Origin of the sequence: Streptomyces sp. NPDC048001 (assembly GCF_043203115.1) — a bacterium.
GTDB lineage: Bacteria > Actinomycetota > Actinomycetes > Streptomycetales > Streptomycetaceae > Streptomyces > Streptomyces sanyensis.
In genome coordinates, this window is the sequence record NZ_JBIDBN010000004.1 from 169,659 (window position 1) to 225,355 (window position 55,697).

Sequence of the window (55,697 nt, forward strand, 5' to 3'; positions counted from 1 at the left end):
GTGGTCCGGCCGCCGTGCGGCGGCCGGAACGCTCAGGAGGAGAACAGCATCCGCCCGAAGCCGCGGTTGCGGTGGTGCTTGTGGTGCCCGCCGTGGTGCGGGGCGCCCCAGGCCGGTGCCGCGGGGGCGGGAGCCGCCGGGTAGCCGCCGGGGGCGGGCGGCGGCGGTGCCTGCTGCCCCCACTGCGACTCCAGACGCGTCAGCGCCTCCAGCTCCCCGTAGTCCAGGAATATCCCCCGGCAGCCGCTGCACTGCTCGATCTGGACGCCGTTGCGGTTGTAGGTGTGCATCGCCGCATGGCACTTGGGACACTGCATCGTCTGCTCTGCCTCTCCTCGTGTGGAAGGAAAACGGCCACCGCGCCCCGGTCCGGGCGGCGTCGGCGCCGACCTCACCCTACGACGGGGTGCCTCGTTCCAACTCGGGTGCCAGTGTCCCGATTCGGGCACAAGCGTCCAGCACCGCCCGCTCCACCTCGTCGGGCTCGCGTCCCGCCGCCGCGGCCCGCGCCAGGGCGAGCGCCGCGGTCTGCACGGTCAGGGCGCGGGCCGGCGCGTCGAGGGTGCGCCAGGGGTCGGCGGGGTCGGGGACGGCCGGTCCCCCGGCCGCGGTGTAGGCCCCGAGGAAGCGCTGCCAGACGTCGGGGGCGAGCAGTCCCGCGGCGAACCAGGCGGCCGGGCGGGCCAGGTCCCACGCCGGGTCGCCGAGCCCCAGGTCGTCGACGTCGATCAGCAGCCAGGGGCCGTCCGGCACGGGGTGGCGCACCAGCTGCCCCAGGTGGAGGTCGCCGTGGCACAGGACGCCGGGGGCGGCGGGCACCGGAGCGGGGCGGCCTGTGCCGCGGACCGCCGCGGGCAGCCCCCGCCACGCCCTGCGCACCTCGGCCGCGGCGGGGTGGCCGCCCGCCTCCCGCTCCATCCGCGCCAGGGCCGCGGCGAGCTTGAGGGGACCGCGCATCGGCGGCAGCGGCCCCGGGAGCACCCCCGGGTCCACCCGGTGCAGCCGGGCGAGCAGGACGGCGGCCTGCTCCCAGGGCGCGGCCCCGGGGTCGGCCGGGTCGACGGGGCGTCCGTAGGGCCAGGCCGACAGGGGCCGGTCCGCCGGCCCGGTGGCCCGCTCCGGCAGGGGCGCGAGCAGGATGCCGGCGAGCGCCGGGTGCCCGGCGACGGCCAGGCGCACCGTGTGGGGACCCGCCTCGGTGCCCGGCGCGTGGGCCTTGGCGACCGCGTCCCCGTGGCGGACCACGGTGCCGTCGGGCCGGTCGGCGAGGGTCTCGTCGGCCGATCCGCAGGCGGGGCAGGCGGGCGCGGCCGGATGGGCCGCCGTACGGGCGAGGCGGGAGAGGCTGCGGACGAGGGCGGCGGTCACGGCGCCGAGCGTATCCGCCCCGGTGGGTGCCCCGGCCGCCGCAGGGGCACATGCGCGTTCGGCCGGCCGGCTCCCCAGCCGGCCGGCCGAACGCAGCCGTCCGCCGCACCCCCGTCCCCACGGGGCTGTCGGCCCGATGTCCCCGGCCCGGACCGCTCTTCCGGGCCCGGGGCGCCGATCAGCGCCCCAGCATCACGCCCACGGACGACGCCTGTACGACCACCGCGTCCCAGCCGCCGAAGGCGACCACGAGCAGTGCCGCGAGAGGGAGCACCATCGCCGTCGCGACCAGCGGGTGGCGGGTGCCGGAGGGGCGGACGCCGAGCCCCGCGTCCGACGTGCGCGACGTCGTGTCCGCCATGTCCCTCTCCTGTTCCTCGTGTCGGCAGCGGCGGGTGTCCGACCTCGGGGGACGAGTGCTGCACCCGCCGCTTGGAAACCACACTAGGGAAGGCCGGGGCCGGGGTCGTCATGCCCGCGTACCGCTTGCCCGGCCTCCCGGAGGATGACCCCCCGCGCCGTGTCCTACTCCGCTGGGTGGAGACCGGGGCCCGGCTGCCCCGGGTCATCCCGGAGGGGGGCGGGGCCCTCGACCTGCACGGGCTGCTCGACCAGCGCCAGGACCCGGGCGGCCATGAACCGCGCCGTCCGCACCACGGTGCCCGACCTGGTGACTTCGCTCACTTCCACCACCCCTCTGCGGACCGCCGTCTCGACCCTGCGGCCCGCCCGGGCCGCCACCACCTCGTAGGTGCGGGTGGTGTCACCCGCGTCCACCACGATCTCCACCCGATCGCCCTTCATCGATCCAATCCCCCTTCTGCGATGGACCGTTGAGATCTCGCACGGCCAGGCGGAGCGGGATCCGCGCTCCCCTGACCACCGCTCAATTCTCCCACCGGGCACTGACAATCGATCCGTGCGCGAGGGCGCGGCCTCTGCGCGCCCCGCCGCACGGATACGTAAGCTGTGGCCCGTCAGACCGATGACCGGGCAGCAGGGGTGGGGCCTCCCACCGAGGTAGGGGACGGACGATGGCGATGATGCGGCTCCGGCGCGAGGACCCGCGTGTCGTCGGCTCGTTCAGGCTGCACCGGCGGCTTGGGGCCGGCGGGATGGGTGTCGTCTACCTGGGGTCCGACCGGAAGGGCCAGCGGGTGGCGCTGAAGGTGATCCGGCCGGACCTCGCGGAGGACCAGGAGTTCCGCTCGCGGTTCGCCCGGGAGGTGTCCGCCGCCAGGCGGATCCGCGGCGGCTGCACGGCCCGGCTGGTCGCGGCGGACCTGGAGGCGGACCGCCCCTGGTTCGCCACCCAGTACGTGCCGGGCCCCTCGCTGCACGACAAGGTCGCCGAGGAGGGCCCGCTGCGGGCCGCCGACACCGCCGCCGTCGGTGCCGCCCTCTCGGAGGGGCTGGTCGCCGTCCACGAGGCCGGTGTGGTGCACCGCGACCTGAAGCCCTCGAACATCCTGCTGTCCCCGAAGGGGCCGCGCATCATCGACTTCGGCATCGCCTGGGCGACGGGTGCGAGCACCCTCACCCACGTCGGCACGGCCGTGGGCTCGCCGGGCTTCCTCGCGCCCGAGCAGGTGCGGGGCGCGGCGGTCACACCCGCCACGGACGTCTTCGCGCTCGGTGCGACCCTGGCCTACGCGGCGATGGGGGACTCCCCCTTCGGCCACGGGAGTTCCGAGGTGATGCTGTACCGGGTGGTGCACGAGGAGCCGCACCTGGACGGGGTGCACGACGCGCTGGCCCCCCTGGTGGCGGCGTGCCTGGCGAAGGCCCCGGAGGAGCGGCCCAGCACCCTCCAGCTGTCCATGCGGCTCAAGGAGATCGCCGCCCGGGAGGCCCAGGGCCTGCACGACGCACGGCAGCCCGCCCCCCGCGAGCGGGACCGGGAGCGGATGGAGCTCAGCCGGCCCACCGCGCGCTACACCGAGCGCAGTGAGCACGTGGAGCGGCGCACCGGGGGGTCCTCGGTGCCGCGGCCGCACTCCACCGGCCACCCGACCGGCGGCACGCGGCGCCGGCCGGGGCCGCCGCGGACCGGCGGCGGCGCGTCCACCACCGGGCGGCGGGGCGGCACCCGTCCCGGCGTGCGCACGACCTCGACGGGGCTCAGGCCCGCGAACCCGCGGCTGCTGCGGCAGCGGATCGTGGTCTTCTTCGTGGTGACGCTGATCGTGGCCCTGGGCATCGCGGCGGCGCAGAAGCTCTGACCCGCGGGGGCGCCGGCCGGGTGCCGGCCGGCACCGTCCCCGCCGGACCGCTCAGGCGCCGGAGCGGCCCGCGGTCACGGCGTAGAAGGCGACCGCGGCCGCGGCCCCCACGTTGAGCGAGTCCACTCCGTGCGCCATCGGGATGCGCACCCGGGTGTCGGCCGCCGCGAGCGCCTCGGGCGACAGTCCGCTGCCCTCCGCGCCCAGCATCAGGGCCACCCGCTCCAGCCGGTGGGGCGCCGCCTCGTCCAGCGGGACCGCCTCCCCGTCCGGGGTGAGGGCGAGGAGGCGGCAGCCCGACTCCCGCAGGGCCGCCAGTCCCTGGGGCCACGGGGTGAGCCGCGCGTAGGGCACGGAGAACACCGCGCCCATGGAGACCTTCACGGACCTGCGGTAGAGCGGGTCGGCGCAGTCGGGAGAGAGCAGCACGGCGTCCATTCCGAGTGCCGCGGCGCTGCGGAAGATCGCGCCGATGTTGGTGTGGTCGTTGACCGACTCCAGCACCGCCACCCGGCGCGCCGCGGCCAGCAGTTCCGCGGCGTCGGGCAGGGGCCTGCGCTGCATGGAGGCCAGGGCCCCGCGGTGCACGTGGTAGCCGGTGACCTGCTCGGCGAGGGTGGGGTCGACGAGGTAGACGGGGGCGTCCGCCTCCTCGACCACATCGGCCAGGGCGTCGAGCCACTTGGCGGACAGCAGCAGCGAGCGCATCGGGTAGCCGGCCTGCAGGGCGCGCCGGAGGACCTTCTCGCCCTCGGCGATGAACAGGCCCTCGGCCGGCTCGCGCCGACGGCGGAGTTCGACGTCGGTGAGTCCGGTGTAGTCGGACAGACGGGGGTCGTCCGGATCGTCGACGGTGAGGACGTCGGCCACGGGTGCCTGCCTTCCGGTGGTGCGGTGCGAGGGGGTGCCGGTCCGCCGGGGCGGGCTCAGCCGCGGACGGAGCTGCCGACGCCGACGACGTCCCCGATGACGATGACGGCGGGCGGGCGCACCTCGTGGGCGCGGACGGCCTCGGCCACGGTGCCCAGGGTGGCGTCCACGCGGCGCTGGGCGGCCGTGGTGCCCTCCTGGACGAGGGCGACCCGGGTCTCCGGCGGCCGCCCGTGGGCGACCAGGGCCGCGGCGATGGCGCCGATCTTGTCGACCCCCATGAGGACGACCAGGGTGCCGGTCAGCCTGGCGAGGGCGGCCCAGTCGACCAGGGAGCGCGGGTCGTCGGGGGCCACGTGCCCGCTGACCACGGTGAACTCGTGGGCGACGCCCCGGTGGGTGACGGGGATCCCGGCGGCCGAGGGCACCGAGATGGAGCTGGAGATGCCGGGGACCACGGTGCAGGGGATGCCGGCCTCGGCGAGCGCCTGCGCCTCCTCCATGCCGCGGCCGAAGACGTAGGGGTCGCCGCCCTTGAGCCGTACGACGGACCTGCCCGCCCTGGCGTGCTCGACCAGGGCGTTGTTGATGGCCTCCTGGGCCATGAAGCGGCCGTAGGGGATCTTGGCCGCGTCGATGACCTCGACGTGCGGGGGGAGTTCGTCGAGGAGGTCGCGCGGGCCGAGGCGGTCCGCGATCACGACGTCGGCCTCGGCGAGCAGCCGCCGCCCGCGGACGGTGATCAGGTCGGGGTCGCCCGGTCCGCCGCCGACGAGTGCGACGAAGGGCTCCCGGGTGCGCCGGTGCGGGGCGGCCAGGGTGCCGTCCCTGAGCCCCTCGACGACGGCGTCCCGCACCGCCGCGGAGCGGCGCGGGTCGCGACCGGTGAGCACGGCGACGGTGACGCCCTCGCTGCGCCCGGTGGCGGGCGTCCAGGCGGTGGCGGCCTCGGCGTCGTCGCTGCGGACGCACCAGGTCTTGGTCCGCTCGGCCTCCGCGGAGGCACGCTCGTTGGCCTCCGGGTCGCTGGTGGCGACCAGGGCGTACCAGGCGTCGCCGATGTCGCCGTCCTCGTAGCGCCGCCGGAGCCAGGTGATCTCGCCGGCGTCGGCCATGGCCTCCACGGACGGGGTCGCCGAGGGGGAGACCAGGGTGACGAGGGCACCGGCCGCGACCAGGGCGGGCAGGCGCCGCTGGGCCACCTGGCCGCCGCCGAGGACGACGACTCGGCGCCCGGACAGGCGGAGTCCGACAGGGTACGCGGGATGCTCGGCGGGCTCGGGCATGGCGGTGCGGCTCCTCGTGCGGGTGGTGCGGGGGACGGGGCCGCTGCGGCGGTGGAGCGGCTGGTGGGCCGGGGCGGGCTCCGCCGCCGGGCGGGGCACCGGTGACCAGGGTACGGGCCCCGTTGCGGGCCGGGCACCGGGCCCGGGGCCCCACCGTGCGGCGGGGGCCCGGGCCCGGTGCGGTGCGGCTACTTCTCCGAGACTCCTGCGGAGTCGAAGGTGGCCACCTCGTGCATGGCGCGGGCCGCGCTCTGCACGAGGGGCAGGGCGAGCAGCGCGCCGGTGCCCTCGCCGAGCCGGAGGTCCAGGTCCACCAGCGGGCGCAGGCCGAGCTTGCCGAGGGCCGCCACATGGCCGGGCTCCGCGCTGCGGTGGCCCGCGATGCACGCCGCCAGGGACTCCGGGGCGATGGCCCGGGCGACCAGGGCCGCCGCTCCGGTGCTCACACCGTCCAGGATGACCGGCGTGCGCAGGGAGGCGCCGCCCAGGATGAGGCCGACGAGGGCGCAGTGCTCCAGGCCGCCGAGGGCGGCGAGGACGCCCACCGGGTCGGCCGGGTCGGGCCGGTGGAGTTCCAGGGCCCGGCGGACGACGTCCACCTTCCGGGCGTGCATCTCGTCGTTGATGCCGGTTCCGCGCCCGGTGACCTCGGCGGGGTCGGCGCCGGTGTAGACGGAGATCAGGGCGGCGGAGGAGGTGGTGTTGGCGATGCCCATCTCCCCGGTGAGCAGGGCCTTGTTCCCTGCGGCCACGAGGTCCCGGGCGGTCTCGATCCCCACCTCGACGGCGGCGAGCACGTCCTCGCGGGTGAGCGCCGGGCCCGTGGTGAAGTCGGCGGTGCCCGGGCGCACCTTGCGCGGCAGCAGGCCCGGGGTGGCGGGGAGGTCGGCGGCCACGCCGACGTCCACGACGCACACCTCGGCGCCCACCTGGCCCGCGAAGGCGTTGCACACCGCTCCCCCGCCGAGGAAGTTGGCGACCATCTGGCCGGTCACCTCCTGGGGCCAGGCGGTGACGCCCTGGGCGTGCACCCCGTGGTCGCCCGCGAAGATCGCGACGGCGGCGGGCTCGGGCACGGGCGGCGGGCACATCCGGGACAGGCCGCTCAGCTGTGCGGAGATGATCTCCAGCATGCCGAGGGCACCGGCCGGCTTGGTCATGCGCTTCTGCCGCTCCCATGCCTCGCCGAGCGCCTTGGCGTCCAGCGGCCTGATCGTGGCGACGGTCTCCTGGAGCAGGTCGTGGGGCTCCTCTCCGGGCAGTGCCCGTCGGCCGTAGGTCTCCTCGTGGACGACCCACGACAGCGGGCGGCGCTTGGACCAGCCCGCCTGCATCAGTTCGGGTTCTGCGGGGAACGCGTCGACGTACCCCACGCAGAGGTAGGCGACGACCTCCAGGTGCTCCGGAAGGCCGAGCGTGCGGACCATCTCGCGCTCGTCGAAGAAGGACACCCAGCCGACGCCGAGGCCCTCGGCACGGGCGGCGAGCCAGAGGTTCTCGACGGCGAGCGCCGAGGAGTAGGGCGCCATCTGCGGCTGGGTGTGCCGCCCCAGGGTGTGGCGGCCGCCCCGGGTGGGGTCGGCGGTGACCACGATGTTGACCGGGGTGTCGAGGATGGCCTCGATCTTCAGTTCCTTGAACTGCTTGGCGCGGCCCTTGGGCAGCGTGGAGGCGTACGCCTCGCGCTGCCGCTGGGCGAGCTCGTGCATGGTGCGCCGGGTCTCCGCGGAGCGGATGACGACGAAGTCCCAGGGCTGGGAGTGCCCGACGCTGGGCGCGGTGTGGGCGGCCTCCAGCACGCGCAGCAGGACGTCGTGGGGAATCGGGTCGCTGCGGAAGCCGTTGCGGATGTCCCGGCGCTCGCGCATCACGCGCAGGACCGCCTCGCGCTCGGCCTCGTCGTATCCGGGTGCGGGCGGGCCCGCGGGGGCCGCGGGCTGCTCGGGGGGTGCGGCAGCCTCGTGGGCGGTGTCGGCCGCGGGCGCCGGGGGCTGCTCGGGGGCGGCGGGCTCCGTGGCGGGCGCGGGCGGGGCGCCGTCGGCGGGGGCGGCGTCGGGCACGGTGTCCGGGGCGGGGGGCAGGGCGTCGGCGGGGGCGGCGTCGACCGGAGCGTCGGCGGGGGCGGGCCCGGCGTCGGCGGGGGCGGGGGCGGGGGCGGCGGCGGGGGCCGGCTCGGTGTCCACCGGAGCGGGAGCGCCGACGAGGACCGGCTCGGCGCCGACGGGGGCGTCTGCCGTGGGAGCCGTGATCGCTGCCGGGGCTTCGGCCTGGGGTGCGACCGGGCCCGGGGTCTCGGCGGGGGCCTCGGCCGGGACCGCCGCCTGGGCGGCGACGGGCGCCGCGCCATCCTCTCCCCCGTCGGCCGCCACCGGACCGGCCACCACCACCGCCTGGGCACCGGCGGCCTCGGCAACCGCCTGGGCACCGACCGCCTCGGGAGCGGCCACCGGCTCGACGGGGACAGGAGCGGGCTCCTCCTCCGCCGGGTCTCCGGCCGGAGCCTCCTCGGGCGCCTCGGCCGCAGCCGGGGTCTCGGCCTCGGTTGCGACCGGGCCCGGGGTCTCGGCCGGGGTCTCGGCCGGAGTCTCGGCGAGGACCGGACCGGGGCCCGGCGTCTCGGCGGCGACGGGCGCCGCGCCATCCTCTCCCCCGTCGGCCGCCACCGGACCGGCCACCACCACCGCCTGGGCACCGGCGGCCTCGGCAACCGCCTGGGCACCGACCGCCTCGGGAGCGGCCACCGGCTCGACGGCGACGGGAGCGGGCTCCTCCTCCGCCGGGTCTCCGGCCACAGGGGCCGGCGATGCCCCGGCAGGGGCGGGCTCCGCCTGCGGCGTCACGGACTCGGGAGCCTGCTCCTCGGGCAGCGCCACGCTCCCGGCGGGGGCGGCCGGGGCGGGCGCCGCCTGCCCGGCGGGTGCCTCGGGCCCCGCTGCAGCGCCCGGCGCCTCCGGCGCGGCGGCGTTCTCCGGGGCGGAGGGCGCGGCGGCCGTTTCCGGAGCCGTGAGCGGCTGCGGCGGCTGGGGGTCCCAAGGAGCCCCGGCCTGTGGCGGGATCTCCGCGAACTGGGGTGCGGGCAGCCCCGCACCGGCCGTCCCCTCGCGGGGAACGTCCAGGTACTCGACGCCGGTGCCCTGCGGGGCGGGAGCGCCCGCCTGCACGACGAACGGGTGCGGCGGGGTGGTGCCCGCGGGGCCGCGGTCGGCAAGGGAGCGCACGACGGAGTTGGTGGCCTCGGGCATCGGGGGTCCCATGTGCAGGGGGCGGCGTGCGGGCGGCGGCGTCGGCATGGCGGTGGTGGCGGCCGCGGGGGTGCGCACGGCCCCGAGGTCGACCGCGCCGGAGTCCCGGCCTCCCGTCTCGTGGGCGCCGGGCTCGTGGGCGTCGTCGTCGGGCAGGGCGGGCGCCGGGTGCGGCGCCTGCGGGGCGGCGTCCGCCCCGGGAGGGAAGGCACCCGCCAGGGAGGCGGTTCCGCCGCCCTGGGAAGCATCCGCCCCGGGCCCGGGGTGGGCGTGCCCCGGGATGGTGGACTGCTCGGGCGGGAGCTGCTGCGGCGAGCCCCCGGCCGCGGGTGCGGCAGCCGTCCCGGCGGACTGCGGGGCGCCCGGCGCCTGCCCGTCGGCGGCGGCCGGGGCGTGGCCGTGTGCGGCGCTGCGGGGAGCCGGGGCGTACCCGCCGCCGTGCGTGGCCTCGGCGGGCGCCGGGTGGTGGGGCTGCTGAACGGGAGCCGTCGCGGTTGCGTACTGCTCGGCGACGGGTGCGTGCGCCGGCGCGGGAGCGGGCGCCGCGGCGGAGTGCTCGCTCCACGCGCCCTGGGCGCCCGGCATGAGCAGGAGGTCGTCTTCCTCTGATGGCTGCGCGGAGGGTTCGAGGTAGGGGTAGGCGCCGGGGGCGGGGACGCCCGGCTGCTCCACCGTGCCTGCGCCCTCCGGCAGCCCCTCGCCCGGGACCTGGCCGGTGTCGGTCATGCGTACCCCTCGCCCATCGGTTCTGCTCCTTCGCCCATCACCCGGGGCGTCCGACCGGCACACCCGACGCCCGTGAACACCTAACGAGCATGTGCGCCGCGCGGCACGATCGACTCCCGACCCCATGCTCGGTCGCCGTCGACCGGCACCGCGGCGGCGCGATCCGCCACGGTCCGCTGTGGGCTGCGCCACGTCGCGCGTCCCCCCGGTTCCGACATACCACAAACGGGAGCCAAAGCGACTCCCTTTTCCGGGCATTGAAGAACAAATCGAAGAACGCCCGCCTGCGGTACAACGATCGGCCAGCCTACCGCGCGAAGACCCCCGAAGGGGGTTCGGGCCCGAGGTGTGAGGAGCGCTACGCGCCCGTGGCGCCGGGACGGGAGTCGGAGGGATCGGGGTGCCGCCCGCAGAGCAGGAAGACGACGGCGCGATCCTTCTCGGTCCAGTCGCCCGGGTCGAGTTCGACGGACTGGAGGAGGGTGCACTCGACCTCGTAGCCCCCCGCGGCGAGCGCGGCGCCCACGGCCTCGGCGCGGTCGCGGGTGGAGGCGTGGGTGACGATCCGCTGGGGGCGGCGGTCGGCGACGGCGGTGACGACGACGGCCCCGCCGCCCCCGATGCGCACGACGTCCGGTTCCGGCAGACGCTCCAGCACCTGGGGGGCCCGGCCCTGCACGACCTGCACCCGGACACCGAGGCGCCGGGCCTCGGCCTCGGTGCGCCCGCAGGCCGCGGGGTCGGCGTCGACGGCGATGACCGCGGCGCCGAAGCCCGCGGCCTCGGCGGCCAGTGCGCCGCCGCCGCTGCCGATGTCCCAGACGAGGTCGCCGGTCCGGGGCCCCAGGCGGGCCAGTTGGGCGGCGCGCAGTGCCGGGGACTCGCCCTCGTCCGCCGGGCCGGGTCCCGGCTCGGCGGGCGGGAGGGCCCAGCCCCGCCGCGGCGGCGGGTACCCCGCCTCGTGGCCGGCGATCCAGCCGGTGGGCACGGGCCCCGCGGAGGGCGGGGCTCCCCCGACGACGATGACCACGTTGGGGTCGCGCCAGACGTGGTCGGCGGCCTTGTCGGAGGTGAGCACGGTGACCTGCTCCCGGTCGGTGCCGAGTTCCTCGCAGATCACGAAGGTGCGGTGCACCCCGTCGAGCAGCAGGGCGAGTTCGGCCGGGCCCGCGCCGGGCGAGGTCAGGACCGCGACCTTGCCGTGCGCCCGGCAGACGTTGACCGCGCGGCGCAGGGTGCGCCGGTGCGCGACGACGATCCGGGCGTCGTCCCAGGGCATCCCGGCCCGGGCGAACGCCGCGGCCACCGAGGAGACGGCGGGGACCACCTCGACCTCCAGGCCGTGCTCGGGGGCGCGCAGGGTCCGCACCACGCCGAAGAACCCCGGATCGCCGTCGGCGAGGACCACGGCGCTGCCGCGGTGCCCGGCGATCCGCCGGGCGGCGAGGTCGAGGCTGCCGAGGCGGATGCGCTCGGCCCCGGCGGGGACCTCGGGCAGGGCGAGGTGGTGGGCGGCGCCGGCCACGAGGGTGGCGGCGGAGAGCGCGGAGGTGGCAGCACGGGTCAGGGGCGAACCGTCCCACCCGATCACCGTGACCCGGTCGGCCATCTCGTCAGTCTCCTGGAGTTGTTGCAGGTCGGGGGCGTGCGTGAGGCGCAGGGGAGTTCCGCTGGGTGCAGCGTACCGGTCCGCCGCGAGCGCGGTCCCCGGATGCGGGGCGCCGGGCGCGGTGCGGGTGGGGGCGCCCCGGGGACGGGCGGGGCCGTGCGGCCGCGGGGGGCTCAGCTCCAGTCGGCGCCGGAGGCGTAGCCCGCCTCGGCCAGGCGGTCGGCCTCCAGGTCCTCGGGGAGCAGGCTCCACACGATGAGGTCGGTGCGGAGTTCGCTCCAGCCCCCGTCCGGGCCGGGGGCGCGTACGGTCCAGGCGTTGCGCAGGACTCCCTCGCTGAGGCAGCCGGTCTTCTGGGCCACCTGCTGCGCGGCGGTGTTGTCGGCCGCGGTGCGCAGCTCCATCCGCTCGAAGCGCCGGTCCCGGAAGAGCCACTGCGCGACGCCGAGCACGGACTCGGTGGCATAGCCCTCGCCGCGGGCCCAGGGGGCGGTCACATAGGAGACCTCGGTGGCGCGGGTGCGCCAGTCGGTGTTCTTCAGCGCCACGCAGCCGACCAGCCGCTGGGTGAGGAACTCGGTGACCGCAAAGACGATTCCTCGCCCCGAGGCGCGCTCCCCCGGCGCCCGGCGGTGCACCCAGTCCCGGGCGTCCCGGGTGGTGTAGGGGTGCGGTGCCGAGGTCCAGGCGGTGGTCATCTCGTCGTTCATCATCTCGGTGTGCGCCGGGATGTCGGCGTCCTCGTAGGGGCGCAGCACCAACCGCTCCGTGCTGATGGACACGTCCGGGAAGGTGTGAGTCATGCGCTGCTCCATGCCGTGACCGCCGTGGGGTCGTTGCTCGTTGCTCGTTGCTCGTCTGCTCGCCGTGGTGCGGGGTGGGTCGCGTGCGGGCGTCGTAGCCGCAAAGGCACAGCATGCAACATCGGGTGCGGGCCGTGCATGGCCGGGTGCCCAGCGCGACGCGGCCCCGCGCACCCCAGGTGCGCGGGGCCGTCGTCGGGCGGTCGGCCGGGAGGGCTACTCGGCGGGGCCGAAGGCCGCGACGACCGAGCCCTGGTACTCGTCCTCGATGAAGTCGGCCACCTCGGCGGACTGCAGCAGCCGCACCAGCTTCGCCACGCGCGGGTCGTCCTCGTCGCCCTTCTTGACCGCGAGGAGGTTGGCGTAGGGGTTGCCCTCGGCCTTCTCCAGGACCAGGGCGTCCCGGGCGGGCCGGAGGTCGGCCTCGATGGCGTAGTTGCCGTTGATGACGGCTGCGTCGACGTCGTTCAGGGCACGGGGCAGCGTCGCGGCCTCCAGCTCCTTGAACGTCAGCCCCTTGGCGTCCGCGATGTCGGCCAGTGTGGCGTCGGTGCCGGCACCCTCCTTGAGGGTGATCAGGCCGTTGTCGGCCAGCAGGTGCAGGGCGCGGCCCTCGTTGGTGGTGTCGTTGGGGACGGCGACGGTCTGCCCGGCGGTGATGTCCTCCAGGCCCCCGGCCTTCCCGGCGTAGAGGCCGAGGGGCTCCAGGTGCACGTCGGCCACGGGGACGAGGGTGGTGCCGTTCTTCTCGTTGAAGTCGTCCAGGTAGGGCTTGTGCTGGAAGAAGTTCGCGTCGACCTGGCCCTGCTGGGTGGCGGTGTTGGGCAGGACGTAGTCGGTGAACTCCTTGATCTCCAGGGTGAGCCCCTCCTTCTCCGCCAGCTCGTCCTTCACGAAGGCGAGGATGTCGGCGTGCGGGGTGGGGGAGGCGGCGACGACCAGGGGGGCTGAGCCGTCGGCCGCGGCGCCGGAGGAGGCGCCCGGGTCGGAGGAGGTTCCGCAGGCGGTGAGCCCGAGGGCGAGGGCGGCGGTGGCCGCGGCGGCTGCGGTGGCGGTGATGTTCCTACGCACGAAAAGTGCCTCTTTCTCAGGTGGTGCGACGCCCGGACAAGGAGTGCGGGCCGTGGGGTGGAGCGTGCTCCCGTGAGGTCACGCCGCGGCGCGGCCGCGGCGGACGAGGAGCCGTACGATCCCGTCGCCCAGGAGCTGGACAATGCTCACCAGGGCGACCAGGATCACGACCGTGACCAGCATGAACTCCGTCTCGAAGCGCTGGAATCCATAGGTGACGGCCTTGGAGCCGAGCCCTTCGCCGCCGACCGCACCGGCCATGGCGGAGTAGCCGATGAGCACGATGACGGTGGTGGTGACGCCCGACACGAGGGAGGGCAGGGCCTGCGGGAGCAGGACCTTGCGGACGATCACGGGGATCGATCCGCCCATGGACTGGACGGCCTCGACGAGCCCGGCGTCCACCTCGCGGACGGCGGTCTCCACGAGGCGCGCGAAGAAGGGGATGGCGCCGATCGCCAGCGGCACGATCATGGCCGTGGGGCCGATGAAGGTGCCGACGACCAGGGTGGTGAAGGGGATCAGGGCGATCAGCAGGATGAGGAAGGGCAGGGAGCGGCCGATGTTCACGACCGTGCCGACGACCTTGTTCACGGGGGTGTTCTGGAGCAGTCCGCCCTTGTCCGTGAGGACCAGCAGCACTCCGAGCGGCAGACCGCCGGCCACGGTGACGAGGGTGGACCACAGCACCATGTAGAGGGTGTCGAGGGTTCCCTGGGTGAGCAGGGGCTGCATCTCGGACCAGGTCACTTGGCCACCGCCCCGGCGGCGCGCGTCCGGGGGAGCACACCGGCGGGCGGCCCGGCGGTGCCGGAGCCCCCGTCGACGACGTCGATCCCCAGTCCCTGCTCGCGCAGGAAGCCGATCGGGACGACGTTGTCCTCGTAGCGGCCGGGGAGTTCGATGCGCATCCGGCCGATCTGGCGGCCGCCGACGGTGTCCATGGCGGCGCCGAGGATCGAGATGTCGACGTTGTAGGTGCGCGACAGCCGGGAGATCACCGGCCGGGTGGCCGTCTCGCCGTGGAAGGTCACGTCGAGGACGGTCCGGTCGGGGCCGGAGGGCTCGCCGCCCACGGGGAACAGCTCCTGGGTGAGCTCCGAGCCGGGGGTCGCGAGCAGCTCGCTCACCGTTCCGGATTCGATGATCTTCCCCTTCCTCATCAGGGCGGCGGAGTCGCAGACGGACTTGACGACGTCCATCTCGTGGGTGATGAGCAGGACCGTCAGGCCGAGCTCGCGGTTGAGGTCCCGCAGCAGCCGGAGGATGGAGCGGGTGGTCTCCGGGTCGAGGGCGCTGGTGGCCTCGTCGGAGAGGAGGACCTTGGGGTCGCCGGCGAGGGCGCGGGCGATGCCGACGCGCTGCTTCTGCCCTCCGGAGAGCTGCCCGGGGTAGGCGGCGGCCTTGTCGGCGAGGCCCACGAGGTCGAGGAGTTCGCGCGCCCTGCGGGAGCGGTCCGCGCCGGAGGCGCCGAGGATCTCCAGGGGGAGTTCGACGTTGTCCTGCACGGTGCGCGAGGAGAGCAGGTTGAAGTGCTGGAAGACCATGCCGATCCGGGTGCGCGCGGCGCGCAGGTCCCGGGAGGCGCGGCGGCCGCGGCCCGCGAGGGCGGTGAGGTCCTGTCCCGCGACGGTCACGGTCCCCGAGGTGGGGCGCTCCAGGAGGTTGACGCAGCGGATGAGCGAGGACTTCCCGGCACCGCTCTGTCCGATGACGCCGAAGACCTCTCCCTCGCGGACGTGCAGGTCGACGCCGTCCAGGGCGGTGACCTCGCGGCCGCGTGCTGAGTAGACCTTGGTCAGGCCCGTAGTGGTGATCACAGGGTTTCCGTCACTGTCGAGTGCGCGGCGCGGTGTCCGCCGGGCACGGGGCGTTTCGGTGCGGACGGCGTTCACGGGCACGGCGGTTCGGCGCGGTGGCCGGGTGCGTGCGCGGGGCGGGCCGGTCCGGGCGTTCCGCTGCGGGCGGGGGCCGGACGGGCTCGGGCCGTCGGTCTCGCTTCGGGGCGCGAGGCTCGGTCGGGGACCCTCAGAAGGCGCACATTCGACACATACAACGAGCACCGGGCGTCGTGATCGCCTCGGTCGCAAGGGTGCGGCTGCTCGTCGTGGTCATGGCTGCAAGTAAAGCAGAGGGTGGTGCCGCCCCCGGGCGCTTGTCCGTTATTCGGACAAGCGCGTTGCGGTATGTGGACATGCCCGAGTCGGCCGCCTCCCCGGTCGAACCACCTCCCACCTGCACCGATGCACCGTCCGGCGGCTCGGCACCCCGGGGCCCGGAAGCACACCGGCACCTCGGCGCTGTGGCCAGGACCACGGAAGGCGGGCGCCGCCGGCACCGGTGGCCCGGCCCGGCGGCCGGCGGACCCGGCGGCCGTAATACGCTCGGCCCCATGCTCGACGCCCTGACGATCGCGGTGGCCGCCAGCGCGCTCGCGCTCGCCGCCTGGTGCGGCCTCGCCGCCTACCGCGACCTGCCCACCAAGGACAAGCACTTCATCGGCATGGCCGTGGTCTCCGCCCTCGCCCTCGTCCAGCTGGTGGTGGGCGTCGTCCAGTTGGCCCGCGGCGAGCGGCCCGGCGAGGGGGTGGCGATCTTCCTGGCGTACCTCGTGGGCTCCGCACTGGCGGTGCCCGCCGCGGGCTTCCTCTCCCTCGCGGAGCGCACCCGCTGGGGTTCGGCGACGGTCGCGGCGGGGGCCGTGGTGCTGGCGGTGCTCGAGGTCCGGCTCCACGACGTCTGGGGAGGCTGACGATGGCAGGGACCGGGCAGGCCCGGGAGGGCGCGGAGTCCACCGCCACCGCGGGGGCCGGGCGCACCCGGCTGGTGGCGGGCCCCGGGCTGCTGCTGGTGTGGCTGTACGGCGTGATGTCCGTCGGCGCGGTCTCCCGCTCCGTCTACCAGATCCTCACCGACTTCGGCAGCGCCCCGCTGGCCCACACCCTCTCCGCGGTCGCGGCCGTGGTGTACGCCTTCATCACCTACACCCTGGTACGGGGCGGGGAGGCGGCCCGCCGGGCGGCGCTCGTGTGCTGCGGCGCCGAACTCGCGGGCGTGCTGGTGGTGGGGACGTGGACCCTCGCCGACCCGTCCGCCTTCCCGGACTCCACCGTGTGGTCGGCCTACGGGATGGGGTACCTGTTCATCCCGGTGCTGCTGCCGGTGACCGGCATGGTCTGGCTGCGGCGCTCGCGCTCCGCCGGGGCCTGAGGGCCGCGCCGGACCCGGCGAAGCCTCCGGAGCGACGGCCCGCCCCGGGCACGGGAGGGCGTCCCGTGCCCGGTGGGCCCGGGTCAGGCGCTGGCGGCGTAGTCGCCGGGGGCGCACTCCTTCTCCAGGGTGACCACGGTCAGCCGGGGGCCGACCTGCTCGGTGCCGACGGGGGCGTAACCGCGGCTGCGGTACAGGCGGAGGTTGCTCTCGCTGCGGTGGCCGGTGAAGAGGCGGAAGCGCTTGGCGCCGCCCTCGGCGGCGCAGCGCAGTTCGATGGCGTCGAGCAGGCGGCCGCCGAGCCCGTGGTGCTGCATCCGGGGGTGCACGATGAGCTTGGCGATCCGGGCGGTGCCGTCCTGTTCGACCGTGCCGCGCACGGAGGCGACCACCTCGCCGCCGAGACGGGCCACCAGGGCGTGCCCCCGGGCGAGTTCGGCGCGCAGGTCGGCGAGGCTCTGGGTGAGGGGCTCGATGCCGTAGTCGCCGTAGAGCTCCGCCTCGGCCTGGTAGCACAGATACTGGAGCTTGAGGATGTGCTCGGCGTCCTGCTCCGTCGCCGCTGAGATGGTCACGCTCATGCCCATGTGCGCATGCCTCCCGCTCACCTGATACACCGGTTGTCTACCGCTCCCTTCCCCGAAGGCCGGGAGCTGCAACCTCTGCCGCGAGCATTCTGCGCAGACATCCCAGGCAACGGGAACGCATCGGCCCCAGACTGCCCTGTGAGATACCCAACGCCCCTGCGATTTCCCGGTAGGTGAGGTCTTCCGGTGCCAACATCGCAGACAGCAGCCGGGGGCAGCGCCCCGGAGTCCTGGCCACGGCCCGGCGCAGTGCGCGGCACCGTTCGGCGTGCAGCGCCGCCCGCTCCGGCCCGGCGGACGAGACGGCCTCGGCGAAGGGGGCGGCCGGGGGGTCGCCGCGGAGGGGCCGCTCCCGCTCGGCGGTCCGGCGGGCGCGGCGCGCCTCGGCGCGCACGGCCGCGCGGACCCAGCGGGCGGCGTCCGGCGGGGGGACGCCGTCCCCGTCGAGCCGCTCCAGCAGCCGGAGCCAGACGGCCTGTTCGAGGTCGCCCGCCTCGGCGGCGGCGCCGGGCGCCTCGGCGGTCGCCTCGGCCGCGACGAGGGCGCTCAGCGCGCCCACCACCGCGGCGGGCGGGGCGGGGGTGTCTTCCTCGGGGACGGTCACGGTGCACGGGACGCCCGCCCTGCGCACACCGGTTTCCCCGGCGCGGCGGGTCCACCCGTACGGGGGAACGGCCCCGGGGGTGCGGCGTCCCGGGGGAGGCGGCGGCCTCCCCCGGGCCGGTCGGGCGGGAGCGCCGCGCCCCGGCCGCCGCGGGAGCGGTCCCGGGCCCGCGCGTCCGGCCCCTGTCCGCGAAGCGCCCGCGGCGGCCCCGCGGGGCGTTACGGGTGGTACGGCGTGTCGCTGCGGTGCAGCTCGACCATGAGGGGGCCGGCGACCCGGTAGACCGCCGTCCGCCGGATCGTCACCACGGCCGCCGGGTCCGCCTCGCCGCGGGTGAGGTGGACGGCGGTGGCCCGCGCGGGGGGTGCCGTGGAGACGGCCACGGACTGCACGGGCGTCCGGTCCCCCAGGGACACCGCGGCGGCGGGGACCGGGGTCCCGCCGTCGTTGCGCCAGGTGACCAGGGCGTAGAACCGGCCGGTTCCGCCCGTCGTCACCTTGACCGCGGCCACCGCGTCGTGCGCCGGGTCGCCGGTCATCTGGCCCACGGCGCACTGCGGCTGGAGCTCGACCACGACCCCGCCGCCCTCCCAGCGGCCGTCGGTGAACGCGATGGCCCCCGCCGGGGCGTCCGGGATCCGGAAGGCGGAGGTCTGCAGGTCCGCGTCGCGGAGCTGCTCACAGGTCAGCGCATCGGACGCCGCGCTCCCACCGGGGTCGTCCGGGGAGCCCGGCGCGGGCGCGGCGGACTCCTTCCCGCCCTCCTCACCGGGGCCCTCCCCACCGGGGGCGCCGCCGGACGGTCCCGAGGAGACCTCCGCCCCGGGGGGAGCCGCTCCCGGGACGTCACCGCCCTTGCAGCCCACCGCCATCGAGGCCAGGGCGAGCGGGGCGATCAGCCACGCCCCCCGTCTTGCCCAACCGGCCGATCCGCCCATGGCACGACCCCCGTTACGTCCGTGTCACCGGCTCGCGGGCGCGGCCGGCACAGCCGAGGACGCGGTGCCGCGGCCCTGCGGTTGCGGCCGCGGCGTCCTCGCCGGCGCCGCTGCCGGCGGGGGCCGGTGGCGGACGCCGCGGAGGGCGGCGGCCCCCGGGAGCAGAGGGGCCCTCCCGCCCGCCCCCGGGCTGCCGGACCGTCAGACCTCCTCCGCGGCGAGCAGCCCGGTGTCCGGCATGTCGGTGAAGATGCCGTCGATCCCCGTGGCGAAGTAGGCGCGGTAGGCGCCGAAGGCGTCCCCGTAGGCGGTCGGGTCGGTGCCCCGCCGGAAGTCGGCCGGCAGGAAGGCGTTCTCGTTGCGCAGGGTGTAGGGGTGGAGCAGCAGTCCCCGCGCGTGGGCGTCGCGGACCAGGGTGGTGGGCTCGGTCAGCCGCCCGGCGGCGTCCTTCGGGACGACCAGGTCGAGGGTGGGGCCGATGCCCTGGGCGAAGGAGGCGATCCAGTCCAGCCCGGCCGGCTTCACCAGGTCCGCCACGGTCCGCGGGTCGCCCGCCTCCACGAAGTCCCAGGGGCGGGAGGCGGGCCCGGACAGCAGCACCACCCGGGGCGTGGCCACGAGCCGGGCCATGCGCTGCATGCTGCTGGGCTCGAAGGACTGGAGGAAGACCGGGGAGTTCGCGCGGTGGCGGCCGTAGCGCCGCAGCAGCCTCGCCAGGCGCTCCTCCAGCCCGAGGCCGAGACCCCGGAAGTAGCTGGGGTGCTTGGTCTCGGCATGGAGCCACACCGGGTGCCCGCGGCGGCGGCCCTCCCTCTCCGCCCAGCGCAGCACCTCCTCGAAGGTGGGGACCGTCCAGCGGCCGTCGTAGAGGGTGTTCTCCTGGCGGATGGCCGGGATGCGCTCCTCGGCCCGCAGCGTCTTCAGCTCGGCCAGGGTGAAGTCCTCGGTGAACCAGCCGGTCAGGGAGGTGCCGTCGACGGACTTGGTGGTCCGCCGGGAGGCGAACTCGGGGCGGTCCGCCACGTCGGTGGTCCCGCTGATGTCGTTCTCGTGGCGGCACACCAGATGGCCGTCCCGGGTGGGGACGAGGTCCTGCTCGATGACGTGGGCGCCCATGTCGAGGGCGAGCCGGTACGAGCCCAGGGTGTGCTCGGGCCGGTAGCCGCTCGCCCCGCGGTGTGCGATCACGGTGGGGACCGGCAGGCCCCGGTACCCCGGCCCGCCGCCGCGTCCCTGCGTCCTTGCGGCCGCCCGGGCGGCCCCCGCCCCCGCGCCGGTCCCCAGCGCCGCACCGGCGGCCACGGCCGCCCCGATCACCGCACGGCGTGCCGGACCGCTGCTCGCACCCTGTGTCATGAAACGTTCCTCCATGTGATCTTCCGCACTGTTCCGAACGTCGCCCGATGGTAGGCACGCACGCCCTCTCCAGGGCAGACCGCGTCCGAACAGCGCGGGAACGCGCGTCAACAGTGCGTATCGGATGCATGAACCCGACGTGCGCGGGGGCACGGGGCGCGAGTATGGTCCTCACCTGCACGGACCCCAGCTCCCGAACCCGCCTGCAGACCCCACCGGCCGAGACCGCACCGGCGCCCGTCGACGTCGCACCCCACGGCACGTCCCACGACTCGGAGGACCCGTTGTCCCGCTTGACCCTCATCAAGGCCGTGCTCGGGCCGTTCCTGCGCCTGATGTTCCGTCCCCGCGTGGAGGGGGCGGAGAACATCCCCGGGAGCGGACCGGTGATCCTGGCCGGGAACCACCTGACCTTCATCGACTCGATGGTGCTGCCGCTGGTGACCGACCGGCCGGTGTTCTTCATCGGCAAGGACGAGTACGTCACCGGCAAGGGCCTCAAGGGCCGGGCCATGGCGTGGTTCTTCACCGGTGTCGGCATGATCCCGGTCGACCGCGACGGCGCGAACGGGGGCGTGGCGGCGCTGATGACGGGCCGCCGGATCCTGGAGGAGGGCAGGGTGTTCGGCATCTACCCCGAGGGCACCCGCTCCCCCGACGGGCGGCTGTACCGGGGCCGTACCGGCATCGCGCGCCTGACGCTGATGACGGGCGCGCCGGTGGTCCCCTTCGCGATGATCGGCACGGACAAGCTCCAGCCGGGGGGCGCGGGCCTGCCGCGGCCCGGCCGGGTGACCGTGCGCTTCGGCGAGCCGATGGAGTTCTCCCGCTACGAGGGCATGGACCGCGACCGGTATGTGCTGCGGGCCGTCACCGACTCGGTGATGACCGAGGTGATGCGGCTGTCCGGCCAGGAGTACGTCGACATGTACGCCACCAAGGCGAAGGCGGCCTGAGGCGGCCCGTCCGGCGGATCCACGGACGAACCGCGGACGAACCGCGGACGACGGCGCCCGGCCGGGGCGGATCCGCCCCGGCCGGGCGCCGTCGTGCACCGCCCCGGGCACGGGGCTGCGGCTCAGTGCCCGACGCGCTCCTCCAGCCGCTGGCCGCGCAGCAGGAACCAGGCGGCGACCGCGGTGGCCAGGAGCACGGCGGCCCCCACCCCGGCGGCGAGGCGCAGTCCCTCGGTGAAGGAGTCCTGCGCCGCGGCCACCAGGGCGCCCGCCTGGTCCCCGGGCAGGCTCCCGGCCACCTCCACGGCGCCGCCGAGCGATTCGTGGGCGGCCCTGGCCGCCTGGCCGGGGACGCCCTCGGGTATCGGGAAGCCGCGGTAGACGCCGGTGACCACCGAGCCCAGCAGCGCGATGCCGAGCGCCGCGCCCAGCTCGTAGGCCGTCTCGGAGACCGCGGAGGCGGAACCGGCCTGCTCCTTGGGGACGCTGGAGAGGATCACGTCGGCGGTGACGGTGAACGAGAACCCCGCGCCGGCGCCGACGACCAGCAGCGCCGCGCCGAGCAGCGGGTAGCCCGTCGACCGGTCGACGACGGTCAGCACGGCCAGCGCGAGACCGACCGCGGCCAGGCCGCCCGCGACGACGGAGCGCACCGAGAACCTGCGGGCCACGGCCCCCGCCATCAGGCCGGTGACCACGGCGCCGAGCGCCGCGGGCAGTTCGGCCAGCCCGGCCTCCAACGGGCGCCGCTCCTGGACGAGCTGGAGGAACTGGGAGAGGAAGAAGACCAGCCCGGACAGGCCGAGGATGGTCAGCAGGTCGGCGAGGACCGCGCCCGAGAAGCCGCGGTGGCGGAACAGCCTCATGTCCAGCAGCGGCGAGGGGAGCGTCAGCTGCCGCCTCACGAAGCCGTACAGGGCCAGCCCACCGACCACGGCGGCGGCACCGGCCACCGCGCCGGGGCCGTGGCTGGCCGCTTCCTTGATCGCGTACACCACGGCGACCATGCCGACCAGGGAGAGGCCGACGCTCGGCAGGTCCCAGGGGCCGGGGGCGGGGTTCTTCGACTCGGGCAGCAGCTTCGCGCCGACGACCACGAGCACCGCCATCACGGGCAGGTTGATCAGGAACACCGATCCCCACCAGAAGTGCTCCAGCAGGAAGCCGCCGACGACGGGGCCGACCGCGGCGCCCGCCGAGGCCATGGCGCCCCAGATGCCGATGGCGATGCTGCGCTCGCGCGGGTCGTGGAAGATGTTCCGGATCAGGGCGAGCGTGGAGGGCATCAGGGTGGCACCGGCGACCCCGAGCAGCGCCCGGGCCACGATCATCGTCTCGGGTGTGCTCGCGTAGGCGTTCAGCACGGACACCGCGCCGAAGGCCACGGCGCCGGTGAGCAGCAGCTTCTTCCGGCCGATGCGGTCGCCGAGGCTGCCCATGGACACCAGCAGCCCGGCGATCACGAAGGAGTACACGTCGCCGATCCACAGCAGCTGGTTGCCGGTCGGCTCCAGGTCCTCGCTGAGGAACGGCGTGGCGAGGCCGAGGACGGTGGCGTCGACCGCCACCAGCAGGACGGCCAGGACGAGGACCGAGAGCGCCAGCCAGCGGCCGGGCCGGTACAGGGTCTCGTCCGCCCCGGTCGCGGGCCGGATGGTGCTGCTCATGTCTCCACACTCCGTCGGACGCCGCCGAGGATCAGCTCGGCGGTCATGAGGGAAAAGTCGTTCTTGGCCACCCGGCCGTCCATGACGGCCCAGGCACACGCCCCGATGAGCGCGTAGAGGGCTTCGGTGAGCCATGCGGGGCTGAGGTCGATGCGGAACTCGCCGCGCTCCTGCCCCTGCCGGAAGAAGGCCGAGATGCGGGCGTCGAGCCGCGCCCAGCCCGCGTTGACCTGGTCCCCCTCGAAGAGCTGGTTCTCCGTGTAGAGGAACGCCAGCAGGTCGGCGGAGGGCTGGGCCTCGGCGACGAGCCGGCGCAGCGCGTCGGCGCCGCCGCCCTCGTCGAGGCGGGCGCGGGCGAGCGCGGCCTCCAGCTCCTGGATGCCCAGCTCCTCCAGGGCCCGCACCAGCGCGTCCCGGCCGGCGAAGTGGCGGTGGAGGGTGGCCCGGCCGACACCCGCCGCCCGGGCGACCTCGTCCATCGTGGCGGTCGACTTCCGGGACAGCAGGGCGGCGGCATCGCGCAGCACCTGTTCTCGATCCATGGCCATGAAACAAGAGTACCCCACATGAGACACTGATGTCTCATTCAATACAGGAGAATCCCTTACGCCGTCCCGGCCGGGCCGCCCCGGCGGGGACGGCGCACCCGGCGCGCGACGCACCGCGGGCACACGGGAACCGCCCCCGCCGTCAGGGCGGGGGCGGTCGGGGTGCGGCGGATCACTGCTTGGCCGAGGCCCAGGCGTGCTGTATCACCAGATCGGCCTTGAGTTCGTTCAGCTGCACGGCCACGGCCGAGGGGGCCGTACCGCCGCGGCCGCTGCGCGAGGCCAGCGCCCCGGGCACGTCGAGCACGCCCCGCACCTCGGGCGTCAGGTGCTCGGAGATCTTCGCGAACTGCTCGTCGGTCAGCTGGTCCAGCTCGACGCCCCGCTGCTCGCACTCCTTGACGCACTCCCCCGCGACCTCGTGCGCCACGCGGAACGGGACACCCTGCTTGACCAGCCACTCGGCCACGTCGGTGGCGAGCGAGAAGCCCGCGGGCGCCAGCTCCTCCATCCGCTCGCGGTGGACGGTGAGCGTGGCCATCATCCCGGTGAACGCGGGAAGCAGGACCTCCAGCTGGTCGCAGGAGTCGAAGACCGGCTCCTTGTCCTCCTGGAGGTCGCGGTTGTAGGCCAGCGGCAGGGCCTTGAGGGTGGCCAGCAGGCCGGTGAGGTTGCCGATGAGGCGGCCGGACTTGCCCCGGGCCAGCTCGGCGATGTCGGGGTTCTTCTTCTGCGGCATGATCGACGACCCGGTGGAGAAGGCGTCGTGCAGGGTGACGAAGGAGAACTCCTTGGTGTTCCAGAGGATGACCTCCTCCGCGATCCGGGAGAGGTTCACGCCGATCATCGCGGTGATGAAGGCGAACTCGGCGACGAAGTCCCGGGAGGCGGTGCCGTCGATGGAGTTGCCCGCGGAGCCGCGCTCGAAGCCCAGGTCCCGGGCCACCGCCTCCGGGTCGAGCCCGAGCGAGGAGCCCGCCAGGGCGCCCGAGCCGTACGGCGAGACCGCGGTGCGGGTGTCCCACTGGCGCAGCCGCTCGGCGTCCCGGGAGAGCGACTGGACGTGCGCGAGGACGTGGTGGGCGAAGAGCACCGGCTGCGCGTGCTGGAGGTGGGTGCGGCCGGGCATGGCCACGTCCGGGTGGGCCTCGGCGAGCGAGACCAGGGCGTCCTGGAGGTCGGCGAGCAGGCCCCCGATGATGCGGGCGTGGTCGCGCAGGTACATCCGGAACAGGGTGGCGACCTGGTCGTTGCGGGAGCGCCCGGCGCGGAGCTTGCCGCCGAGGTCGGGGCCGAGCCGCTCCAGCAGGCCGCGCTCCAGCGCGGTGTGGACGTCCTCGTCGGCGACGGTGCCGGTGAACGAGCCGTCGGCCACGTCGGCCTCCAGGCGGTCGAGCCCTTCCAGCATGCCGGTCAGCTCGTCGTCGGTGAGCAGGCCCGCCGTGTTCAGGACGCGGGCGTGGGCGCGGGAGCCGGCGATGTCGTAGGGCGCCAGGCGCCAGTCGAAGTGCACGGACGCGGACAGCTTCGCCAGCGCCTCGGCGGGGCCGTCGGCGAAGCGGCCGCCCCAGAGCCGGACGTCACCGTTGTTGCTGCTCACAGCTGCTGCTCCTTGAAGGGTTCGGAAGGTGCGGCCGCCTCCCGCCGCCACGGCGCCGCGGCGGTGGGAGGCGGCCTGTACAACGCACGGGCGCCGGGGTGGGGTTACGCGAGGTCCCGCTTGGCGGCGATCTTCTGCGAGAGGCCGAAGATCTCGATGAAGCCCTGGGCCTTCGACTGGTCGAAGGTGTCACCGGTGTCGTAGGTGGCGAGGTTGAAGTCGTAGAGCGACTGCTCGGACCTGCGGCCGGTGACCACGGCACGGCCGCCGTGCAGCGTCATCCGGACGTCGCCGGTGACGTGCTCGCTGGCCTCGTCGATGAAGCCGTCCAGCGCGCGCTTGAGGGGGGAGAACCACAGGCCGTCGTAGACCAGCTCGCCCCAGCGCTGCTCGACCTGCCGCTTGTACCGGGCGAGCTCGCGCTCGACGGTGACGTTCTCCAGCTCCTGGTGGGCGGTGATGAGCGCGATGGCGCCGGGGGCCTCGTAGACCTCGCGGGACTTGATGCCGACGAGCCGGTCCTCGACCATGTCGATCCGCCCGACGCCCTGGGCGCCGGCCCGCTCGTTGAGCTGCTGGATGGCCTGGAGGACGGTGACGGGCTTGCCGTCGACGGCGACGGGGACGCCGGCCTTGAAGGAGATGACGACCTCGTCGGCCTCCCGCGGGGCGGCCGGGTTGGAGGTGTACTCGTAGATGTCCTCGATCGGCGCGTTCCAGATGTCCTCCAGGAACCCGGTCTCGACGGCGCGTCCGAAGACGTTCTGGTCGATCGAGTAGGGGGACTTCTTGGAGGTCGCGATGGGCAGTTCCTTCGCCTCGCAGAAGGCGATGGCCTTGTCCCGGGTCATCGCGTAGTCCCGGACGGGGGCGATGCACTTCAGGTCCGGGGCGAGGGCGACGATGCCGGCCTCGAAGCGCACCTGGTCGTTGCCCTTGCCGGTGCAGCCGTGGGCCACGGTGTCGGCACCGTGCTTCTTGGCCGCCGCGACGAGGTGCTTGACGATGGTCGGCCGGGAGAGCGCCGAGACCAGCGGGTAGCGGTCCATGTAGAGGGCGTTGGCCTTGATCGCGGGGAGGCAGTACTCCTCGGCGAACTCGTCCTTGGCATCCGCGACCTCGGCCTCGACCGCACCGCAGGCGAGCGCGCGCTTGCGGATGACGTCCAGGTCCTCGCCGCCCTGGCCGACGTCCACGGCGACGGCGATGACCTCGGCGCCCGTCTCCTCGGCGATCCAGCCGATGGCGACGGAGGTGTCCAGGCCGCCCGAATAGGCGAGTACGACGCGCTCGGTCACGGGTTTCTCCTTAGGATGCATTCACTGATGGGTATAACTATGCAGTGCACCGTATGTTTTGTCAATCGGCGGTGAATGTGCAGGTCAGCGGGCATGCGCGGCACGAGCACCCCCATGCCTCCCGGGCCCACCGGGGAACGCGGCACCCCCTCGGCCGCACCCGGGGGCGGCCCGCCGGGCGCGCAGGGGCATGGCGGACAATCGCCGCATGGGGAAGACGTACGAACGCATCGAGGGCCGGATCCGTGCATTCATCGAGGAGCAGCCGGTGTTCTTCACCGCGACCGCACCGCTGACGGGGGACGGCCATGTCAACGTCTCGCCGAAGGGGAGGGCGGGGTCGCTGGTCGTGGTGGACGCCACGACGCTCGCCTACCTCGACTTCGGCGGCAGCAGCGCGGAGACGGTCGCCCATGTCCGGGAGCCCGGCAACGGGCGGATCACCCTGATGTGGTGCGCGTTCTCCGGGCCGCCGAAGGTGCTGCGGGTGCACGGCCGGGGCGAGGTGGTGCTCCGGGACGACCCGCGGTGGGGCGAGTGGATCGGCCGCTTCGCGCATGCCGACGGGCCCGGCGCCCGGGCGGTGGTCGTGGTGCGCGCGGTGCGGGTCTCCGACGCCTGCGGCTTCGCCGTCCCGTTCATGGAGTACACCGGGGAGCGCACCCAGCACGCCGAGCACTTCGGGCGGAAGTCCGAGGAGGAGTTCGCGGCCTACTGCGAGAAGAAGGAGCACGTCGGGGTGAGCCTGGACGGCCTCCCCGCACTGCCCCTGCCGCTGCCGCCGCGCACGGACACGGGCGGCGGTGGCAGCGGGGGGAGCTGACGGGACGCGGCTCCCGCCGGGCCGCGGAGGCCGGCGCCCTCGGGCGGGGCGGGGCCGCCGTGGCCCCCGGCCCGCCCGGGCCCGCCTCAGCGGTCGTTCTGCGCCAGCCGCAGCAGGTGGTCGGCCAGCGCCTGGCCGCCGACCGGGTCCCTGCTGATCAGCATCAGGGTGTCGTCCCCGGCGATCGTGCCGAGGACGTCGTGGAGTTCCGCCTGGTCGATGGCCGAGGCCAGGAACTGCGCCGCACCCGGCGGCGTCCGCAGCACCACCAGGTTCGCCGACGCCTCCGCGGAGATGAGGAGTTCGCCGGAGAGGCGCCGCATGCGCTCCTCCTTGGCGGACTCCCCCAGCGGGGCCTGCGGGGTGCGGAAGCCGCCCTCGCTGGGGACCGCGTAGATCAGCTCGCCGCCGGTGTTGCGGATCTTCACCGCGCCCAGCTCGTCGAGGTCCCGGGAGAGCGTCGCCTGGGTGACGCTCAGCCCGTTGTCCGCGAGCAGCCTGGCCAACTGGCTCTGGGAGCGCACCGGTTGCCGGTTGAGGATGTCCACGATCCGGCGGTGGCGGGCGGTGCGGGTCTGCGGTACGGCCGGGCCGCCGTGCTCGGTCTCCTGGCCCTCGGTCATCGTCGTCTCACTCTTCGGCTCGTCCTTCACCCTTGCTCGCGTCGAGGATGGCCGGAAGGGCCCCGAGGAACGCGTCTGCCTCGGCGTCACCGATGACCAGTGGCGGCATCAGCCGGACGACATCGGGGGCGGGGGCGTTCACCAGGAAACCGGCACCCTGGGCCGCCTGCTGCACCCGGGGTGCGTACGGCCCGGTGAGCACGATACCCAGCAGCAGGCCGCTGCCGCGGACATGGGAGACCAGCGGGTGCCCCAGGGTCTCGATTCCGTCGCGCAGCTTCTCGCCCAGGCGCTTCACCTCGTCGAGGACGCCTCCCTCGGCGAGGGTGTCGATCACGGCGATCCCGGCGGCGCAGGCGATGGGGTTGCCGCCGAACGTCGAACCGTGGTGGCCGGGGCGCAGCAGGTCCGCGGCGGGGCCGAAGGCGACGGTGGCGCCGATCGGCAGCCCCCCGCCCAGCCCCTTCGCCAGCGTCACGATGTCCGGCTCGACTCCCTGGTGGGCCTGGAAGCGGAACCACTGGCCGGTGCGCCCGATGCCGGTCTGCACCTCGTCCAGGACCAGGAGGGTGCCGGTGGCCCGGGTGATCTCCCGCGCCGCCTCCAGATAGCCGGGCGGGGGGACGACGACGCCGTTCTCCCCCTGGATCGGCTCCAGGACCACGAGCGCGGTCTCCTCGGTGACCACCGCGCGCAGGGCGTCGGCGTCCCCGTAGGGCACATGGGTGACCTCGCCGGGCAGCGGCAGGAAGGGGTCCCGCTTGCCGGGCTGGCCGGTGAGGGCGAGGGCGCCCGTCGTCCGGCCGTGGAAGCCGCCCTCGGTGGCCACCATGTGGCGCCGCCCGGTCAGCCGGCCGATCTTGAACGCCGCCTCGTTGGCCTCGGCGCCGGAGTTGGAGAAGTAGACCCTGCCGGGACGGCCCAGCAGCCGCACCAGCCGCTCGGCGAGGGCCACCGGCGGCTCGGCCGCGTAGAGGTTGGAGACATGGCCGAGGGTGGCGGCCTGGCGGGAGACGGCCTCCACCACCGCGGGGTGGGCGTGGCCGAGGGCGTTGACGGCGATGCCTCCGACGAAGTCGGTGTAGCGGTTGCCGTCCTCGTCCCAGAGCGAGGCGCCCTCGCCGCGCACGAGCGCGAGCCCCGGGGTGCCGTAGGTGTCGGCCATCACCTTCCCCCACCGTGCGCCGACGGCGGTGTCCTGCTGCTCGGCGGTCACTGCTCCCCCTGTCCGTCCGGCACCACCATGGTGCCGATTCCCTCGTCGGTGAAGATCTCCAGCAGGATCGAGTGCTGCACCCGCCCGTCGATGACGCGGGCGGTGGTGACGCCGTTGCGGACGGCGTGGAGGCAGCCCTCCATCTTGGGTGCCATGCCGCTGGAGAGCTCCGGGAGGAGCTTCTCCAGCTCGGTGGCGGTGAGGCGGCTGATCACCTCGTCGCTGTCCGGCCAGTCCTCGTAGAGGCCCTCCACGTCCGTGAGCACCATCAGCGTCTCGGCGCCCAGCGCCGCGGCCAGTGCCGCGGCGGCCGTGTCGGCGTTGACGTTGTAGACGTGCCCGTCGTCCTCGGAGCGGGCGATGGACGAGACGACCGGGATACGGCCGTCGGCGAGCAGCGCCTGGATCGCGCCGGTGTCGATGGCGGTGATCTCCCCGACGCGCCCGATGTCGACGAGCTCTCCGTCGATGCGGGGCCGGTGCTTGGTGGCGGTGATGGTGCAGGCGTCCTCGCCGGTGAGTCCGACGGCGAGCGGCCCGTGCTCGTTGAGCAGGCCGACCAGCTCGCGCTGCACCTGGCCGGCCAGCACCATCCGGACCACGTCCATGGCCTCGGGGGTGGTGACGCGCAGCCCGGCCTTGAACTCGCTCACCAGCCCGTGCCGGTCGAGGGCGGCGGAGATCTGCGGGCCGCCGCCGTGCACGACGACGGGCCGGAGCCCGGCGTGGCGCAGGAAGACGACGTCCTGGGCGAAGGCCGCCTTGAGCTCCTCGTCGACCATGGCGTTGCCGCCGAACTTGATGACGACGGTCCTGCCGTGGTGGCGGGTCAGCCAGGGCAGGGCCTCGATGAGGATCTGCGCCTTCGGGAGCGCGGTGTGCTTCCGCGTGGCACTGCTCATGAGCTGTACGCGCTGTTCTCGTGGACGTAGTCCGCGGTGAGGTCGTTGGCCCAGATCACGGCGGACTCCGAGCCCGCGGACAGGTCCGCGGTGATCGTGACCTCGCGGTAGCGCATGTCGACCAGGTCGCGGTCCTCCCCCACCGATCCTCCCCGGCACACCCACACGCCGTTGATGGCCACGTTGAGCCGGTCCGGCTCGAAGGCGGCCCGGGTGGTGCCGATGGCGGAGAGCACCCGGCCCCAGTTCGGGTCCTCCCCGTGGACGGCGCACTTGAGCAGGTTGTTGCGGGCGATGGAGCGGCCGACCTCGACGGCGTCGTCCTCGGTGGCGGCGTTCACCACCTCGATGCGGATGTCCTTGCTGGCGCCCTCCGCGTCGCCGATCAGCTGACGCGCGAGGTCGTCGCAGACGGTGCGGACGGCTTCGGCGAACTCGGCGTACTCCGGGGCGGTGCCGCTGGCCCCGGAGGCCAGCAGCAGGACCGTGTCGTTGGTGGACATGCAGCCGTCGGAGTCCACCCGGTCGAAGGTCAGCCGGGTGGCCTCGCGCAGGGCCTTGTCGAGCGAGGGGGCGTCGAGGTCGGCGTCGGTGGTGAGGACGACCAGCATGGTGGCCAGGCCCGGGGCGAGCATGCCCGCGCCCTTGGCCATGCCGCCGACGGTCCAGCCCTGCCCGCGTGCCACCGCGGTCTTGTGGACGGTGTCCGTGGTCTTGATCGCGATGGCGGCCTTCTCGCCGCCGTGCTCGGAGAGCTGGGCGGCCGCCTGCTCCACGCCGGGCAGGAGCCTGTCCATCGGCAGCAGGACGCCGATCAGGCCCGTGGAGGCCACCGCGACCTCGCCCGCGCCGACGCCGAGCACCTCGGCCGCCTTCTCGGCCGTGGCGTGGGTGTCCTGGAAGCCCTGGGGGCCGGTGCAGGCGTTGGCCCCGCCGGAGTTGAGGACGACGGCGGCCACCTCGCCGGACGTGAGCACCTGCTCCGACCACAGGACCGGCGCGGCCTTGACGCGGTTGGACGTGAAGACGCCCGCGGCGGCGCGGCGGGGGCCGGTGTTGACCACCAGGGCCAGGTCCGGATTGCCGTTCTCCTTGATTCCGGCCGCGATGCCCGCCGCCGTGAACCCCTGTGCCGCTGTCACGCTCACGGCGCAACTCCCATCGTGGAAAGTCCGGTGTCCTCGGGCAGCCCGAGGGCGATGTTCATGCTCTGCACCGCGCCGCCCGCGGTGCCCTTGGTGAGGTTGTCGATGGCGCTGATCGCGATGATCCGCCCGGCGGCCTCGTCGAGGGCGACCTGCACCTGCGCGCTGTTCGACCCGTACACGGAGGCGGTGGCGGGCCACTGCCCCTCGGGGAGCAGCTGGACGAAGGCCTCGTCGGCGCAGGCCTTCTCGTAGGCGGCCCTCAGTTCCCCGGCGGTGGTGCCGGGCCGCGCCCTGGCGGAGCAGGTGGCGAGGATGCCCCGCGGCATCGGGGCGAGGGTCGGGGTGAAGGAGACCGTGACCGGCTCCCCGGCGGCCGCGCTGAGGTTCTGGACCATCTCCGGTGTGTGGCGGTGGACGCCGCCGACGCCGTAGGGGCTCATGGAACCCATGACCTCGGAGCCGAGGAGGTGTGCCCTGGGCGCCTTTCCGGCGCCGGAGGTGCCGGACGCGGCGGTGATCACGGCCTCGGGCTCGGCGAGCCCGGCGCCGTAGGCGGGGGCGAGGGCGAGGGTCACGGCGGTGGGGTAGCAGCCGGGCACCGCGACGCGCTTGGACCCCTCCAGCGCGGCGCGGGCGCCCGGCAGCTCGGGGAGGCCGTACGGCCAGGTGCCGGCGTGCGGCGAGCCGTAGAACCGCTCCCAGTCGGCGGCGCTGCGGAGCCGGAAGTCGGCCCCCATGTCGATGACGAGGACCTCGTCGCCGAGCTGCTCGGCGACCGCCGCGGACTGGCCGTGCGGGAGGGCCAGGAAGACCACGTCGTGACCGCGCAGCACCTCGGCGCCGGTCTCCGCCAGCACCCGGTCGGCCAGCGGCGGCAGATGCGGCTGGAGCGCACCGAGCCGCTGACCGGCGTTGCTGTTGCCGGTCAGGGCGCCGATCTCCACCCCGGGGTGGGCGAGGAGCAGGCGGAGCACCTCACCACCCGCGTATCCGCTCGCCCCTGCGACTGCTGCGCGTACTGCCATCGGACCCTCCTCGGTGATGGCATGACTATACGCAGCTATGCACGTTTATGCAATGCGCTGCGGCGCTCGCACTCGGAGACGGTGGGACCGTGCAGCCGATCTGGCGGCTGGGCATCCGACCCGGCGGGTCCGATGAACTCAGCTGGCGGGCAGGGCGTCGGCCCATCTCTCTACCGTGCGGTCTTCGCGTGAAGCCACGCCACTCGCTGAATCATCCGAATCCGCGAGCAACAGGGCGTTCCGGTCGCGGCCGATCTCGCCTACCAGGGCGCCGGTCCGTGGCCGGCCACGGGCATCAACCTCAGGCCCCTCCAGGAACTCGCTCCCACCGACAGGACCCGCAAACCGCGCCCTGGCCGCGGCACACGCACCCGTCGAACGTGGCGGTGCCCGCCTGACCCCCGGCGGATCTTCCGCAGGTCCCAATGCGGCCCCAACCACATGACGTCGAACGCCAAGGCCGTCCTCACACAGGAACTGCAACGCCGAAAAGGATCACTGACCACTCCTGCTCGATTCGAAGAGCCGAGACAGCAGGGTGGGGCGGAATCGTGACGGCATGGAGGTACGCGTTCAACCGGCCGGGGGCGAAGCACGGGTCCAGCGGACAGGGTGACCGTCGGGGCCGTCAGTGAGCCTTCTCCAACCTCAGGACGAGGTGTGGTGAAGGACGGGCGCGGTCTTCACGAGGCTGTTCCCGGTGGTCCGCACCAGAGATGACCCCTTCGTCCGTTCGTTCAGGAAGCACGGATCGCCCGATCGATCTCCGCGCCGGTGCGGGCCACGATGACGGTCCACTCGTCCCTGAGAGCGGCAGGCAAAAAATCGCGGTCCTCGTCCCGCTGAATCATGGTTGGTCCGCCCGGGACGACGAGCACGGCGTCCAGCCGGCGCAGCAGGACGGCCAGGAGGTCCATGATTCCGCCGCCTCCGAAGCGGTTGAAGGTGATGCTGTCCGGGCTGGAGAAGAACACATCCGCCTCCTCCATCTCCGCCGTACGCACATGCAGGAGGTTCGTCCGGGGGTCCCGTGCCACCACATAAGGGGCGAGGACCTCGTGCGCAGCACTCATGTCCAACGGCGCCGGCTCACCGTTCTCGAACCGGCACACGAAGATGTCGAAACTCACGGAGTCTCTTCTACCCTCAGGTCCAGGCGTGGTGAAGGACGACGGCCTACCTCAGTTCGTGCAGTTCAGTTGCGCGGTGAGGATCGCCTGGACGAGCCTGGTGATGCGATGAGTGCTGCAGACCCACCATGGATGGTCATCAGAGCGCTTCCAGCCACACCCAGACCCCTGGGTCTCCCGATCATACGAAGGACCAGAATCAACCCGCCAACACGGTAAGGAGCGCTTCACCTGGCGGCTGAGGCGCTGACTTGACGGGGCTGTGCCCTCGAGTCGAGCGGGCCGGGCGGCGGGCTGGCTTCTCACCTGCGGAGTTGAGTCACCACCGCGGCAACTCGGCCGTTCTCACGTGAAGGTCACATGCATCCCGCCCTCGGTCAGGACTTCGATCACCAGGGCGACCAGGTCATACTCCTCGCCCTCCGGCGCCAGGACGCAGGACAGGTACTCGCGCGCGGTCGCAGCGTCCCGCCAGACCAAGGTTGCGGGGGCGGAGTAGCCGAAGCCGCCGCGCAGACAGTCCACGAGGGCGTCCGGGCAGCCGCCGAAGTAGCCGCCCGGCCCGTTGACGGCCTCGCCGAGTGCCAGGTAGAGGCCCGGTTCATCGGTGATGTGCCGGCCGTCCAGCTCGTACGCCTGCCCAGCCTGCCGGTCCTGGTGTTCGAGCCGACAGCCCCGCTCCCGGACGAGATCGAGCCAGGCCCCGCGCTGACGGGTGTCGAGCGCAGCCCAGGCGCCAGGGGCCTCCGGCGGGCCGGCAAGCCAACGCTCCCAGATGGGCCGGGCGTATCCCGGTACGGGTGCGAGGTATCCGTCGAGTTCCAGATCAATCAGGTCCGCCCCGCGGGAGGACGGCTGCCAGGTACGGACTTCGGGACGCAGCAGCCGGTCGGTGAGCGGTTCGCCCCGGTCGTCCCGTATCTCCAGCCAGACCTCCTCCAGGTCCAGCGTGCGCCGGGTGCCCGTAGCCAGGGCCTGCCGTAGCCGATCACTCGGGGCGAGTCCCCGCAGGACGAGCGGAGGCTCTGCTTGCCCGGGCGGCAGGACGCGGGCGAACTCCCGGCAGGAGCCCAGCCACCGGTACCCGTCGTGCAGTCGGACAGGAGCCCGGTGTCCCTCGGGCGGGCCCTCGTAGTCGTTCAGACCGGTGAGCACGAGATTGTCCGTTCCCGGGTGCTGTCCGAGGCTCTCCGCGTCCTCCAGCAGCCAGGCAGCGAGCGGCCGGTCCTCCGGCACCAGCCACACCCGGCTGCCGACCCGGCCGTGCACATCGGCTCCGTCCGGAACCCAATCGAACAGTTCGTACGTGTCACGCCGGGGTTCCCTGAACAATCCCTCCGCCTCGGCGCAGACGCCCCAGACGTGGCCGCTTCCTGCGTCCGTCAGCGTGTACCTTCTCCGCCCGCGATGGTCCCTGTCCACATGCACGGTGGGAATCATGCCCAATGCGGGTGGAGTCCGCGAAGCTCCTTTCGTGGTCGAAGCCGAGGCCGGTCGGATTTCCTCGGCATGAGGCATCGATCGGCATGAGTCATCGATGCGTGGGATCGGGCGTCCGTCCGAGCTGTTCGAGGTCGCGCCCGGCAGCCGCGGCCCGAGGGGGCCGGCGGTCCGCCCTTGACCCGGACCCCGGGGTCCGGGTCTAACGTCTGGGGGACGAGGAGGTGCCCATGCGTGCAGGTGAGGCGGCGGCCGCCGCCGGAGTGACGATCAAGGCGCTGCGGTACTACGAGGACTGCGGACTGCTCAGTCCCGGCCGCTCGGCCAACGGCTACCGCGACTACACCGCGGAGGACGTCCGGCTGGCGGAGGAGATCCGCAGCCTCGGGGCGCTCGGGCTCGCCCCCGGGGAGACCCGGCCGTTTCTCTCCTGCCTGCGCGCGGGACACGACGAGGGCGACCACTGCGCCGAGTCGCTGGCCGCCTACCAGCGGAAGATCGACGCGCTCGACCTGCTCGTCACCCGGTTGACAAGCAGCCGGGACCGGCTGATCCGCCGCAGGGACGCGGCGGCCCGGCGAGGCTTCCCCGCCACCCCTGCCACCGAACCGCCCGAGGAGCTTGACGCGATGCTGCCCCAGGCCGACCCCCTGCCCGCCGACCTGCCCGCCCCGGTGGACGACGGCGCCGCCGCCCATCTGCCCGGCCGTGCGCTTCCCGCCCTGTCCTTCACCGCCACCGACGGCAGCGACATCCGCCTCGACGCGGTCTGCGAAGGGCGCTGGGTGCTCTTCCTGTACCCGCTCACCGGAGACCCGGCCGCCGACATCCCCGAGGGCTGGAACGACATCCCCGGCGCCCGGGGCTGCAGCCAGGAGGCCTGCAGCTTCCGCGACAACCTCGACGCCCTCAGGGCCTCGGGCGTCGACCGGGTGCTGGCCCTGTCCTCGGACCGGGCCGACTACCAGCGGGCGCTCGTGGACCGGCTGCACCTGCCCTACCCGATGGTCTCCGACCCCCGGCTCACGCTCGCCGACGCACTGGGTCTCCCGACGTTCGAGGCCGACGGCCAGACGCTCTACCGGCGCCTCACCCTCGTCCTGCGCGGCGCCACGATCGAGCATGTCTTCTACCCGGTCTTCCCTCCGGACACCCACGCCGACGAGGTGGCGCAGTGGTTCCGCGGCCGTCGCGACGCGTGACCGGCGCCCAGCGGGGCGCCGGCACCGGTCGGGTGACGGTGCTTCAGGCCGCCGTCACGCACGCCGCGCCCGCGGCGGGCGGGCCTCCGGGGCGGGGCGTCCCGCTGCGTGAAGCACCCCCGGAGGGTTCCGCGGCGGCATCGGTTGTCATTCCCCGGGCCGAGAAGCGGAGGATCGTCCTCTACCTCAGGACGATGCCCGGGCCGGATCCCGCTCCGTAACCTGGCATGGCCGCCGACGTGCCGCGGCGCCACCCACCACGGACTCCGGATCGGTCACACGTGCTCACTCATCCCAGGCGCCGCCGCGCCGTCCTTCTGGCCGCGGCGGCGGCCCTCGCCGCGGGTTCGCTGAGCGGCTGCACTCGCGACGCCTCCGAGGCGCGTGCCGCCGACGACCCCGCCGCCCGCGCCGACCTGCGCGCCTTCTACGGCCAGAAGCTGACCTGGGAACCCTGCGGGGAGGAGGAGTGCGCCACGCTCAGGGTCCCCATGGACTACTCGGCGCCCGGGGACGGCAGGACCTTCACGCTCCCCCTCATCCGGGTCACCGCGACCGACGAGGACCGCCGCATCGGGTCGCTGGTCTTCAACCCCGGCGGGCCGGGGGAATCCGGGGTCGCCCTGCTCCAGGGCGGCGGGGCGGCCTCGTTCACCGAGCGGATACGGGCCCGCTTCGACATCGTCGGATTCGACCCGCGCGGTGTGGCGGGCAGCGAGCCCGCCGTGGACTGCGGCCCCGAGGACGAGGCCTACGCGGAGGAGGCCGACACCGGACCCCAGCCGCTCCACCCCGCGACCGAGGAGCAGCGCCGCACCGCGCTGGACACCGCCGGGAGCACGGTCGCCGCCTGCAAGAAGCACAGCGGCTCGATCCTGCCGCACGTCGGCACCGCCGACGCCGCCCGCGACATGGACGTGCTGCGCGCCGCGCTCGGCGACGACAGGCTGAGCTATCTCGGATGGTCCTACGGGACGTCGCTGGGCACCAGCTACGGCGAGCTGTTCCCGCGGCGGGTGCGCGCGATGGTGCTGGACGGGGCCGTCGACCCCTCGCTGGACTGGTCCGAGCGGGCCGGCAGCCAGGCCGCCGGTTTCCGCAGCGCGGTCGACGACTACGCCGAGTACTGCGCCGAGGTGGTGGGGGACGCCTGCCCCGCGGACACCCCCGAGGGCATCCGCGCGTTGGTCCAGGAGCTCTACGCACGGACCGCGGCGGAGCCCCTTCCGGTCGAGGACAGCGAGTGGGGCCTGGACGCGCCGACCCTGCACAGCGCCCTCGTGACGTCGATGTACACCCCGGAGGACCAGTGGGAGGCCCTGTCCCGAGGTCTGGGCGACGCGGCCGAGGGTGACGGGACGCGGCTCGCGGGCATAGCCGCGGGCGAGGAGGAGGACGCGGGCGAGGAGCCCGCCGGGGAGGAAGGGAGCGCCGGGGAGGCGGACGCCGGTGGCGGGGAGGGGGAGCAGGCCGAGGAGGAGGGCCACCCCGACAACTCCGACGTGGCCATCGCCGCGGTCGACTGCCTCGACGTCCCGCACCCCGAGAACCCCCGGGAGTACTGGAAGGCACTCGACCGGGCGCACCTCGCCGAGGGCGACTTCGGATCCGAGAGCGTGATCGCCGCGCTCGGCTGCCGGGGCTGGCCGCACCGCGGGCCCGGCCCGCACCGGGTGGCCGCCGAAGGGCTCCCTCCGGTCCTCGTCGTGGGGACCACCGGCGACCCGTCCACGCCGTACCACGAGGCGCAGTCCCTGGCCCGCCAGCTGCCCGGGGGCATGCTGCTGACCTTCGAGGGACTCGGGCACACCGCCTACGGGCGCGGCAGCAGCTGTGTGGACGACGCCGTGGACGGCTACCTCCTCGACCTCGCACCGGTCGAGCCGGGAGCGACCTGCTGAGTCCGGGCACCGCCGCACACGGCACCCCCGCGGGCGTGCCAGGCCCCCGCGTTCCGGACGCCGTCCGGAACGCGGGGGCCTCCACCCGACCGTCAGGCCGGCGTGCCCGCCCACCCGCGGGGGCGCCCGCGGGTCAGGCGCCCACGTAGGCGGCCAGGTGCTCCCCGGTGACGGTGGAGCGGGCCGCGACCAGGTCGGCGGGGGTGCCCTCGAACACGATCCGGCCGCCGTCGTGGCCCGCGCCCGGCCCGAGGTCGATGATCCAGTCCGCGTGGGCCATCACGGCCTGGTGGTGCTCGACCACGATCACCGACTTGCCCGAGTCGACGAGCCGGTCCAGGAGGCCGAGCAGCTGCTCCACGTCGGCGAGGTGCAGGCCGGTGGTCGGCTCGTCGAGCAGGTAGACGCCCCCCTTGTCCGCCATGTGGGTGGCCAGCTTGAGCCGCTGGCGCTCGCCGCCCGACAGGGTGGTCAGCGGCTGGCCGAGGGTCAGGTAGCCGAGTCCCACGTCCGTGAGCCGTGCGAGGACCCGCTGCGCGGCGGGCGTGCGGGCCTCGCCGTCGGCGAAGAAGGCGGCCGCCTCGGACACGGGCATGGCCAGCACCTCGCTGATGTCGCGGCCGCCCAGCCGGTACTCCAGCACCGCCGCCTGGTAGCGCCTGCCCTCGCACTCCTCGCAGGTGCTCGCGACGCCCGCCATCATCGCCAGGTCGGTGTAGACGACTCCGGCGCCGTTGCAGCCGGGGCAGGCGCCTTCCGAGTTGGCACTGAACAGCGCCGGCTTGACGCCGTTGGCCTTGGCGAACGCCTTGCGGACCGGCTCCAGCAGGCCGGTGTACGTCGCCGGATTGCTGCGCCGCGAGCCGCGGATCGGGGACTGGTCGACGGAGACCACCCCCGCCTCGGCCGGGATCGACCCGTGGACCAGCGAGCTCTTCCCCGAGCCGGCCACGCCGGTGACGACGGCCAGCACCCCGAGCGGGACGTCGACGTCCACCCCGCGCAGGTTGTGGGTGGTGGCGCCGCGGATCTCCAGCGCCCCGGTCGGTGTGCGGACGTCCTTCCTGACCGCTGCCCGGTCGTCGAGGTGGCGGCCGGTCGGGGTGTCCGACGCGCGCAGCCCCTCCACCGTCCCCTCGAAGCAGACCGCGCCGCCGGCCGTCCCGGCACCGGGGCCGAGGTCGACCACGTGGTCGGCGATCGCGATGACCTCCGGCTTGTGCTCCACGACCAGGACCGTGTTGCCCTTGTCCCGCAGGCGCAGCAGCAGCGTGTTCATGCGCTGCACGTCGTGCGGGTGCAGGCCCGCCGTGGGCTCGTCGAAGACGTAGGTGACGTCGGTGAGCGAGGAGCCGAGGTGGCGGATCATCTTGACCCGCTGCGCCTCGCCGCCGGAGAGGGTGCCCGCCGGGCGGTCCAGCGACAGGTACCCGAGGCCGATCTCGCCGAAGGAGTCCAGGGTGCCCTGGAGGGCGGCGAGCAGCGGGGCCACGGAGGGCTCGTCGAGGCCGCGGACCCACTCCGCGAGGTCGCTGATCTGCATCGCGCAGGCCTCGGCGATGCTGACGTCCCCGATCTTCGACGAGCGGGCGCCCTCGCTCAGCCGCGTGCCCCCGCACTCGGGGCACGGGGTGAAGGTGACGGCGCGCTCCACGAAGGCCCGGACGTGCGGCTGCATCGCCTCCTTGTCCTTGGACAGGAAGGACTTGCGGATCTTGGGGATCAGTCCCTCGTAGGTGAGGTTGACCCCCTCGACCTTCACCTTGGTCGGTTCCCGGTGGAGGAAGTCGCGCAGCTCCTGCTCGGTGAAGTCGCGGATCGGCTTGTCCGGGTCGAGGAAGCCCGACTCGGCGTAGACCCGCACCGTCCAGAAGCTGTCCGACTTCCAGCCGGGGATGGTGAAGGCGCCCTCGGCGAGCGACTTGGAGTCGTCGTAGAGCTGGGTGAGGTCGATGTCGGAGACCGTCCCGCGGCCTTCGCAGCGCGGGCACATGCCGCCGGTCCGGTTGAACGTCGCCTTCACGGCCTTCTTGTCGCCCCGTTCGACGGTGATCGCCCCGCTGGCCCGGACGGAGGGGACGTTGAAGGCGTAGGCGGACGGCGGGCCGGCATGGGGCCGGCCGAGGCGGCTGAAGAGGATGCGCAGCATCGCGTTGGCGTCGGTCGCGGTGCCGACCGTGGAGCGGGGGTCGCCGCCCATCCGCGACTGGTCGACGGCGATCGCCGTGGTCAGCCCGTCGAGGACGTCTACCTCGGGCCTCGACAGGGTCGGCATGAAGCCCTGGACGAAGGCGCTGTAGGTCTCGTTGATGAGCCGCTGGGACTCGGCGGCGATGGTGTCGAAGACGAGCGAGCTCTTGCCCGATCCGGAGACCCCGGTGAACACCGTCAGACGGCGCTTGGGGATCTCGATGCTGACGTCCTTGAGGTTGTTCTCCCGCGCTCCGTGCACACGGATGTGCTCGTGGCTGTCGGCGAGGTGCGGCGCGGACGGCCGTCCGTCCGTGCTCGCGGCCTTGCTCATCTGGTCTCTCCATCCGTCGTGACATCGGGTGGCGGTCGCCGGGGCCCGGGGCGGCCTCCGCGCCGCGGCGGGAGGCCCTTCGGGGGCGGCCTGCCGCGGGGGGCGCCGGGGCCCGCGGCCCGGAAGGCTACCCGAGGGGGCGCCCGGCCCGCGGGGATTTCCCGGCGTCTCAGGCCCCGGCCCGCTGGGTGAAGCGCAGCATGTTGCCGGAGGGGTCGCGGAAGGCGCAGTCGCGGACCCCGTAGGGCTGGTCGATGGGCTCCTGGAGCACCTCGGCGCCGGAGGCCCTGATGCGCTCGAAGGTGGCGTCGCAGTCCTCGGTGGAGAAGATCACGGCGCGCAGCAGGCCCTTGGCCAGCAGTTCCGCCATCGCCCGCCGGTCCGCGGGCGAGGCGTTGGGGTCGGCGAGCGGCGGTTCGAGGACGACCTCGACGTCGGGCTGGGCGGGCGAGCCGACCGTCACCCACCGCATGCCCTCGAAGGAGACGTCGTTGCGGACCTCCAGTCCGAGGACGTCGCCGTAGAAGGCGAGGGCCTTGTCGTGGTCGTCGACGGCGATGAAGCACTGCGAGAGCTTGATGTCCATGCCTCCGACGGTACGAGGGCGGGCCGGTCTCGCGCTTCTCCGATCCTGACCGGTTGCCCGGTCCGGGTGGCGCGCCGGGCTACCCGGCCCCGGCAGCCGGCCTGGTGCGCACCGGACGGGTGTGGATCTTGGCGATGCAGGCGGGGATCGGGGCACCCGCCTCGTGGCGGCGGGCCCGGTAGGCGCTGGGGGTCTCGCCGACGAGTTCGGTGAAGCGGGAGCTGAAGGAGCCCAGCGAGGTGCACCCGACGGCGAAGCAGGCCTCGGTCACGCTGGTGTCGCCGCGGCGCAGCAGGGCCTTGGCGCGCTCGACGCGGCGGGTCATCAGGTGGTTGTAGGGCGTCTCGCCGAAGGCGGCCCGGAAGCTGCGGGAGAAGTGCCCGGGCGACATCAGGGCGACGCGGGCGAGGGCGGGGACGTCCAGTGGCCGGGCGTAGTCGCGGTCGATGGTGTCGCGGGCGCGGCGCAGCCGGGCGAGGTCCTCCAGATCCATGCCCCCAGGGTCCCACGGCCCCGGCCGCTGCCGGGGCCCGGTGCGCCGGGCCGCTGTGGCCGGATTCCGACGCGGGGCGGGGGGCGGCGTTGCCGCACCGGCCGGACCGGGGTAGCGTCCCCTCCCATGATCACCGGAACGGCTTCGCGCCACGCACGGACAGGCGATCCGGTGGAGCGCTGAGCCCGCCGCGGGGGCGCATACGGCCCCCGGCAGCCGCCCCGCGCGGACCTCCCCGTCCTCCTGCACCCGACGCCCTGCAGGAACCGCACGACGACAGCGAGGTCAGCGCTCCATGACAGCCACGTTCAACCACACCATCATCGCCGCCCGGGACCGCCACGAGTCCGCCCGCTTCCTGAAGGAGCTGCTGGAGCTCGCGGAGGCGCCCTCCTGGGGGCCGTTCGCCAATCTCCTGCTCTCCGGGGGCGTGCTGCTGCAGTTCGCCGAGCCGCCGGTGGAGGAGATCCAGATGCAGCACTACGCCTTCCTGGTCGACGACGAGCTGTTCGACCGCGCCTACGCCCGGCTCTGCGAGCAGGGGGTGGAGCACTGGGCCGACCCGCAGATGCGGCGCCCCGGGGAGACCAACGAGGGGCACGGCGGCCGGGGCGTGTACTTCAAGGACCCGGCCGGGCACGCGATGGAGCTGATCACCCGCCCCTACCTGTAGCGGGACGGCCCCCGTCGCCGCGGCGCCGCGTGCGGGTGCCCGCACGGGCCGGCGGCGGGGCGGCTCAGGCGGCGGACTCCAGGCAGAGGTTCCACCGGCCCGGGGTGCCGGTCAGGGTGATCGTCGACAGGGGCCGGACCTCCACGTGCCAGTACATCGAGGGGTGGGCCCGCAGGGCGTAGACGAAGGCGGCCCGGACCACGGCCGGTTCCGCCACGGCGACGATCGCGCCGCCGACGTCCGCGGGCCGGGTGTCCAGCCAGCCCCCTATGCGGGAGATGAAGGCGAGCAGCGGCTCACCGCCGTGCGGGGCGCTGCGGGGGTCGGTCAGCCAGGTGTCGACCGCGTCCGGCTCGCGGGCGGTGACCTCCGCGAGGGTCCAGCCCCGCCAGCGGCCCATGTCGCAGTCGCGCAGGGCGGGCTGGGCGAGCGGCGCGAAGCCGAGGGCGTCGCCGGTCGCCCGGCTGCGTGTGGTCGGCGAGCAGTAGCGCAGCTCGGCGGCGCTCAGCGGCACGAGGGCGTGCGCGGCGAGCTGGACCTCGTGCCAGCCTGACTGGTCCAGCGGCCGGTCGTCGTCGAACCGCTCGGTGAGCAGCGTGGAGCTGCGCGCCGCGGCGACCAGGGTGACCCGGACACTCATGGCGTGATGGTGCTGGCCGCGAGGCCGCTGGTCAAGGGGTCGGGAGCGTCCGTCGCGGCCGCGCCCGGCCGCCCGTTCAGCGCGGTGGGGCGCCGTGGGCCGCCTCCAGACGGTGCATGCCCTCCGCGATCTCGGCGGCCCCGGAGACTCCGGCGAAGCTCAACCGGACGTGCCCGGCGGGGGGTTCGGCGCTGAAGTAGGGGCGCCCGGGGGCGATCGCCACACCCGCCCGCAGGGCTGCCCCGACGAGGGTGCCTTCGTCGGTCCCCTCGGGCAGCCGCAGCCAGAGGTGGAAGCCGCCGGAGGGGACGTGCGGCAGGTCGAGGCCGGGCAGCCGCAGCCGGAGCGCCGCGGTCATCACGTCGCGCCGGGCCTTCAGCTCGGCGGAGACCGTGCGCAGGTGGCGGCTCCAGGCCGGTCCTCCGACGAGTTCCAGGGCGGCCTCCTGGAGCGGCCGGGGGACGAAGAAGGTGTCGACGACGTGGATGGCGCGCAGCCGCTCCAGGACGGGGCCGCGGGCGGCCAGCATGCCGACGCGCAGACTGGGCGAGGTGACCTTGGTCAGGGAGCTGACGTGGACGACCACGCCGTCGGGGTCGTCGGCGGCCAGGGGCTCGGGCAGGGGCCCCGCGTCCTCGTGGGCGAGGCGCCGGGCGAAGTCGTCCTCGACCACGAAGGCGCCCGCCGCGCGGGCGATGCGCAGGACCTCGCGGCGGCGGGCGGGCGCGAGCACCGCCCCGGTGGGGTTCTGGAAGAGCGGCTGGCAGACGACGACCCGGGCGCCGGTGGCGCGGAAGGCCGCGTCGAGGAGTTCGGGGCGGAGCCCGTCGGCGTCCACCGGGACCGGGACCGGCCGCAGTCCGGCCGCGCGGGCGATGGCCAGCATGCCGGGGTAGGTCGGCGATTCGACGAGTACGGGGGCGCCGGGCGGGGCGAGCGCGCGCAGCGCCGCGGCGAGCGCCACCTGCCCCCCGGAGGTGACGAGGACGTCGGCCGGGCCGACGCCGCCCCCGACGGCGCGGGCGAACCACTCGCGCAGTTCCGGCAGCCCGTCCACCGGCGGCCGGGCCCAGGCGCCCGGGCGCCGCCCGGCCCGGCCGAGGGCCGCCGCCATGGCGCGTTCGGGCTGGAGCGCGGAGTGGAGGTAGCCGCCGTTGAACTCGACCACCCCGGGAGGGGGCGCGGCCAGGGTGACCAGCACACCGGAGGCGTCGACGGCGCGGGGCACCACCTCGGTGGCGGAGTCGGCGCTCAGGGCGACCTCCTGCCAGGAGGTGTCCCCCAGCGGTGGGGCGGAGGCGGGCTCGGCCCGGAAGGCGCCGGCCCCGGGCCGGGTGACCACCAGTCCCTCGGCGGCCAGGCGGGCCAGGGCCCGCGAGACGGTCACCGGGGAGACGCGATGGCGCTCGACCAGCGCCCTGCTGGACGGCAGCTTCTCACCAGGTGAGTAGCGGTGAAGGTCAGCTTTCAGGGTGTTCGCGAGCTCGACCACGCTGCTACTCTCGTTCATGACAGCACAGAATAGCGCTATTGCTTCTCCCGGGATAGCGGTCGGCGGCGGTACCGCGCTCGCGGGCCTGGGCGTCCTCCTCTTCTCCCTGACCTTTCCCGCCACCGTCTGGGGCCTGGACGGCTTCGGCCCCTGGTCCCTGGTCCTCCTCCGCGGCGTCCTGGCCGCGCTGCTGGCGGGCGGCTTCCTGCTGGCCCTGCGGGTGCCGGTCCCCGAGCGGCGGCACTGGGGCGGCCTCGCGGTCGTGGGCGCCGGGGTCGTGATCGGCTTCCCGCTGCTCACCACGCTGGCCCTGCAGACCTCCACCTCCTCCCATGCGGCGGTCGTGGTCGGGCTGCTCCCCCTGACCACCAGTGTGATCGCCGTGCTGAGGACCCGGCGGCGCCCCTCGCGCGCCTTCTGGGCCGCCGCGGTCGCCGGCGCCGCCGCCGTGATCGCCTTCACCGTGCAGCAGAGCGGGGGCGCCCTGCACACGGGCGACGTGTACCTGTTCGCCGCACTGCTGGTCTGCGCGGCCGGGTACACCGAGGGCGGCCGCCTGGCGTCGCTGATGCCCGGCTGGCAGGTCATCGGCTGGGCGCTCGTGCTCTGCCTGCCCCTGTCCGCCGTCGGCGCGGCCGCCGCCCTGGCCGTGGAGCCGGTCGCGCTCACGGCCCAGGGGGTGGCGGGGCTGCTCTGGGTCGCCGCGGTCTCCCAGTTCCTGGGCCTGTACGTCTGGTACCGGGGGATGGCGGGCATCGGGATCGCCCGCGCCAGCCAGCTCCAGCTGGCGCAGCCCCTGCTCACGCTCGTCTGGTCGGTGGCGTTGCTGGGCGAGGAGCTCTCCGCGGCGGCCCCGCTGACGGCGGGTGCCGTCCTGGTGTGCATCGTCGTGACCCAGCGCGCCCGCGCCTGACCGTCCCGACCCCGCGCGGAGGCGCCTGCCCGTCCCGGCCCCGCGCGGAGGCGCGCGGCTGCGGCCCGGCCGGGGCGCGCCGCCACGGCCGGGTGCCCGCCCGGTGTGTCCGCAGGCCAGGGGCCCGGAACTCGGCCGGGGATGCGCCCTCCACCCCCGGCCGTAGACTCGAAACGACCCGCCGTTTTCCGACCCCCCGCTTCGAGGAGGGCACCTTCGATGCAAGCGAACGTGGGCGACACGCTGCTGGTGCACGGCAGGATCGTGGGACAGCACGACAAGGTCGCCGAAGTCCTCGAGGTGCTCGGGCAGGAGGGGAACCCTCCCTTCCGCGTCCGCTTCGACGACGGCCACGAGGCCGTGCTGTCGCCGGGCCCCGACTGCACCGTCCAGCACCACGAACACGCCTGAACCTCCGCGCGGGGCCCCCGGCAGGGGCCCCGCGCCCTGTGGCAGGGCGCCGCCGGGAGCGGTGCCCTGCCCGTTCAGCGCCCGCCGCGCGCCCGCGCGGAGTAGTGGTCCGCGACCACCCGGGACATCGCCCCGATCGGGTCCTCGCCGACCTCCCTGGCGGAGAAGAAGCAGTGGCCGCCCACCTCCGGGTGGCGCGCCGCGAAGTCCAGGTGCCGCGACAGCTCCGCCGGGTCCTGCCAGGCCGCCGGCTGCCCGGCGGCGCCGGCCTTGTACAGCGCCTCCCCGATGTACAGGTCGACCCCCGTGCCCGACACCGTCTCCGCCCACCAGGGCACCAGCACCTCGTAGTCGGCCGGGGCGAAGCCCCGGTGCCAGTAGAGCTGCGGCACCACGTAGTCGATCCAGCCGTTGCGGACCCAGGCGCGGGTGTCGGCGTAGAGGTCGTCGTAGGTCTGCACCCCGGCCGCCGTCCGGGAGCCGAGCGGATCGGTCGACGCGTTGCGCCAGACGCCGAAGGGACTGATCCCGAAGCGGACGCCGCCGCGTACCGCGCGCAGCCGCTCCGCCATGCCGCGCACCAGCAGGTCGGTGTTGGCGCGCCGCCAGTGCGCGCGGTCCGGGTGCCCCCGGCCGTGCAGGGCCCAGGCCTCGTCGTCGTCGAAGCGCTGGCCGGCCACGGGGTAGGGGTAGAAGTAGTCGTCGAAGTGGACCGCGTCGACCTCGTAGCGGTGCACGGCGTCCATCATCGCCAGCTGCACGAACTCCCGGACCTCGGGCAGGCCCGGGTTGTAGTAGAGCTTCCCGCCGTAGGGCACCACCCACTGCGGGTTGAGGCGCGCCGGGTGGCCGGGAGCGAGGCGCGAGAGGTCGGTGTGCACCGCCACCCGGTAGGGGTTGAACCAGGCGTGCAGCTCCAGGCCCCGCGCGTGCGCCTCCGCCACCGCCGTGCCGAGCGGGTCCCAGCCCGGGTCGCGCCCCTGGGTCCCGGTCAGGAAGCGGCTCCACGGCTCGTAGGGCGAGGGCCACAGGGCGTCGGCGCACGGCCTGACCTGGAGGACGACCGCGTTCAGCCGCCGCTCCGCGGCCGTGTCCAGGTGGGCGAGGAGTTCGGCCCGCTGGCGGGCTGCGGGCAGACCGGGCGCCGAGGGGTAGTCGCGGCCGGTGACGGTGGCCAGCCACATGCCCCGGAACTCCCGGCCCGCACCGCGCCCGCGCCGCCGGTGGCCGTGCCCCTGACCGTCTCCGCGGCCGTGCCCGGGCCCGCCGGGCCGGGCGGCCGCGTCGCCCGCCGCCGCCAGGGCCGCGAGCGCGCCCACCGCCGCCACGAAGCCCCGTCTTCCGATGTGTGCCATCCGTCCGCCTCCGCCGTCCGCAGGGTGTCCCGTGCCAGGTTCCCCGCGCTCCCCGAGAAGCATGCCCGCCCCTGGCGGCCGGTGGTCCACACATCCGGAGTAACGTCAGGGGGTCGGCGGGCGCCGGAACCGTACGGGGGACCCGCCGGACGACGGACCATCGAAAGGCATGAGGTGACGGAGTCAATGGCTGACATCGCACGCGTCGGAGTGGTGGGCTGCGGCCAGATGGGCGCAGGCATCGCTGAGGTGTGCGCCCGCAGCGGCCTCGAGGTGAAGGTGGCCGAGACCACCGGTGAGGCGCTGGAGATCGGCCGTACCCGGCTGTACGGCTCCCTCTCCAAGGCGGCGGAGCGCGGCAAGATCACCGAGGAGGAGCGGGACGCCACGCTGGCGCGGCTGTCCTTCACCACCGACCTCGGCGAGTTCGCCGACCGCGACCTGGTGATCGAGGCCGTGGTGGAGAACGAGCAGGTGAAGACGGAGATCTTCCAGATCCTCGACCAGGTGGTCACCCGTCCCGACGCCATCCTCGCCTCCAACACCTCCTCCATCCCCCTGGTGAAGCTGGCCGTCGCGACCTCGCGGCCGGACCAGGTGATCGGCATCCACTTCTTCAACCCGGCCCCGGTGCAGCGGCTGGTGGAGCTGATCCCCGCGCTCACCACGTCCGAGGAGACCGTCAAGCGTGCCGAGGCCGTGGTGCAGCAGGTGCTGGACAAGCACCCGATCCGCGCCCAGGACCGCTCCGGGTTCGTGGTGAACGCGCTGCTCATCCCCTACCTGCTGTCGGCGATCCGGATGTTCGAGTCGGGGATCGCGAGCCGTGAGGACATCGACAACGGCATGGAGATGGGCTGCGCCCACCCCATGGGCCCGCTGAAGCTGTCGGACCTGATCGGGCTGGACACCGTGGCCTCGGTGGCGGACTCGATGTACGCCGAGTTCAAGGAGCCCCTGTACGCCGCCCCGCCGCTGCTGCAGCGCATGGTCGACGCCGGGCGACTCGGCCGCAAGAGCGGCTCGGGCTTCTACGTCTACTCCTGAGCCCGCCGGCCTCCGCGCTCGCGGGCGTCACGCCGCCCTCGGGGCGCCGCCGCCGCGCGGCGCCCCGGCGGGTCAGCCCAGCACGAGGTGGTGCAGCAGCAGGAGCCCGGCGGCGCTGTTCGCCGCCGGGACCTCGCCGCGTGCGACCAGCTCGGGCACGGCCTTGAGGGGCACCCAGTCCCTGCGGGAGGACTCGAAGGCGTCCTCGGGGCAGCCGATCAGGGCGGCCTCCTGGGTCCAGTAGAGGTGGTGCCGGGCGTCGCTGAGGCCGTTGGACGGCTCGACGGTCAGCAGGTGCCGCAGCGGACCGGGGCGCCAGCCGGTCTCCTCCTCCATCTCCCTCGCCGCCGCCGCGGCCGCGTCCTCGCCGTCCTCCACGACGCCGGCCGGGAGCTCCCAGCCCCAGCTGCCGGTGATGAAGCGGTGCCGCCACAGCAGCAGCACCTCGTCGGCCGTGTTGACCGCCGCCGCCACGGCGACGGCGCGCTGCCGTATGACGTAGTGGTCGAGGTGCCGCCCGTCGGGGAGCACGACGTCGGCGAGGTTCACCCCGAACCAGGGGTTCCTGTACACAGTGCGTTCGCTTGCTTTCGTCCACTGCACGGTTCTGCCACCTTCCTGGAAGTCGGTGACAACATGGCAGCAGGGTGGGCGTCAGAGCGGAACGCGCAATGTGGCCGCGATGGAATCGGCGGCGGCCGCGGCGGCGGCCGACCCGCTCGCGGCCAGCTGCCCCCGCACCGCCGTGAGCCGGTCCCGTAGCCGCCGGGACTCCATCCCGCGCGCCTGCTCCACCATCGCGGCGGCGGTCTCCGCGGCGCGGTCCGCCTCGCCCCTGAGGAGCTCGATCTGGGTGAGCACGGCGAGCCGGTGCACCCGCCCGCGGTCGTGCGCCGGGGTGCGCACGGCGGCTGCCGCGTGCTCCCGGGCGGGCTCCAGCTCGCCCAGGCGGAGCAGGGCCTCGGCCACCTGCACGTCCACCAGTCCGGGCTGGACGTAGCCCGTCTCGTCCGGCTCCCGGCCCGGCCGGATCCGTCCCGCCTCCACCTCCGCCCGCCGGATGCACCGCGCCGCCTCGGCCGCGTCACCGAGGTGGGCGTACGCCTTGGCCTGCATCGCGTGGAGGTCGGCCGCCAGTGCGGGGGTGATCAGCCGGCCCGCCGAGCGCAGCGCGGCCTCCGCGAAGGCCACCGCCTGGCGGTACTCCGCCGTGAACAGCGCCTGGTTGACCAGGAGGGCCACCACATAGGCCCCCAGCCCCCGGTCCCCGCTCGCCTTGGCCAGCCGCAGGGCCTGGTGGAAGTAGCGCTGGGCCGGGCCCTGGGCGTCGGAGTCGTAGGCGCAGATCCCGGCCACGGCCACCAGCCCGCCGGCCGCACGGTGCAGGGCGCGCCCCAGGGCGTCGTCATAGGAGCCGCGCAGCAGCGGGGCGGTCTCCGCGTGGAGGAAGCCCACGACCCGGGCGCGGGTGGCGATGCCCCCGGCCCGCCGGTACATCGACTCGTAGTGCGCCCGGGCGGACCGGAGCAGCTCCACGTCGGCCGGGCCGACCCGCCGGGGCCCGTCGCCGGAGACGTCCGCGTCCTCCGGCGGGTTCTCCCATTCCCACACGGGCAGCACCGCGGGCGTGCCCGTCACCGCGGGGACCTCGTCGGTGCGCGCCCGGTGCTGCGCGTCCGAGCGCCACACCGCGCTCGCCCGCTCGACGAAGCCGGACAGGCGGGCGTCGCCGCCCGGTCCGGTTCCACCGGTCGGGCCCAGGCCCACGTCCGCGAGGGCGACGGGGCGCCCGAGCCGTGCGGCGAGCACCTCGCAGATCAGGTCCGGCACCTGGCCGCGCGGCCGCTGCCCCTTCAACCACCGGGCCACGGCGGTGTGTTCGTAGCGCAGGGCCAGACCCCGCGCGCTGCCCGCCCCGTTGACGCGGGCGGCCAGACCGGCGTGCGAGAAGCCCGCTTCGGCGAGCAGGGCGTCGAGCAGGACGTTGGGCTGCATGGCCCCCTCCGGATCCCTCGGTCCGACTCAGCCTAGGGGGAGGACGATTCGCACGGGGTGTGAAACACCTGCCGGTTTCCGGCACTTGCGCACCCTCCCGCCGCGCGCGGGGCGGCGGTTGACTGGGTGTCCTCGCAAGAGGCAGCCGGGCCGCCCGCTCCCCCTCGTACAGCGGCGGCCCTCCCCGCGCCGCCCGACCGCCGATCGGCCCGACACCCGGCGGCGGGCGGGGCGGCGCCGGCTGCGGGACCCGGGCGGTCCCCACCGGGGACGGGCACCCCTCCCTGCCCGCCCCCGCCGGAGGGGGAGCGCCCCGGCACGGCCTCGCCGGGGCGCTCCCCCTCCGCATCCCCTCCGGTCGCGGGGCGGGGGGTGGCACGCCTCCGGAGCGCGACCGCGCGGTGCCCCCGGGGGGCGTCCGGACATGCCGGAGGGGGCGCGCCCGCGTACGGACCCGCCCCCTCCACCGGTCTCCCGGGTCAGGCGCCGCGCAGCGACGCCCCCGTGCGCTCGGCCGCCAGGGCCACGGCCGCGTCACGGGCCGCCGACGCCTCGTCGACGGTCAGCGTGCGGTCCGCGGCGCGGAAGCGCAGCGCGTAGGCGAGGGACTTGCGGCCCTCGCCGATCTGCTCGCCGGTGAAGACGTCGAACAGCCGGAGGGACTCCAGCAGGGGGCCCGCGCCCTCGCGCAGCGCCGCCTCGACGTCCGCCGCCGGGACCTCGTCCGCGACGACGAGCGCCACGTCCTGGGTGGCCACCGGGAAGGCCGAGATGCCCGGCGCGCGCACGGCACCGGCCGAGGCCGACTCCAGCAGGTCCAGGTCCAGCTCCATCGCGCAGGTGCGCTCCGGCAGGTGGAGGGCCTTGACCACGCGCGGGTGCAGCTCCCCGGCGTGCCCGACGAGGACCTCCTCCCCGCCCTTCACCGCGTACAGGGCGGCGCAGCGGCCGGGGTGCCAGGGCGCGTGCCGGTCGGCGCGCACCACCAGCTCCGCGCCCGCCTCGCGGGCGAGCAGACGCCCCGCCTCGACCGCGTCGGCCCAGTCGGCCGGGCGGCCCGCGCCCCACCAGCCGTCCTGCTCGCGGGCGCCGGCCAGGACCACGGCGGCCCGTCGCGGCTGGTGCGGCAGGGCGGCGTCCAGCTCGGCGATCTCCGCCGCGCTGGGACGGCGGTCCACCGAGGGCAGGGGCGCGCGGCGCTCCTCACCGGTCGGGCGGAAGACCAGGCCGGTCTCGAAGAGGGCCAGGTCGTGGCTGCCCCGGCCGTCGTTGCGCCGCAGTGCCCCGAGCAGGCCCGGCAGCAGCGTGGTGCGCAGCGCCGGCTCCTCGTCGGAGAGCGGGTTGACCAGGGTGACCACCCGGCGCCGGGCGTCGTCCGCCTCCAGGCCGAGCCGGTCGAGGACCTCCTCGCCCAGGAAGGGGTAGTTCGGCGCCTCGACGTAGCCAGCGCCCGCGAGGGCGCGGCCGACCCGGCGGTGGAGGCGCTGGCGGGCGGTGAGCCCGCGGCCCGGCGGCGGGGTGGGCAGCGTGGAGGGCAGGTTCTCGTAGCCCTCCAGCCGGATGACCTCCTCCGCGAGGTCGTTCGGCGTGGCGAGGTCGGGGCGCCACGAGGGCACGGCCACCGTGAGCTCGTCCTGCCCGTGGACGTCGCAGCCGACCTCCTGGAGGCGGCGGACGACGGTCGCGCGGCCGTAGCCGAGGCCGGCGACGCGGTCCGGATGGTCGGCCGACATCGCGATCGTGCGGGGCGCGGTGGGCGCGGTGACCTGGGTGACGCCGCCCTCGGCCGTGCCGCCGGCGAGGAGCACCAGCAGGTCGACCGTGCGCTGGGCCGCGGCGGCCGCGGCCTCCGGGTCGACGCCCCGCTCGAAGCGCCTGGACGCCTCGGAGGAGAGCCGGTGGCGGCGCGCGGCGCGGGCGATGGCGACCGGGTCGAAGTGCGCGGCCTCGATGACGACCTCGGTGGTGGCACCGGCGGTGTCCTCGTGGTCGGCGATCTCGGTGTCGGCGCCGCCCATCACGCCCGCGAGCCCGATCGGGCCGCGGTCGTCGGTGATGACCAGGTCCTCGGCGTCGAGGACGCGGGTGGTGCCGTCGAGGGTGGTGAGCTTCTCGCCCTGCTCGGCGCGGCGGACCCCGATCGTCCCCTGCACGAGGGAGCGGTCGTAGGCGTGCAGCGGCTGGCCGAGCTCCAGCATCACGTAGTTGGTGACGTCCACGGCGAGCGAGATCGGGCGCATGCCCGCCTTCTGCAGGCGACGCCTGAGCCAGATCGGCGAGCGCGCCTCCGGCTCCAGGCCCACCACCGTGCGGGCGGTGAAGCGGTCGCAGCCGGCGGGGTCGGCGACCGCGACCGGGTGGCCGTAGGCGTTGGGCGCGGGCACGTCGAGCAGGGCCGGGTCGCGCAGCGGCAGCCCGTAGGCGGTGGCGGTCTCGCGGGCGACACCGCGCATCGACAGGCAGTAGCCGCGGTCCGGGGTGACGGCGATGTCGAGGACCTCGTCGACGAGCTCCAGCAGCTCGATCGCGTCGGTGCCGACCTCGGTCTCGGGCGGCAGCACGATGATGCCGCCCGTGCCGTCGTCGCCCATGCCGAGCTCGTCGCCGGAGCAGATCATGCCGTGGGACGTCCTGCCGTAGGTCTTGCGCGCGGAGATGGCGAAGTCTCCGGGCAGCACGGCACCGGGCAGGACCACGACGACCTTGTCGCCGACGGCGAAGTTCCGGGCGCCGCAGACGATCTCCTGCGGCTCGCCGGTGCCGTTGGCCGCGCCGACGTCGACGGTGCAGAAGCGGATGGGCTTCTTGAAGCCCTCCAGTTCCTCGATGGTGAGCACCCGGCCCACGACAAGGGGGCCCTTGAGCCCGGAGCCGAGCTGCTCGACGGTCTCGACCTCGAGGCCGGCGGAGATCAGTCTGGCCTGGACGTCGCGGCCGGTCTCCGTCGCCGGCAGGTCGACGTACTCCCGCAGCCAGGAAAGCGGGACCCGCATCAGATCTCCATCCCGAAGGGCCGGGTGAACCGGACGTCACCCTCGACCATGTCTCGCATGTCTTCGACGTTGTGGCGGAACATCAGCATCCGTTCGATGCCGAAGCCGAAGGCGAACCCGCTGTAGCGCTCGGGGTCCACCCCGCAGGCGACGAGCACCTTGGGGTTGACCATCCCGCAGCCGCCCAGTTCGATCCAGCCCTCGCTGGAACACGTGCGGCAGGGGCGGTCCGGGTTGCCGACGGACTCGCCGCGGCACACGTAGCAGACCATGTCCATCTCTGCGGACGGCTCGGTGAAGGGGAAGAAGTTCGGCCGCAGCCGGGTCTTCATGCCCTCGCCGAACAGGGCCTGGACCATGTGGTCCAGGGTCCCCTTGAGGTCCGCCATCGTCAGCCCCTCGTCGACCGCGAGGAGCTCGACCTGGTGGAAGACCGGGGTGTGCGTGGCGTCCAGCTCGTCGGTGCGGTAGACGCGGCCCGGGCACACGACGTAGACGGGCGGTTCGCGGTCCAGCAGCGAGCGCGCCTGCACCGGGGAGGTGTGGGTGCGCAGCACGACGCCGGAGTCGGCGCCGCCCCGGGCGTCCTTCACGAAGAAGGTGTCGTGCTCGCCGCGGGCCGGGTGGTCGGGGCCGATGTTGAGGGCGTCGAAGTTGAACCACTCGGCCTCGGCCTGGGGGCCCTCGGCCACCTCGTAGCCCATGGCCGTGAAGATGTCCTCGATCCGCTCCATCAGCGTGGTGAGCGGGTGACGGGCCCCGGCCGGTACGCGCTCGTACGGCAGGGTGACGTCGACGGCCTCCTCCACCAGCACACGGGCGTCGCGCTCGGCCTCCAGCTCGGCCTGGCGGGCGGCCAGCGCCTTGCTGACGGCGCCGCGGGCCTGGCCGACGCGCTTGCCGGCCTCGGCCTTGGCGTGCGGCGGGAGGGCGCCGATCTCGCGGTTGGCGAGCGAGAGCGGCGAGGTGCCACCGGCGTGGGCGGTCTTGGCGTGGGCGAGCGCGTCGAGCGAGTCGGCGGCGGCGAAGGCGGCGAGCGCCTCGTCGCGCATGCGCTCGATCTCTTCCGGTTTCAGTGCCTCGACCTCGACAGGGTCGTACGACTTGTTGGGTGCGGACATCTCTTCCCGTACTTCCGAATGGGTGGCTGGGGACCCCGCACGTCGACCGGGGACGACCGAGGACGCAAAGGTGCCGAAGGCCGAGTCTAACGGGGTGGGGAGCTGCGGCTGAGCCCGCGGGCCGCCCGGCGCCTACTGGTGGAGGTGGGCCGGGGTGCCGACGGGCAGGGTAAATCGGAACTGGGCGCCGCCGCGGGGGGCGCGGCCCACGGTGATCGTCCCGCCGTGCGCCTCGACGATGCCCTTGACGATGTACAGGCCCAGGCCGGTGCCGCCGCGCTTGCTGCCCCGCCAGAAGCGGGTGAAGACGCGGCTCATCGACTCCTCGGGGATGCCGGGGCCCTCGTCGCTCACGGTGACTGCCGTGCCCTTCTCGTCGTCGTCCGCCGCTGCCGGCGCCACCTCGATGGTGACGGTTCCCTCGCCGTGGCGCACCGCGTTTTCCAGCAGGTTGCCGAGGACCTGGTCCACCTTGTCCGGGTCGGCCCACAGCCCGGGCAGGCCGGGCCTGATGCGCAGCGCGAACCGGTCGGGGGCCTGGCCCCCGGCGAGGTGCGCCTGCACATGGCGCTCCACGGCGGCGGGCAGGTCGACGATCTGCCGCCGCACCTCCAGGCGGCCCGAGTCGATGCGGGAGATGTCGAGGAGTTCGGCGATCAGGCGGGAGATGCGGCCCGCGTCGGCGTCGACGGTCTCCAGCATCAGGCGCTTCTGGTCGTCGGTGAACCGCTCCCACTTGGCGAGGAGGGTGGCGGTGAAGCCCTTGACGGAGGTCAGCGGGGAGCGCAGCTCGTGGGCGACGGTGGCGATCAGCTCGGCGTGGCTGCGCTCGGTGCGGCGGCGGGCCTCGGTGCCGCGGAGGCTGACCACCAGCCGGCGGAGCGGGCCGGTGGGGGTGTCGCGGACGTAGCGGGCGGAGACCAGGACCTCCCGGCCGCCGGGGAGCAGCAGGTTGCGCTCCGGCTGGGCGACGCGGGTGGCGAGGCCGCCGTAGGGGTCGGTGAGGGCCCACCAGCGGCGGCCCTTGAGGTCCTCCAGGGGGAGGGCGTGCTCCAGGGCCGCCCCGAGGGCCCGGGCCTTGGGCACGGCGGTGATCCGGACGGCCGCCTCGTTGAAGCAGACGACGCGCCCGGCCTCGTCGGCGACGACGAGCCCGTCGGGCAGGTCGTCGGGGTCGAGGCCGTACGCGGACGCCCCGGTGCGGACGGCGTCGCGGCACAGCACGGCGTCCGGCGTCGGACTGGGCCTGCTGGTCCCCACGGTCATGCCCCGTACCCCGCCTCTCCGCTGCCGAGTGGGCCCGAGTCCGTCACCCTACTAGCTGAAAGTGACCCGGCGGACCCCCTGAGCGAGTGGTCCCCCGAACGGTCCCGCGCCGCCGGTGTACCGCGGCGGCGCGTCGCGCGTCCCGGGGCCGCCCGTCGGGCCGGGTCCTACGCCCTGCGTCCGGCACGCTGGGCGCGCGCCGAGGCGTAGAGACATACGGCCGCGGCGGTGGCCAGGTTCAGCGATTCCGCCTTTCCGTGGATCGGGACGCGGACGACGGCGTCGGCCAGCGCCCGGGTCTCCTCGGGCAGGCCCCATGCCTCGTTGCCGAAGATCCAGGCGGTGGGGCCCGCCATGGTCCCGGCGTCGAGCTCGTCGTCGAGGTCGTCCTCGCCCGCGCCGTCGGCGGCGACCACCCGTACGCCCGCGGCCTTGAGGCCGGCGACGGCCTGCTCCACGGGGACGCCCACGGCGACCGGCAGGTGGAAGTGCGAACCGACCGAGGCACGCACGGACTTGGGGTTGTAGAGGTCGACGGAGGCGTCGGTGAGGACGACCGCGTCGGCGCCCGCGGCGTCGGCGCAGCGCAGCACGGTGCCCGCGTTCCCGGGGTCGCGTACGTGGGCCAGCACGGCGACGAGCGCGGGGCGGGCGGCGAGGATGGACTCGAAGGGCGAGTCGAGGAAGCGGCAGACGCCGACGAGACCCTGGGGGGTGACGGTCTGGGACACCTCGGCGAGCACCGTGTCGGCGGCGAGGTGGACGCGGGCGCCCTCGGCGCGCGCGGCGGCCACGATGTCGGCGTGGCGCTCGGCGG

General features: G+C 74.6%; 50 protein-coding genes and 1 pseudogene (1 of these 51 only partly in view). 12 read left to right on the forward strand and 39 right to left on the reverse strand.

Features of this window, described 5'->3' with window-relative positions:
• Window positions 1–32: 32 nt before the first annotated feature.
• The 4 genes from ACGF15_RS09345 to ACGF15_RS09360 form a co-directional block, all read right to left on the reverse strand.
• Window positions 33–317 carry a zf-TFIIB domain-containing protein gene (locus ACGF15_RS09345; RefSeq protein ID WP_392797486.1) on the reverse strand — a complete coding sequence of 95 codons (285 nt, stop codon included), beginning with the start codon at window positions 315–317 and terminating at the stop codon, window positions 33–35.
• A 79-nt stretch (window positions 318–396) separates the two neighbouring features.
• Window positions 397–1,368 (reverse strand): phosphotransferase family protein, encoded by a 972-nt coding sequence (locus tag ACGF15_RS09350; RefSeq protein WP_392797487.1) that lies wholly within the window; start codon window positions 1,366–1,368, stop codon window positions 397–399.
• Between the two features lie 178 nt (window positions 1,369–1,546).
• Window positions 1,547–1,729 carry a hypothetical protein gene (locus tag ACGF15_RS09355; protein WP_345616187.1) on the reverse strand — a complete coding sequence of 61 codons (183 nt, stop codon included), beginning with the start codon at window positions 1,727–1,729 and terminating at the stop codon, window positions 1,547–1,549.
• A 164-nt stretch (window positions 1,730–1,893) separates the two neighbouring features.
• Window positions 1,894–2,172, reverse strand: a complete 279-nt coding sequence (locus tag ACGF15_RS09360) for a hypothetical protein (RefSeq protein ID WP_345616188.1) — start codon at window positions 2,170–2,172, stop codon at window positions 1,894–1,896.
• Window positions 2,173–2,402: 230 nt separating this feature from the next.
• Here ACGF15_RS09360 and ACGF15_RS09365 point away from each other — a divergent pair, with 230 nt between their 5' ends.
• On the forward strand, window positions 2,403–3,590 hold the full coding sequence (locus tag ACGF15_RS09365; RefSeq protein ID WP_392797490.1) for a protein kinase: 1,188 nt from the start codon (window positions 2,403–2,405) through the stop codon (window positions 3,588–3,590).
• Between the two features lie 51 nt (window positions 3,591–3,641).
• Here ACGF15_RS09365 and ACGF15_RS09370 read toward each other — a convergent pair whose 3' ends face one another.
• The 8 genes from ACGF15_RS09370 to ACGF15_RS09405 all read right to left on the reverse strand — a co-directional run bounded on the left by ACGF15_RS09370 (window position 3,642) and on the right by ACGF15_RS09405 (window position 15,017).
• Entirely contained in the window at window positions 3,642–4,460 is an 819-nt protein-coding gene (locus tag ACGF15_RS09370) for a TrmH family RNA methyltransferase (RefSeq protein WP_392797492.1), read from the reverse strand.
• Window positions 4,461–4,516: 56 nt separating this feature from the next.
• Complete coding sequence (cobA, locus tag ACGF15_RS09375; protein WP_345616191.1) at window positions 4,517–5,746, reverse strand: uroporphyrinogen-III C-methyltransferase; 1,230 nt, start codon at window positions 5,744–5,746, stop codon at window positions 4,517–4,519.
• Between the two features lie 188 nt (window positions 5,747–5,934).
• A complete protein-coding gene (gene cobT, locus ACGF15_RS09380; protein ID WP_392797494.1) occupies window positions 5,935–9,714 on the reverse strand; it encodes a nicotinate-nucleotide--dimethylbenzimidazole phosphoribosyltransferase in 3,780 nt (1,259 codons plus the stop codon).
• Between the two features lie 358 nt (window positions 9,715–10,072).
• A complete protein-coding gene (cbiE, locus tag ACGF15_RS09385; RefSeq protein WP_345616193.1) occupies window positions 10,073–11,323 on the reverse strand; it encodes a precorrin-6y C5,15-methyltransferase (decarboxylating) subunit CbiE in 1,251 nt (416 codons plus the stop codon).
• A 173-nt stretch (window positions 11,324–11,496) separates the two neighbouring features.
• Window positions 11,497–12,126: a GNAT family N-acetyltransferase gene (locus tag ACGF15_RS09390; RefSeq protein WP_345616194.1), complete on the reverse strand. Its 630-nt coding sequence runs from the start codon at window positions 12,124–12,126 to the stop codon at window positions 11,497–11,499.
• A gap of 216 nt (window positions 12,127–12,342) precedes the next feature.
• On the reverse strand, window positions 12,343–13,197 hold the full coding sequence (locus tag ACGF15_RS09395; RefSeq protein ID WP_345616195.1) for a MetQ/NlpA family ABC transporter substrate-binding protein: 855 nt from the start codon (window positions 13,195–13,197) through the stop codon (window positions 12,343–12,345).
• A gap of 78 nt (window positions 13,198–13,275) precedes the next feature.
• Window positions 13,276–13,947 (reverse strand): methionine ABC transporter permease, encoded by a 672-nt coding sequence (locus ACGF15_RS09400; RefSeq protein ID WP_345616196.1) that lies wholly within the window; start codon window positions 13,945–13,947, stop codon window positions 13,276–13,278.
• Complete coding sequence (locus tag ACGF15_RS09405; RefSeq protein ID WP_345616197.1) at window positions 13,944–15,017, reverse strand: ATP-binding cassette domain-containing protein; 1,074 nt, start codon at window positions 15,015–15,017, stop codon at window positions 13,944–13,946. Before ACGF15_RS09405 ends, ACGF15_RS09400 begins: the two co-directional genes overlap by 4 nt.
• A gap of 572 nt (window positions 15,018–15,589) precedes the next feature.
• Here ACGF15_RS09405 and ACGF15_RS09410 point away from each other — a divergent pair.
• On the forward strand, window positions 15,590–15,949 hold the full coding sequence (locus tag ACGF15_RS09410; protein WP_345616198.1) for a hypothetical protein: 360 nt from the start codon (window positions 15,590–15,592) through the stop codon (window positions 15,947–15,949).
• Between the two features lie 2 nt (window positions 15,950–15,951).
• Window positions 15,952–16,407: a hypothetical protein gene (locus tag ACGF15_RS09415; protein WP_345616199.1), complete on the forward strand. Its 456-nt coding sequence runs from the start codon at window positions 15,952–15,954 to the stop codon at window positions 16,405–16,407.
• 83 nt (window positions 16,408–16,490) lie between these two features.
• On the opposite strand, the gene ACGF15_RS09420 is transcribed toward ACGF15_RS09415, so the two are convergent.
• The 4 genes from ACGF15_RS09420 to ACGF15_RS09435 all read right to left on the reverse strand — a co-directional run bounded on the left by ACGF15_RS09420 (window position 16,491) and on the right by ACGF15_RS09435 (window position 19,892).
• Complete coding sequence (locus ACGF15_RS09420) at window positions 16,491–16,994, reverse strand: GNAT family N-acetyltransferase (RefSeq protein ID WP_392797499.1); 504 nt, start codon at window positions 16,992–16,994, stop codon at window positions 16,491–16,493.
• A gap of 37 nt (window positions 16,995–17,031) precedes the next feature.
• Window positions 17,032–17,598, reverse strand: a complete 567-nt coding sequence (locus ACGF15_RS09425; protein ID WP_392797501.1) for an RNA polymerase sigma factor — start codon at window positions 17,596–17,598, stop codon at window positions 17,032–17,034.
• A 218-nt stretch (window positions 17,599–17,816) separates the two neighbouring features.
• Window positions 17,817–18,536: a hypothetical protein gene (locus tag ACGF15_RS09430; protein WP_392797503.1), complete on the reverse strand. Its 720-nt coding sequence runs from the start codon at window positions 18,534–18,536 to the stop codon at window positions 17,817–17,819.
• 201 nt (window positions 18,537–18,737) lie between these two features.
• Window positions 18,738–19,892 (reverse strand): glycerophosphodiester phosphodiesterase, encoded by a 1,155-nt coding sequence (locus tag ACGF15_RS09435; protein WP_392797505.1) that lies wholly within the window; start codon window positions 19,890–19,892, stop codon window positions 18,738–18,740.
• A gap of 284 nt (window positions 19,893–20,176) precedes the next feature.
• Here ACGF15_RS09435 and ACGF15_RS09440 point away from each other — a divergent pair, with 284 nt between their 5' ends.
• Window positions 20,177–20,848, forward strand: a complete 672-nt coding sequence (locus ACGF15_RS09440) for a 1-acyl-sn-glycerol-3-phosphate acyltransferase (protein ID WP_256524504.1) — start codon at window positions 20,177–20,179, stop codon at window positions 20,846–20,848.
• 122 nt (window positions 20,849–20,970) lie between these two features.
• Here the strand turns inward: ACGF15_RS09440 and ACGF15_RS09445 are convergent, their stop codons facing one another.
• The 4 genes from ACGF15_RS09445 to ACGF15_RS09460 all read right to left on the reverse strand — a co-directional run bounded on the left by ACGF15_RS09445 (window position 20,971) and on the right by ACGF15_RS09460 (window position 25,961).
• A complete protein-coding gene (locus tag ACGF15_RS09445; protein WP_392797507.1) occupies window positions 20,971–22,515 on the reverse strand; it encodes an MFS transporter in 1,545 nt (514 codons plus the stop codon).
• Complete coding sequence (locus tag ACGF15_RS09450) at window positions 22,512–23,063, reverse strand: TetR/AcrR family transcriptional regulator (RefSeq protein ID WP_256524502.1); 552 nt, start codon at window positions 23,061–23,063, stop codon at window positions 22,512–22,514. Before ACGF15_RS09450 ends, ACGF15_RS09445 begins: the two co-directional genes overlap by 4 nt.
• Before the next feature lie 172 nt (window positions 23,064–23,235).
• On the reverse strand, window positions 23,236–24,663 hold the full coding sequence (gene argH / locus ACGF15_RS09455; RefSeq protein ID WP_345616206.1) for an argininosuccinate lyase: 1,428 nt from the start codon (window positions 24,661–24,663) through the stop codon (window positions 23,236–23,238).
• Window positions 24,664–24,767: 104 nt separating this feature from the next.
• Window positions 24,768–25,961: an argininosuccinate synthase gene (locus tag ACGF15_RS09460; protein WP_256524500.1), complete on the reverse strand. Its 1,194-nt coding sequence runs from the start codon at window positions 25,959–25,961 to the stop codon at window positions 24,768–24,770.
• Between the two features lie 208 nt (window positions 25,962–26,169).
• Between ACGF15_RS09460 and ACGF15_RS09465 the strand changes: the two genes are divergently transcribed.
• The gene (locus ACGF15_RS09465; RefSeq protein WP_362614741.1) at window positions 26,170–26,784 is read left to right on the forward strand and encodes a pyridoxamine 5'-phosphate oxidase family protein; all 615 of its coding nucleotides are present in this window, start codon (window positions 26,170–26,172) and stop codon (window positions 26,782–26,784) included.
• 86 nt (window positions 26,785–26,870) lie between these two features.
• Here the strand turns inward: ACGF15_RS09465 and ACGF15_RS09470 are convergent, their stop codons facing one another.
• The 5 genes from ACGF15_RS09470 to argC are packed head-to-tail and all read right to left on the reverse strand — an operon-like array spanning window position 26,871 to window position 31,698.
• A complete protein-coding gene (locus ACGF15_RS09470) occupies window positions 26,871–27,407 on the reverse strand; it encodes an arginine repressor (RefSeq protein WP_256524498.1) in 537 nt (178 codons plus the stop codon).
• A gap of 7 nt (window positions 27,408–27,414) precedes the next feature.
• Window positions 27,415–28,623 carry an acetylornithine transaminase gene (locus ACGF15_RS09475; RefSeq protein ID WP_362614736.1) on the reverse strand — a complete coding sequence of 403 codons (1,209 nt, stop codon included), beginning with the start codon at window positions 28,621–28,623 and terminating at the stop codon, window positions 27,415–27,417.
• Window positions 28,620–29,525, reverse strand: a complete 906-nt coding sequence (gene argB / locus ACGF15_RS09480) for an acetylglutamate kinase (protein ID WP_345616209.1) — start codon at window positions 29,523–29,525, stop codon at window positions 28,620–28,622. Before argB ends, ACGF15_RS09475 begins: the two co-directional genes overlap by 4 nt.
• Window positions 29,522–30,673 carry a bifunctional glutamate N-acetyltransferase/amino-acid acetyltransferase ArgJ gene (gene argJ / locus ACGF15_RS09485; RefSeq protein ID WP_345616210.1) on the reverse strand — a complete coding sequence of 384 codons (1,152 nt, stop codon included), beginning with the start codon at window positions 30,671–30,673 and terminating at the stop codon, window positions 29,522–29,524. The genes argB and argJ overlap by 4 nt, the downstream gene beginning before the upstream one ends.
• Complete coding sequence (gene argC, locus ACGF15_RS09490; RefSeq protein WP_345616211.1) at window positions 30,670–31,698, reverse strand: N-acetyl-gamma-glutamyl-phosphate reductase; 1,029 nt, start codon at window positions 31,696–31,698, stop codon at window positions 30,670–30,672. The genes argJ and argC overlap by 4 nt, the downstream gene beginning before the upstream one ends.
• A gap of 210 nt (window positions 31,699–31,908) precedes the next feature.
• Between argC and ACGF15_RS09495 the strand changes: the two are divergent.
• A pseudogene (locus ACGF15_RS09495) lies at window positions 31,909–32,184 on the forward strand (IS5/IS1182 family transposase); the annotation flags it as partial.
• A gap of 251 nt (window positions 32,185–32,435) precedes the next feature.
• On the opposite strand, the gene ACGF15_RS09500 reads toward ACGF15_RS09495, so the two are convergent.
• Together ACGF15_RS09500 and ACGF15_RS09505 are read right to left on the reverse strand one after the other, a co-directional pair.
• A complete protein-coding gene (locus ACGF15_RS09500) occupies window positions 32,436–32,828 on the reverse strand; it encodes a hypothetical protein (protein WP_392797512.1) in 393 nt (130 codons plus the stop codon).
• A 345-nt stretch (window positions 32,829–33,173) separates the two neighbouring features.
• Complete coding sequence (locus tag ACGF15_RS09505; RefSeq protein WP_392797514.1) at window positions 33,174–34,268, reverse strand: barstar family protein; 1,095 nt, start codon at window positions 34,266–34,268, stop codon at window positions 33,174–33,176.
• A 230-nt stretch (window positions 34,269–34,498) separates the two neighbouring features.
• On the opposite strand from ACGF15_RS09505, the gene ACGF15_RS09510 reads away from it, so the two are divergent.
• Both ACGF15_RS09510 and ACGF15_RS09515 read left to right on the forward strand, forming a co-directional pair.
• Window positions 34,499–35,470, forward strand: a complete 972-nt coding sequence (locus tag ACGF15_RS09510; RefSeq protein ID WP_392797516.1) for a MerR family transcriptional regulator — start codon at window positions 34,499–34,501, stop codon at window positions 35,468–35,470.
• Window positions 35,471–35,751: 281 nt separating this feature from the next.
• On the forward strand, window positions 35,752–37,371 hold the full coding sequence (locus tag ACGF15_RS09515) for an alpha/beta hydrolase (protein WP_392797518.1): 1,620 nt from the start codon (window positions 35,752–35,754) through the stop codon (window positions 37,369–37,371).
• A 133-nt stretch (window positions 37,372–37,504) separates the two neighbouring features.
• On the opposite strand, the gene ACGF15_RS09520 is transcribed toward ACGF15_RS09515, so the two are convergent.
• From ACGF15_RS09520 to ACGF15_RS09530, 3 genes are all read right to left on the reverse strand, one after another.
• Window positions 37,505–39,895, reverse strand: coding sequence for an excinuclease ABC subunit UvrA (locus ACGF15_RS09520; RefSeq protein ID WP_345616423.1), 2,391 nt, complete (start codon window positions 39,893–39,895; stop codon window positions 37,505–37,507).
• 169 nt (window positions 39,896–40,064) lie between these two features.
• Complete coding sequence (locus ACGF15_RS09525; RefSeq protein ID WP_345616422.1) at window positions 40,065–40,481, reverse strand: VOC family protein; 417 nt, start codon at window positions 40,479–40,481, stop codon at window positions 40,065–40,067.
• A gap of 79 nt (window positions 40,482–40,560) precedes the next feature.
• Window positions 40,561–40,974, reverse strand: coding sequence for a helix-turn-helix transcriptional regulator (locus ACGF15_RS09530; protein WP_345616421.1), 414 nt, complete (start codon window positions 40,972–40,974; stop codon window positions 40,561–40,563).
• Window positions 40,975–41,269: 295 nt separating this feature from the next.
• Here ACGF15_RS09530 and ACGF15_RS09535 point away from each other — a divergent pair, with 295 nt between their 5' ends.
• Complete coding sequence (locus ACGF15_RS09535; protein ID WP_345616420.1) at window positions 41,270–41,647, forward strand: VOC family protein; 378 nt, start codon at window positions 41,270–41,272, stop codon at window positions 41,645–41,647.
• Window positions 41,648–41,711: 64 nt separating this feature from the next.
• Here ACGF15_RS09535 and ACGF15_RS09540 read toward each other — a convergent pair whose 3' ends face one another.
• Together ACGF15_RS09540 and ACGF15_RS09545 are read right to left on the reverse strand one after the other, a co-directional pair.
• Window positions 41,712–42,287 (reverse strand): histidine phosphatase family protein, encoded by a 576-nt coding sequence (locus ACGF15_RS09540; RefSeq protein ID WP_345616419.1) that lies wholly within the window; start codon window positions 42,285–42,287, stop codon window positions 41,712–41,714.
• A gap of 76 nt (window positions 42,288–42,363) precedes the next feature.
• Entirely contained in the window at window positions 42,364–43,797 is a 1,434-nt protein-coding gene (locus ACGF15_RS09545; RefSeq protein ID WP_345616418.1) for a PLP-dependent aminotransferase family protein, read from the reverse strand.
• Here ACGF15_RS09545 and ACGF15_RS09550 point away from each other — a divergent pair.
• A complete protein-coding gene (locus ACGF15_RS09550) occupies window positions 43,796–44,692 on the forward strand; it encodes a DMT family transporter (RefSeq protein ID WP_345616417.1) in 897 nt (298 codons plus the stop codon). The two genes, ACGF15_RS09545 and ACGF15_RS09550, sit on opposite strands and share 2 nt — an antisense overlap.
• Window positions 44,693–44,911: 219 nt before the next feature.
• Entirely contained in the window at window positions 44,912–45,103 is a 192-nt protein-coding gene (locus tag ACGF15_RS09555; RefSeq protein WP_256524483.1) for a DUF1918 domain-containing protein, read from the forward strand.
• 74 nt (window positions 45,104–45,177) lie between these two features.
• On the opposite strand, the gene ACGF15_RS09560 is transcribed toward ACGF15_RS09555, so the two are convergent.
• Window positions 45,178–46,458 carry a family 10 glycosylhydrolase gene (locus ACGF15_RS09560; RefSeq protein WP_345616416.1) on the reverse strand — a complete coding sequence of 427 codons (1,281 nt, stop codon included), beginning with the start codon at window positions 46,456–46,458 and terminating at the stop codon, window positions 45,178–45,180.
• Between the two features lie 186 nt (window positions 46,459–46,644).
• Between ACGF15_RS09560 and ACGF15_RS09565 the strand changes: the two genes are divergently transcribed.
• Window positions 46,645–47,505 carry a 3-hydroxybutyryl-CoA dehydrogenase gene (locus tag ACGF15_RS09565; RefSeq protein WP_345616415.1) on the forward strand — a complete coding sequence of 287 codons (861 nt, stop codon included), beginning with the start codon at window positions 46,645–46,647 and terminating at the stop codon, window positions 47,503–47,505.
• Window positions 47,506–47,577: 72 nt separating this feature from the next.
• Here ACGF15_RS09565 and ACGF15_RS09570 read toward each other — a convergent pair whose 3' ends face one another.
• The 6 genes from ACGF15_RS09570 to ACGF15_RS09595 all read right to left on the reverse strand — a co-directional run.
• A complete protein-coding gene (locus tag ACGF15_RS09570) occupies window positions 47,578–48,108 on the reverse strand; it encodes an NUDIX domain-containing protein (protein WP_362612736.1) in 531 nt (176 codons plus the stop codon).
• Window positions 48,109–48,159: 51 nt separating this feature from the next.
• Window positions 48,160–49,500: a transcriptional regulator gene (locus ACGF15_RS09575; RefSeq protein ID WP_392797523.1), complete on the reverse strand. Its 1,341-nt coding sequence runs from the start codon at window positions 49,498–49,500 to the stop codon at window positions 48,160–48,162.
• Between the two features lie 479 nt (window positions 49,501–49,979).
• Entirely contained in the window at window positions 49,980–52,493 is a 2,514-nt protein-coding gene (pheT, locus tag ACGF15_RS09580; RefSeq protein WP_392797525.1) for a phenylalanine--tRNA ligase subunit beta, read from the reverse strand.
• Window positions 52,493–53,614, reverse strand: coding sequence for a phenylalanine--tRNA ligase subunit alpha (pheS, locus tag ACGF15_RS09585; protein ID WP_345616411.1), 1,122 nt, complete (start codon window positions 53,612–53,614; stop codon window positions 52,493–52,495). The genes pheT and pheS overlap by 1 nt, the downstream gene beginning before the upstream one ends.
• 132 nt (window positions 53,615–53,746) lie before the next feature.
• Entirely contained in the window at window positions 53,747–54,880 is a 1,134-nt protein-coding gene (locus ACGF15_RS09590) for an ATP-binding protein (protein WP_345616410.1), read from the reverse strand.
• A 167-nt stretch (window positions 54,881–55,047) separates the two neighbouring features.
• Window positions 55,048–55,697: the 3' portion of an RNA methyltransferase gene (locus tag ACGF15_RS09595; protein ID WP_256524475.1), read on the reverse strand. 190 nt of this gene lie beyond the right edge of the window; only the last 650 of its 840 coding nucleotides appear in the window; its start codon lies beyond the right edge, outside the window — the gene reads right to left on this strand; its stop codon occupies window positions 55,048–55,050.

Excerpts from the sequence above, each read along its gene's own strand:
- ACGF15_RS09465 (WP_362614741.1), top strand. The coding sequence starts at position 26,170 with ATGGGGAAGACGTACGAACGCATCGAGGGCCGGATCCGTGCATTCATC.
- ACGF15_RS09530 (WP_345616421.1), bottom strand. The coding sequence starts at position 40,974 with ATGGATCTGGAGGACCTCGCCCGGCTGCGCCGCGCCCGCGACACCATC.
- cobA (WP_345616191.1), bottom strand. The coding sequence starts at position 5,746 with ATGCCCGAGCCCGCCGAGCATCCCGCGTACCCTGTCGGACTCCGCCTG.
- cobT (WP_392797494.1), bottom strand. The coding sequence starts at position 9,714 with ATGACCGACACCGGCCAGGTCCCGGGCGAGGGGCTGCCGGAGGGCGCA.
- ACGF15_RS09410 (WP_345616198.1), top strand. The coding sequence starts at position 15,590 with ATGCTCGACGCCCTGACGATCGCGGTGGCCGCCAGCGCGCTCGCGCTC.
- ACGF15_RS09590 (WP_345616410.1), bottom strand. The coding sequence starts at position 54,880 with ATGACCGTGGGGACCAGCAGGCCCAGTCCGACGCCGGACGCCGTGCTG.
- ACGF15_RS09550 (WP_345616417.1), top strand. The coding sequence starts at position 43,796 with ATGACAGCACAGAATAGCGCTATTGCTTCTCCCGGGATAGCGGTCGGC.
- ACGF15_RS09355 (WP_345616187.1), bottom strand. The coding sequence starts at position 1,729 with ATGGCGGACACGACGTCGCGCACGTCGGACGCGGGGCTCGGCGTCCGC.
- pheS (WP_345616411.1), bottom strand. The coding sequence starts at position 53,614 with ATGTCCGCACCCAACAAGTCGTACGACCCTGTCGAGGTCGAGGCACTG.
- cbiE (WP_345616193.1), bottom strand. The coding sequence starts at position 11,323 with ATGGCCGACCGGGTCACGGTGATCGGGTGGGACGGTTCGCCCCTGACC.
- ACGF15_RS09560 (WP_345616416.1), bottom strand. The coding sequence starts at position 46,458 with ATGGCACACATCGGAAGACGGGGCTTCGTGGCGGCGGTGGGCGCGCTC.
- ACGF15_RS09525 (WP_345616422.1), bottom strand. The coding sequence starts at position 40,481 with ATGGACATCAAGCTCTCGCAGTGCTTCATCGCCGTCGACGACCACGAC.
- ACGF15_RS09520 (WP_345616423.1), bottom strand. The coding sequence starts at position 39,895 with ATGAGCAAGGCCGCGAGCACGGACGGACGGCCGTCCGCGCCGCACCTC.
- ACGF15_RS09445 (WP_392797507.1), bottom strand. The coding sequence starts at position 22,515 with ATGAGCAGCACCATCCGGCCCGCGACCGGGGCGGACGAGACCCTGTAC.
- ACGF15_RS09420 (WP_392797499.1), bottom strand. The coding sequence starts at position 16,994 with ATGGGCATGAGCGTGACCATCTCAGCGGCGACGGAGCAGGACGCCGAG.
- ACGF15_RS09450 (WP_256524502.1), bottom strand. The coding sequence starts at position 23,063 with ATGGCCATGGATCGAGAACAGGTGCTGCGCGATGCCGCCGCCCTGCTG.
- ACGF15_RS09435 (WP_392797505.1), bottom strand. The coding sequence starts at position 19,892 with ATGACACAGGGTGCGAGCAGCGGTCCGGCACGCCGTGCGGTGATCGGG.
- ACGF15_RS09575 (WP_392797523.1), bottom strand. The coding sequence starts at position 49,500 with ATGCAGCCCAACGTCCTGCTCGACGCCCTGCTCGCCGAAGCGGGCTTC.
- ACGF15_RS09535 (WP_345616420.1), top strand. The coding sequence starts at position 41,270 with ATGACAGCCACGTTCAACCACACCATCATCGCCGCCCGGGACCGCCAC.
- ACGF15_RS09470 (WP_256524498.1), bottom strand. The coding sequence starts at position 27,407 with ATGACCGAGGGCCAGGAGACCGAGCACGGCGGCCCGGCCGTACCGCAG.
- ACGF15_RS09415 (WP_345616199.1), top strand. The coding sequence starts at position 15,952 with ATGGCAGGGACCGGGCAGGCCCGGGAGGGCGCGGAGTCCACCGCCACC.
- ACGF15_RS09505 (WP_392797514.1), bottom strand. The coding sequence starts at position 34,268 with ATGATTCCCACCGTGCATGTGGACAGGGACCATCGCGGGCGGAGAAGG.
- ACGF15_RS09390 (WP_345616194.1), bottom strand. The coding sequence starts at position 12,126 with ATGACTCACACCTTCCCGGACGTGTCCATCAGCACGGAGCGGTTGGTG.
- pheT (WP_392797525.1), bottom strand. The coding sequence starts at position 52,493 with ATGCGGGTCCCGCTTTCCTGGCTGCGGGAGTACGTCGACCTGCCGGCG.
- argB (WP_345616209.1), bottom strand. The coding sequence starts at position 29,525 with ATGAGCAGTGCCACGCGGAAGCACACCGCGCTCCCGAAGGCGCAGATC.
- ACGF15_RS09430 (WP_392797503.1), bottom strand. The coding sequence starts at position 18,536 with ATGGGCGGATCGGCCGGTTGGGCAAGACGGGGGGCGTGGCTGATCGCC.
- ACGF15_RS09545 (WP_345616418.1), bottom strand. The coding sequence starts at position 43,797 with ATGAACGAGAGTAGCAGCGTGGTCGAGCTCGCGAACACCCTGAAAGCT.
- ACGF15_RS09345 (WP_392797486.1), bottom strand. The coding sequence starts at position 317 with ATGCAGTGTCCCAAGTGCCATGCGGCGATGCACACCTACAACCGCAAC.
- argC (WP_345616211.1), bottom strand. The coding sequence starts at position 31,698 with ATGGCAGTACGCGCAGCAGTCGCAGGGGCGAGCGGATACGCGGGTGGT.
- ACGF15_RS09360 (WP_345616188.1), bottom strand. The coding sequence starts at position 2,172 with ATGAAGGGCGATCGGGTGGAGATCGTGGTGGACGCGGGTGACACCACC.
- ACGF15_RS09555 (WP_256524483.1), top strand. The coding sequence starts at position 44,912 with ATGCAAGCGAACGTGGGCGACACGCTGCTGGTGCACGGCAGGATCGTG.
- ACGF15_RS09565 (WP_345616415.1), top strand. The coding sequence starts at position 46,645 with ATGGCTGACATCGCACGCGTCGGAGTGGTGGGCTGCGGCCAGATGGGC.
- ACGF15_RS09510 (WP_392797516.1), top strand. The coding sequence starts at position 34,499 with ATGCGTGCAGGTGAGGCGGCGGCCGCCGCCGGAGTGACGATCAAGGCG.
- ACGF15_RS09540 (WP_345616419.1), bottom strand. The coding sequence starts at position 42,287 with ATGAGTGTCCGGGTCACCCTGGTCGCCGCGGCGCGCAGCTCCACGCTG.
- ACGF15_RS09365 (WP_392797490.1), top strand. The coding sequence starts at position 2,403 with ATGGCGATGATGCGGCTCCGGCGCGAGGACCCGCGTGTCGTCGGCTCG.